Source organism: Vibrio sp. 10N.261.46.A3 (assembly GCF_041472995.1).
Taxonomy (GTDB): Bacteria; Pseudomonadota; Gammaproteobacteria; order Enterobacterales; family Vibrionaceae; genus Vibrio; species Vibrio coralliirubri.
The window spans coordinates 34,581-92,251 of the sequence record NZ_JBFRRH010000035.1; the positions used below are offsets into that span (position 1 = coordinate 34,581).

The following is a 57,671-nucleotide window of genomic DNA, read 5'->3' on the forward strand; positions in this document are numbered from 1 at the left end:
AATCTCGAATCTCGAATCTACTTATAAATGCACAGCATGTTCAAGTAGCTATCCGTTAAGCTTGAAAGCTCTTCTGGTGTTTCTACACGTTTCGCTTGGATGAATAGCGAGTAGCAAATGCCGTGGAATAGGTTCGCTAGGTGTTTAGGGTCGTGATCGTCACAAACTTCGCCACGTTCAATCGCTTTGCTAAACATGTTTTGTACTAACATTTGGTTAGTGCGGTTAGTTGTTACGAATAGCGGCCATACTTCATCACGAGTCGAAGCGCTCCATTCGAACCATACATTTAACCAATGGCTATCTTGAGCCACTAACGTCACCATTTCAGTCGCAATATTATGTAGGTTTTGTTTTGCGTGAATATCCAGGTCGATATTGTCTGAAAGGAAGTTAGAGAATTGGCGTACAACGTGATTTAGTACTTCATCAACCAGATCTTCACGGGTAGGGAAGTAATTAAATACAGTTGCGACAGACACCTGAGCGATGTCTGCAATATCAGCGTGTCCACCACGACCGATACCGCGGCGAGAGAATACCTCAAGAGCGATTTCCATCAATTGAAGTTTTCTTTTTAAAGGTGAAAGCCTAGTTCTAGGTCTCTTAGATATTGAGTCCATTTTATTTTCCTTGCCAACGAAATTTTTATATTAATGATTTTATTATTATTTAAGCCAAGATGAGTGTAATGGTGCATATGCGAATGGTCAATCCTTTCAGCTTGTTTTATAGACAGTTACATCAAACTTGATACATAAAGCGTGATCAGCATTGATGTGAAAGGAGACGAGTATTGGATAAGGCACCAGCGCACATTTCGTGGAGAATCTGACAGTAAATTCGAATCATAAGGTGGTGTGGGTATTTGAGCAGTGCTAGACTTACGCACAAAATTGAGCGACACAACTGACGAAACTGTCAACATTCGTCGCAATCACCAAATAGAATGAGAGCAGTATGAAGCATACAGTTGAAGTCATGATCTCTGAGCAAGAAGTTCAGGATCGAGTGAACGAACTAGGCAAACAGATCACGGAACACTACAACGGTAGTGAAGATCTAGTTTTAGTTGGCTTATTGCGTGGATCTTTTGTCTTTATGGCAGATCTTGCTCGTGCTATCGATTTAACTCACCAAGTTGATTTCATGACCGCGTCTAGCTACGGCAACGGCATGGAAAGCTCACGTGATGTTCGTATTTTGAAAGACCTTGATGATGATATCCAAGGTAAAGACGTTCTACTTGTAGAAGATATTATCGATACAGGTAACACGCTGACTAAAGTAAAAGAGATTCTGAGCCTACGTGGTCCTAAGTCTATCGAAATTTGTACGCTACTAGACAAGCCTTCTCGCCGTGAAGTGACTGTAGATACAAAATGGATTGGTTTTGAAATCCCAGACGAGTTTGTTGTTGGTGTTGGTATCGACTACGCACAAAAATATCGTCACCTACCGTACATCGGTAAGGTAGTACCTCAAGAGTAATCATTACGCTTGTGGTGTAGAAGTCATTAAAAAGCCCGCTTGATGCGGGCTTTTTGTATTTATTCCGGAAGGAGTTAGCTTTGTTGACTAAGAAGAGGTGTCGTTAAGATCTTGTTTAATGCATCTAAATGACTGTTCTCTAGGGTATCGTTACTTGAGCAACGTACGCCAAGGTCCTGCAGCTTGCCATCGCCAATACCATAAACCACACCGTGGATTTCAACGTCTTGGCCACGCTCCCACGCATTCTGCATAATGGTTGAGTTGCCTAGGTTATAAACCTGTTCTGCGACGTTAATTTCGCACAACTTGTCACCCCATTGCTCACGAGGAAGCCCCTCGATTTGCTTACGGTATTTTAGGTAATTGTCACGGATGTGAAGTAACCAGTTGTTGATAAGACCAAGTTTAGGGTTATCAATCGCCGCATTAACACCGCCACAGCCGTAGTGGCCACAGACAATGATGTGTTTAACTTTGAGTACATCGACGGCGTACTGTACCACTGAGAGGCAGTTTAGGTCGGTATGAACCACTTGGTTCGCCACATTTCGGTGAACAAACAGTTCGCCAGAATACAAACCAGTGAGACGCTCGGCCGGAACACGGCTATCTGAGCAGCCAATCCATAGAAAACCAGGGCTTTGACCCTCTTCAAGCGTTGTAAAATACTCAGGTCGTTGAGATCGAATTTCTTCTGACCATTTAGAGTTGTTTTCAAAAAGCTGTTTAATCTCTGGCATTTTGCGTCTTACATCCCTTAATTAAGAATCTCAACTATACACAATGTTACAAATTCAATCTCGTAAAAACTGTGTCAAATAGTACTCATCTGACGTGTACTCGTCGTTAAAATCATTAACTTAGCGTAGAAGCTATGATCTGGTTATAAGACATTAATAATGTGATTGAATTAACACTTTCTGAACACTTGATACATTTGTTAAAGTGATAAGGTTTGTCATTTCATCATCAGGAAGGTGTGTTTTGTTTGGAAGTCGTTTTACGGATATCAATCTCAAAGGGGACATGTTTGGTGGTGTTACTACAGCCATCATTTCATTACCTTTAGCATTGGCATTTGGTGTTGCTTCTGGTGCGGGCGCGGAAGCTGGCCTTTGGGGCGCCATCATGGTTGGCCTATTTGCTGCATTGTTTGGTGGCTCGAGCAGCCTGATCTCTGAACCGACCGGCCCGATGACGGTGATCATGACAGCCGTAATGACCAGTATGGTCGCGAAATACCCTGAAACTGGCATGGCAATGACCTTCACAGTCGTGATGATGGCAGGTGCATTTCAGATATTGCTTGGCACGTTAAAGCTCGGGAAATACGTGACTTTGATGCCATATAGCGTGATCTCCGGATTTATGTCGGGTATCGGCGTTATTCTAATTATTCTTCAGTTGTCTCCTTTATTAGGACATGCCGCACCTTCTGGTGGGGTGATGGGCACGCTCTCTGCACTTCCTGATACGCTAGCAAACTTAAAAGTGAGTGAACTGTTTTTGGGTGCTTTGACGCTCGGTATTCTTTTTGGCTTCCCCGCTAAGTATCGTAAGTATGTACCTGCTCAACTGGTCGCTTTGGTTGCTGTGACACTCTTGTCCGTCATTATTTTTGATACCGACTCTATTCGCCGTATTGGTGAAATCCCAGCGGGTTTACCCTCTCTCGTTATTCCTACGATCAGCGCTGAACAGTTCACTACTATGGTTATCGATGCCTTGGTGCTTGGTACATTAGGTTGTATTGATACGCTTTTGACCGCGGTTATCGGAGATTCATTGACTCGTAAAGAGCATGACTCAGACAAAGAGCTTCGTGGCCAAGGCATTGCCAATATGATCTCTGGCCTGTTTGGTGCGCTACCTGGCGCGGGTGCTACGATGGGTACCGTGACCAATATTCAAGTGGGAGCGCGTTCTCCGCTTTCCGGTGTTATTCGAGCTTTAGTACTTGCGCTCGTGGTATTGGTTGCAGGTGGCTTAACAGAACCGATTCCTATGGCAGTGCTGGCTGGTATCGCGATGTATGTTGGTTTCAATATCCTAGATTGGAGTTTTATCCAGCGCGCGCACAAGGTCAGTTATGCCGGCATGGGCGTGATGTACGGCGTGATGCTACTGACTGTGTTTGTCGACTTGATTATTGCCGTTGGACTGGGCGTGTTTATCTCGAACATTCTGATTATTGAAAGATTGAGTCGAGAGCAAGCCAGACAAGTTAAGGCGATCAGTGATGGTGATGATGAAGATGACATCCCATTGACCGATAGCGAACGTCAGTTACTCGATAGTGCCAATGGTAAGGTGCTCTTCTTCTATCTTTCAGGGCCGATGATATTCAGCGTTTCAAAGGCAATTTCACGCCAGCACTCAAGTATCTCTGACTATGAAGCGATGATTCTAGACCTGACCGATGTCCCTATGATTGATGTCACTGTTGGTCTTGCGCTAGAGAATGCGATTAAAGATGCATTGGATGCGCAGTGTGAGGTGTACCTGCTGTGTCCTAATGAGAATACTCGTCAGCAACTAGAGAAGTTCCACGTGATTGACCTAGTGCCGGAATCCAATACTTATCGATTCAGATATGAAGCCCTGACGGCAGCAACAAGCTATGTCGATAGAGATGAACATTAATTTGAGTCAGTTTAATTTTCAGTAATAATCGGATATGAATGAGCTGATATGAATAAGCTATAGACGCTCACTTCAAGACTGATCATTAATGCCGTTAAGTGAATCACTTAGCGGCATTTTTATATTTATTGCACGTTGATTTGGCCTCCACGTATCCAAGACGCTTATTTGTTTTCGAAAGAAACTCTCACACGATATTTGTATTAATCGTCAATCAACGATAAACTTATTTGCAAAATGGCCGAGTAAACAAGTTTGGGTTAGTTTTCTGCTAGCTCGTTTTAAGCATTACTCTCTTCCTCAAGCTCGGTCGTCTACATCTTATCTATAGCAAATGGCAGTCTATCTCTATGTATGCATTAGAAATTGAGCAATTAAGAAAAACTTATGCTGGGGGCTTCGAGGCTCTGAAGGGCGTTAGTTTACAAGTAGAAAAAGGCGACTTTTACGCACTACTTGGTCCCAATGGTGCGGGTAAATCAACCACCATTGGTGTTATCTCTTCATTGGTAAATAAAACGTCAGGCAAGGTTAAAGTGTTCGGCTACGACATTGATACCGATCTGGAATTGGCGAAGCAGAACTTAGGCCTTGTGCCTCAAGAGTTTAACTTTAACCCGTTTGAGACCGTTGAACAGATCGTGCTGCAACAAGCGGGTTATTACGGCGTGCCAAAAGCCTTAGCGAAAGAGCGAGCGAAAAAGTACCTATCTCAACTCGATCTGTGGGAAAAGCGTGGCGAACGTGCGCGTAACTTGTCTGGTGGTATGAAGCGTCGTTTGATGATCGCGCGTGCATTGATGCATGAACCTCATTTGTTGATCCTTGATGAACCGACAGCAGGCGTTGATATTGAACTACGTCGTTCAATGTGGGAATTCCTAAAAGAGATCAATGAGAAGCAGGGCATTACCATTATCTTGACCACGCACTACCTAGAAGAAGCAGAAATGCTGTGTCGCAACATTGGTATCATCAATCGCGGTGAGCTGATTGAGAACACAACAATGAAAGCGCTGTTGGGTAAATTGAGTGCTGAGACCTTTATTCTGGATCTGGAAGAGGGCACGACCGAACCTAAGCTTGAAGGCGTGAATAGCCAAGTGATGGTCAATGGTTCGCTAGAAATCGAAATCGACAAGAACCTAGGTTTGAATACCATCTTTGCTCAATTGAGCGAGCAACAGGTTAAAGTCCTCTCTATGCGTAACAAAGCAAACCGTCTAGAAGAGCTATTTGTGAGTATCGTCCGTGAGGGGAGTAAATAATATGTACAGCCTATATTGGACAGCTTTCTGCAGTTTGTTGACCAAAGAGATCAATCGCTTTACTCGTATCTGGGTGCAAACTCTGGTGCCGCCAGCGATTACCATGACGCTTTACTTCATCATCTTCGGTAACCTGATTGGTGCGCGTATTGGTGAAATGAACGGCTTTAGCTACATGGAATACATTGTTCCCGGCCTGATCATGATGTCGGTGATCACCAACTCATACTCCAACGTTGCTTCATCGTTCTTTAGTGCCAAGTTCCAGAAGAATATTGAAGAGCTGCTTGTAGCACCTGTTCCTAACTACGTGATTATCGCCGGCTTCGTAATGGGCGGCGTGGTTCGTGGCTTGTTAGTGGGCACCATAGTAACGTTCGTGTCGTTGTTCTTTGTCGACTTACAAGTTGACCATTGGGGCGTGATCATTGCGACGGTATTTTTAACATCAGTTGTGTTCGCTTTGGGTGGCTTGATTAACGCGGTATTCGCACGCACGTTTGATGATATCTCTATTATCCCAACCTTTATCTTAACACCGCTGACTTACCTGGGTGGTGTGTTCTACTCAATTAGCCTGTTGCCTGAGTTCTGGCAAGGTGTATCGAAGTTGAACCCTATCGTGTACATGGTTAACGCGTTCAGATATGGCTTCTTGGGAGTGTCTGATGTGGGTATCGTGACGTCATTTGGCGTACTAGGCGTGTTTATCGTGCTGTTGTATGGCATTGCACACTACTTAGTAACAAAGGGTATTGGCTTACGTAGCTAACTTTTAGTTATCCAGGGTCTATTAATTATCCTGAATGACAGGCAAAGAAAAAGGTCGATATTACATCGACCTTTTTTGTATCTTTCGTTTGTGCTTTGCGTTAGAAGCTGGTTTACGTAAAGAGAAGAAAGCGGATTACTCAGCCGTTTCTTCTTTCACTTCTTCTTTGGTTTCCGTTACCAAATCGAGAACTTGGTTATCGATAAGACGGGTCTTACCTAGGAAAGCCGACATTAGAATCACTGCTTGAGTTGATTCTGAAGTGATTGCTTGCAGTGTTTTCGCATCGCAGATGAAGATCTCATCAGGTTGAAGATCTGCAGCGCGTAGCTGGTCAGTAGCATCTTCAATCACTGATGCGTAATCATCGCGACCACCACGAATAGCGCTGCTGATCCAGCGCATAGTGCGCGCTAGAACGGGAGCTCGTTGGCGCTCGTCAATCGTTAGGTTGCTATTGCGAGAGCTCATTGCCAAACCATCCATTTCACGAACGGTAGCAACGCCGACAACTTCAATGTCTAACGCTAAGTCAGTGGTCATCTGGCGAATAACAGCAAGTTGCTGGAAGTCTTTCTCGCCGAAGCATGCAAAGTCTGGCTGAACGATATTAAACAGTTTAGTGACAATGGTTGAAACACCACGGAAGTGACCTGGGCGAGAGGCACCTTCAAGCATGTGAGATATGCCAGGGACCTCAACAAACGTCTGCTTGTCTAATCCATCTGGGTACATCACCTCTGGCGTTGGTGTAAATACTAGCTCAACACCTTCGCCTGTTAGTTTGCTTAAATCTGCTTCTAACGTGCGAGGGTAGTTGTTTAGGTCGTCGGCACGGTCAAACTGCATTGGGTTTACAAAGATGCTTACCACAACGATGTCGGCCAGTTCACGAGCTTTCTTTACCAGAGTCAGGTGGCCTTCATGCAGGTTTCCCATTGTCGGTACAAAAGCAACCGTACGTCCATCACGCTTAAACTGTTTAATCTGCTCACGAAGAGCCGCTATTTCAGCAAAAGTTTGCATACTTACTCCTAAGCGATTGTATGAGCTTCATCAGGGAAGCGCGCGCTCTCTACTTCTTCTTTGTATAGAGCTACTGCCTTACGCATATCACCTGTTTCTGCTAGGAAGTTCTTAGAGAACTTCGGCATGTAGTTCGCAGAAATACCGAACATGTCATGCATAACCAAGATCTGACCATCGGTAACATTACCTGCGCCGATACCGATAACCGGTACGTCACAAGCTTCTGTAATTCGTTTTGCCAATGAAGCTGGCACGCATTCAAGTAGAACGATTTGAGCGCCTGCGTTTTGCAGTGCTAATGCGTCAGCAACCATTTTGTCGGCTTGCTCGTCGTCACGACCTTGAATCTTGTAACCACCAAAAATGTTCACAGACTGAGGCGTTAAGCCTAAGTGTGCACATACTGGTACTGCACGTTCTGTTAGCATCTTCACAGTATCAACCAACCAGCTTCCGCCTTCGATTTTTACCATGTTCGCACCAGCACGCATCAAAGTCGCTGAGCTCTCACAAGCTTGCTCAGGCGTTGCGTAGCTCATGAAAGGCAAGTCAGCCATAAGAAGACAATTTGGGCTACCAGCACGCACTGAGCGAGTATGGTAAGCAATGTCTTCAACGGTTACTGGTAATGTATCGTTATGGCCTTGTAAAACCATACCCAGTGAATCACCGACAAGCAGAACTGGCATTTCTTGGCTTTCGAATAATTGAGCAAAGCTCGCATCATAAGCTGTCGAAGTCGCGAATTTACGGCCTTCACGTTTGCATTTGATCAGGTCGTTAATGGTTACTTTTTTCATTGGTTTTCCTTAATGCGCTTGGCTATTGTTGCCAAACATTGAGCCCGTTCTTATCTACTATTTTCAGCAGTTCTGTCAGCTCAGTCCCATCAGGGAGTTGTAAACTTGGTGCGATTTCAGCAAGCGGGTAGAGTACAAACTCTCGTTCTTTCATTCCATAATGAGGAACGATTAAGCGCTCTGAATCGATCACCTCATTGCCGTATAGCACAATGTCGAGATCCAAGGTTCTTGGTCCCCAACGTTCGTCTTTACGGACGCGCCCTTGCTCTAGTTCGATCTTTTGAGTGCAATCAAGCAGTTCAATTGGCGTTAATTCGGTTTGGATAGCGACTACCGCGTTGATGTAGTCTGGTTGATTTTGCGGTCCCATTGGAGTGCTACTATATAGCTGAGAGGTCGCAATAAACGTTGATCGCGGTAGGCTTTTTAGCGTTTCGATAGCCAAATTTGCTTGGCTAACTGGGTCGGCGAGGTTACTGCCGACCGCAATGTAAGCAGTTATCATTCGGATTGCTTACTCTTTTTGTTTCGGTAAGTCTTACGGCGACGATGGCCTGACTTTGATGGTGCTGCAACGTCGTTAGCCATTGCTTGACGCATGTTGCGACCTGCAGTCTGATAACGCTCCCACCATTTTGCTAACTCTTTGGTTTCGCCACCTTCAATCTCACCACGCATTTCTAGGAAATCGTAGCCTGCACGGAACTTGTTGAGCTCCATTAGACGAACAGCGCGTTTACCGTTACGGCGAGGCAGTCGAAGTTGCAGTTGCCAAACTTCGCGAATGGTTGCGGTGTGACGACGAGGAATAGCAATAGACTTTACTTGCTGATCAAGAATGATGTTACTCGCTTCCATGATCGCATCGTAGTGTGCCATACCCTGTTCAGCGACAAGTTTGTCTGCCAGCTTGTTCATCGGGTACCAAAGCATTGCTGCGAACATGAATGCTGGGTTTACTCGCTTACCATCTTCGATGCGAAGGTCGGTTGAATCGAGAACCAAATCAAGCATCTGCTCTGTGTGAGAGTCGTAATCTTCTGTGAAGTGCTCAGCTACCGCTGGGAACATCTGTTGGAACAGGTTGTACTCGCGCATCAGGTGGTAGGTTTCTAAACCGTGGCCTGATTGCAGTAATTTTAGAGACTCTTCGTAAAGGCGCGCTGCTGGGATGTCTCTTAGAAGGTGAGCTAACTCTTCAATCGGGTCAGCCGTGTCTTCTTCGATGTCGAAATCCAGTTTAGCGGCGAAGCGCATCGCACGTAGCATACGTACTGGGTCTTCGCGGTAACGCGTTTCTGGATCACCAATCAGGCGGATCAGCTTATCTTCTAAATCTTCTACACCACCCGCGTAATCGTGGATGCTGTAGTCTGCAATGTTGTAGTACATCGCGTTGATTGTGAAATCACGACGCTCTGCATCTTCATCAACACTGCCGTACACGTTATCGCGCAGTAGCATGCCTTCTTTCGATTGTGCAGAAACGTTTTTCGATGGTTCTTGGTGGTGACCACGGAAAGTTGCCACTTCAATGATGTCACGACCAAACATGATATGTGCCAAGCGGAAACGGCGACCGATAAGGCGACAGTTTCTGAAGAGGTGTTTGATCTGCTCTGGCGTTGCGTTGGTCGCAATATCAAAATCTTTTGGCTGAGAGCCTAATAAGATATCGCGCACACCACCACCGACTAGAAATGCGTCAAAACCCGCACCATTCAGGCGATATAGCACTTTTAGTGCGTTGTCGCTGATCTGCTTGCGTGAAATATTGTGCTCTTGACGAGTATAAATATTCAGAGCTAATTCGTGGAATCCGCGTTGTTCGCTTGGGGTATTGTCGTTTGTATTCATTAGTTTAGAACAAAGTAGGTATCGCCAACTTTGTTTTTCTCTTAGTCCAAAGTGGTAGTGCAGAGTTTAATTGCGGCTAATAATAGCTTAGCGCGAGCCATTTGAGAACATCGTCTGCTTAACCACAGTGGTTGGTTATGGCATTTTTATGTGTCGTTTTTGCTATTTGCCGTGAGTTTCGAGCTAATTACAATGCTCTTTTTGTAAACTATCAGGTAACTGACTGACGTTCCATTGTTGGCAGCCCCACAATAAAATCTCATCCATTGAAGCCTCACAAAGAGCCGTCGGGATATCAAAACCTAAGAATCGCATCGCGTTGAGTAACGTTGGTTTTGGGTTATCGAGATCTATCGCGGTGGCATGGTTCTGTTTTGACAGTTTATTCCCCAAGCCATCGGTTGCCAATGGTAAGTGCAAGTAGCTTACTGTTTTTTGTTTGAGCGTCTTATACAAACTGATTTGTCGACCGGTTGGTTCTATCAGGTCTGCGCCTCTTACTACTTCTGTTACTCCTTGTTCGATGTCATCAAGGACAACGGCCAAGTTATAGGCAAACAATCCATCTCTGCGTTTAATAATAAAATCTTCTGCAGCTAGTGCTTTAGGGATTTGAATGGTGCCGTGGCGAACATCATCAAAGGACTCTACTGGAAAGTCCATGCACAAGCGCACCGCCTGTTCACCTGAATCGATTAGGCCTACATCTCGACAGTGACCATTGTAAAAGCCGCCCAAAGCTTTTATCTGCTTGCGGGTGCATTGGCAGTAGTAGGCTTGATTGTCAGCAACCCATTGATCGATTTGAGCTTGATACAAGTCATGACGCTGGCTTTGATAGACGACTTCACCATCCCAAAATAGATGGTAAGCCTCAAGCGTCTTAAGAATGAGGTCTGCAGCGCCGGCCATTTCTCTTGGTGGATCTAGGTCTTCCATACGAACTAACCATTTTCCTTGGTTAGATTTCGCTTGAAAGTAGCTACCAAGAGCAGCAACAAGTGAGCCAAAATGAAGAGGACCTGACGGTGATGGTGCAAAGCGCCCGATATAATTCATGAGTGAACAACCTAATCTAAATGGTACCGCAGTAGCCGATTCTTAAGACGTTTAACAAGAGCTTTAATGCCTAGAACCAAGGTTTGATGTATGGAACTAAGGCTTAAAGCTGCTATTTACTATCAAGCGTGTGAAATACTTCGCTTGGATAACAAACAAAAAAGGGAGCCAAGGCTCCCTTTCTTTACATCTGCAAGAATTAACCTTGCATCTGTTTCTCTTTGATCTCTGCAAGTGTTTTACAGTCAATACAAAGATCAGCAGTTGGACGAGCTTCAAGGCGACGAATGCCAATCTCGATACCGCAAGAATCACAGAAGCCGAAATCGTCTTCTTCGATCTTGTCTAATGTCTTCTCAATTTTTTTGATAAGACGACGCTCACGGTCACGGTTACGTAACTCTAGGCTGAATTCTTCTTCTTGAGAAGCACGGTCAACTGGGTCTGGGAAATTCGCTGCTTCGTCCTGCATGTGGTGCACAGTACGATCAACTTCTTCCCTGAGCTGGTTGCGCCAAGCTGCTAAAATTTTTGTAAAATGTTCCGTTTGCTCAGGTGACATGTACTCTTCACCTGGCTTCTCTTGGTACGGTTCAACACCTGCGATGGCTAGGATGCCTAGCGCTTTTTTCTTAGATTCTGGCATACAGCATCTCCTATTTACACCTAGTCAACTGCAAAGCAGCTAATTTTAAGGCGGGTATCTATAGCAGAAAGAACGAATGGTGGCAAATACTCTTATTCAAACTTGCAATCAATGTGATTAGTTCAGCATCTTTGCTTAGCTATTGATAAATTCAACAGCTTGTTTTAGTTGTATTTGAGTACTGCTGAGCTCTGCTTTATAGCAAAGCACTTCAACTCCAGCGTCTTGTGCTTGTTTTAGTAATAACGAATATTTGGCGTCTATATGGTGTGCCGCAGACACTTTTTCAATACCTGAATGTAAAACAGTGAATAAAAGTACGGCTCTATTTCCAGATTCGACCATTTCTGTGAGTTCACGCAGATGTTTTTGGCCTCTGGTTGTGACCGCATCAGGGAAAAAACCTTGCCCTTTTGTTGACGTTTCTTGCTCGTCGAGCAAAGTGACGCTTTTCACTTCGATATAGCAAGGCGGCTTTTCGTTATCTTCAAGCAGAATATCAATGCGACTATTCTCACTGCCATATTTCACTTCGGTTCGTAACGCGTTATAACCTAAGAGTTCAACTATAGTCCCATTTTCAATTGCTTCCACTGCTAGCTGGTTTGCCCGCGCAGTATTTACACAAATACGATGACCTTTGTCTGTTTCTGAGATCTCCCAGCTGTTTGGGTACTTTCTTTTTGCATTATCGGAGGTTGAGTACCACACCGTATTGCCAGGAGTCGCACATCCTGTCATCGCTCCAGTGTTAGCGCAGTGAATAGTACGCTCGCTACCGTCTGGAAGTTGGATGTCAGTGAGGAAACGTTTATAGCGTTTAATAAGAGTCGCTGGCTCTAATGGCGGATTGAAGTGCATATTACTTATTTAGACAGGTAGGTTTTTATGTACAATGTTGCCAACATTACACCACAAGGTTCTCCCATTGCCACAACTGCCCATAGAAGCTGTGATGCCAGATCTGCTCGCTGGCGTAGAAACACACACTCAACTTATTCTAAAGGCCGCTCCCGGTGCGGGTAAGTCAACATTCTTCCCTTTACAGTTAGTTAAGACCAACGCCGTTCAAGGCAAAATCATTATGCTTGAACCGAGGCGTTTGGCGGCAAGGAATATTGCCACTTACTTAGCGAGCCAATTGGGAGAAAAGGTGGGGGAGAGCATTGGCTTTAGAGTCCGTGGTGAATCTAAAACTAGCAGTGCAACTCGCTTGGAAATCGTCACCGAAGGGATCATGACGAGAATGATCCAAACCGACCCTGAATTAACTGGGGTTGATATGGTGATCTTTGATGAATTTCATGAGCGCAGCATTCACGCCGATACCGCATTGGCGTTTAGCTTGGAGATCCAAGAGGCGTTGCGTGACGATCTAAAAGTGGTTGTGATGTCGGCAACCTTAGATCAACAAGCACTGCAAACTTTGCTACCGAATGCCAAATACGTTGAATCACAAGGTCGCACCTTTCCGGTCGATTTCCGTTATCAGCCTCTTAACGCAAATGAATATCTAGCCCCTAAAATGGCCAGCGTGATTCGTTCTCTGATGGAGAAAGAGTCAGGCTCACTTCTGGCCTTTTTGCCGGGCGTTTCTGCGATTAAGCAGGTGGAATCTCAACTAGAGCAACTTGCCAGTGATATCGATGTGTGTCCTCTGTATGGGCAACTCAGCTTTCCTCAACAGCAGAAAGCGATCGCGCCATCAGAGAAAGGGCGTCGAAAGGTGGTGTTAGCGACCAATATTGCTGAGACTTCTTTGACGATTGAAGGCATTCGATTGGTGGTTGATTCCGGGCTTGAACGTGTGGCGAAGTTCGATCTGAAAACCGGTATTACGAAGCTTGAGCAAGTGAAAACCTCGCAATCTTCTGCTGAACAACGAGCAGGCCGTGCGGGACGAATGGAAGAGGGCTTGTGCGTCCGTTTGTACAGCGAAACGCAACTTATTCAGCAACCGGCTGTACCAGAACCTGAAATTCTTCATTCTGATTTGTCTTCGTTGGTGTCTGAATTGACGCAATGGGGAGCTGCGAGTGCCGATGAACTGCAATGGTTAGACGTTCCGCCCAAAGCTTCTATTGGGCAAGCCAAGCAACTCTTACAGACTCTTGAATTATTAGACGAGAATGGTCAATTTACTGCACTAGGAAAACAGGCTCAACGTTTAGGTCTAGAGCCTCGTATTGGCAGCATGTTAGTTAAAGCGCAGCAAGGTAGTCCTGCTCTGTTGAATGTCGCGATTGTTGCTGCTGCTTTGTTGGAAGAGCCGGAACGCAATGTGACGGATATTCAACACTCTTTGCACCGATTTAAGCAAAGAAAACATTCCAAAAATAGCGTTGTGATGCAGCGAGCGAAAAGTCTCGCGAGCAAACTCAATCATCACTTAGATTTGTCACAAGCTGACGAATCATTGCTACCATTAGTGCTTTGTTTTGCCTTCCCAGACCGGATTGCACAAGTGAGAAGCGCGACCAGCAGTGCTTTCCTTCTAGCGAATGGCCATGGCGCTGAGGTTCGTGACGATGACCCATTGGCGAACAATGACTATATCGTAGTGATTGATTTGATGCGCAGCACAGGACGAGCCAGTCAAATTTTCTTAGCCGCCGCGGTTGATATCGCGCAGCTAGAAGCTGAATTTCCAAAGCTGTTTGTGCGTTCCGATTACGCCGATTGGGATGAGAAACGTGGCCGTTTAGTGGCTGAGCAGCGAGTGTCTCTGGGCAAGTTGATTATCAGCACCAAAGCTTTACCTGATCCCGATGCGAATCAGGCGAGCCAAGCGCTGCTCAATTATGTCGCTCGATGCGGGCTGGATCGCTTAAATTGGACAGCTTCGGCTAAGCAGTTGGTTGAGCGTGTACGCTGTGCAGCGCTTTGGATGCCTGAGCATGATTGGCCAGCAATGGACGATGCGAGTTTGATTGAACACCTTGATGAGTGGCTATCTCCGTATTTGAATGGCATTAAGTCGGCAAAAGGGCTGGCTAGTGTTTCGATTGAACAGGCATTGTCGGCTTATCTTGGCTGGCCTTTGAATCAAGAAATAGACCAATGGCTGCCAACGCAGTACCTGATGCCGACCGGCAGTAAGAAGGCCATTCGTTATCAATATCAATCTGAACCCGTGATCTCAGTGCGGATGCAGGAAGTCTTTGGTGAACAAGACTCGCCATTGATCGCACAAGGGCGTAAAAAAGTAGTGCTTGAGCTCCTTTCTCCAGCACAGCGACCACTACAAATTACTCAAGATTTAGCCGGCTTTTGGGCTGGCGCGTACAAAGAAGTACAAAAAGAGATGAAGGGCCGTTACCCAAAACATCCTTGGCCGGATGACCCAGCTAACCATGTAGCAACCACTAAAACCAAACGACAGTTGAATCGATGATGACCAAAATGTTAACGCCAAAAAAGGCACCACCTAAAAAAGCGCCAGCAAAGAAGTCACCAGCGACCAAAGCCAAGCCAAGAAAACCAAGAGCGGCTGCGAAAAAGACCAAACCTAAGGCTAAGAAATCTGGCAAAAGAGGTTGGTTGAAGATCCTATGGGGCATTTCTTGGAAAGCGGGCTTAGCGCTTGCGGCATTGCTGTTGTTCGTCGGTATTTATCTTGATTCTGTGGTCAAACAGCGCTTTGAAGGTCAGCTGTTTGATTTACCAACCGTGGTTTATGCGCGAGTGCTAAATCTGTCTCCGGGAACTCCGGTGAGTTTGGTGCAGGTTAAGAATGAGCTCGATGTACTTAATTATCGTAAGGTGAATGCGCCTCGTCACCCGGGCGAATACTCTTCTTCTTCAACCAAGATTGAAATGATTCGTCGTCCGTTCGAGTTTGTCGATGGACCGGAAGCGGATCGTCATGTGATGCTGCATTTCAATGGTAACGAGTTAACTCGTATTCAGTCGCTAGAGAAGAAAGGCGACATGGGTTATTTGCGTGTTGAACCGAAAATGCTTGGCATGCTTGAGAAAAGTAACGATGAGCAGCGCCTGTTCTTAAAACGTAATCAGTTCCCAGAAGTGATGGTTGATGCCTTATTAGCAACCGAAGACCGAAATTTCTATCAACACGATGGTGTGTCGCCACTGGCCATCGCTCGTGCAATGGTCGTTAACGTCAAAGCTGGGCGAACGGTACAAGGTGGTAGTACGCTGACACAACAGTTGGCAAAAAACCTGTTCTTGTCCAGTGAACGTACATTGTGGCGTAAGGTCCGTGAAGCCTACATTGCACTTATCTTGGACCATCGTTACAGCAAAGATCGAATCCTAGAGGCTTACTTAAACGAGGTTTACCTTGGGCAAAATGGTGGGCAAGCGATTCATGGCTTCGGTTTAGCGTCTCGCTTGTACTTCGGTCAGCCCATTCAAGAGCTGCGTATCGATCAGCTAGCACTGCTTGTTGGTATGGTGAAAGGACCGTCGTATTACAATCCGGTTCGTTATCCTGAGCGTGCCAAGACTCGACGCGATCTGGTTCTTCGCTTATTGATGCAGCAAGACATATTAACTCCACGACAATACGAAGAAGCGGCGAGTCGTGATTTGGATATTCAAGACAACCCACGCATTGCTAGCCGTCAGCCCGCTTACTTCCAACAAGTAAACATTGAGCTTAAGAAGTATGTCGGCGATCGATTTGAGGCGAAAAAAGGGATTCGAGTCTTCACCTCTCTGGATCCAGTCTCCCAAGACAAGTTAGAGAAGTCGATTGCACGTAAGGTGCCTGATTTATCGAAAACCGCAGGTAACAAACTGGAAGCTGCGGCTATTGCCGTGGATAGAAATACCGGTGAAATCCGAGCGATGGTCGGTGGTAAGCGTACTGGCTACGATGGCTTTAACCGTGCCTTGAACGCGAGTCGTCCTATTGGTTCTTTGGTTAAGCCTGCAATCTACTTAACCGCACTAGAGCAACCCCAGAAGTACACGTTGGCGACAACATTGAAGGACACGCCACTGAGCTTGAAAGGCAGTAAAGGCAGCGTGTGGAGCCCGAGAAACTTCGATCGCAAGTTCCGTGGCGATGTGCCCTTGTATGTGGCGCTTTCTAAGTCTTATAACGTACCTACTGTTCGTTTAGGCATGCAATTAGGCATTGATAGTGTCTCGGATACGATTGGAAAACTGGGGGTCGATAAAAATGAAATTCGCCCAGTACCGTCGATGTTTTTGGGTTCGTTCTCACTGACTCCGTTCCAAGTCGCGCAGATGTATCAAACCATTACCAATTCTGGGCGTATCGCACCTTTGTCTGCGCTTCGATCTGTGGTTGATAACGATGGTGAGGTTTTGTATCAGTCGATTCCTCGTGTATCACAAAGCGTCGACCAGCAAGCCGCTTGGTTAACAACCTATGCAATGAAACGTGGCGTATCGGAAGGTACGGGTCGTTTCCTACAAGGCCAGTTTGCATGGGCAGGATTAGCTGGCAAGACCGGTACCAGTAATGACAGCCGAGACAGTTGGTTCGTGGGCGTTGATGGCCGTGAAGTGACGACCATCTGGTTAGGGCGTGATGACAACAAGCCGACTAAGCTTACTGGTTCGAGTGGTGCGTTACGTGTTTATGCCGATTATCTGAAACAGAGAACTCCCGAGCAGTTATTGCTGCCTTGGCCGACAGGCATTATCACAGCCAGCTTTACTCGAACTTCTGAAGGGGCTTTAGAGTTTGATTGTGATGGCGCAGTCAAACTGCCAGTTTGGGATGAGGATGGAAACATTAAAAAGGGCTGTGAAAGTCAACCAAAACAGTGGCTAAAGAAGCTTTTTCAGTGGTAAAGTCGTAACAGGAAAGAATGACAAGGACAGTTAAAATAATGATTTCTCGTTGGTTAGTGAGTGGCTTAGGCATTGTCGGTACTGTGATCAGTTTTCAGCTGTTTGCATCCACTGCGACACAGGTTGATCAATCTCAGCAGGCTGAGCAAGCTCATAAAAGGCCAACCGTTGCTGTCGTTCTTGCTGGTGGTGGGGCAAAAGGTGCAGCTCACATTGGTGTGCTTAAAGCCCTAGAAGAGATGAAAATTCCGGTTGATTACATTACCGGTACCAGTATGGGCTCATACGTTGGTGGTCTTTATGCGACAGGGATGAGCGCAGACGAGATCGAGAGCTTTATTTATACGGTCGATTGGAATCGCGGTTATCGTGATCGCGTTAACCGTAGTGATCGCCGTGTACGTGACAAAGAATATGAAGACCGCTACCAACTGAACACCGACCTCGGTTTAGGTTGGGGTGAAATCAAAGCAAGGAAAGGGGTGGTGCAAGGCCAGAATATGTTGCGTATTCTGCGTGAGACCACAGGTAATCTATCCTCATTCGATTCTTTCGACCATCTTGCTATTCCATACCGTTCCGTCGCAACCGACATTATCGAACTTGAAGAGGTGGTCATCGACCATGGTCACCTTGTTGATGCCATGATGGCCAGTATGTCAGTTCCCGGCGCGCTTCCTCCTTATGAACTCGATGGTCGAATGCTGGTTGATGGTGGTGTCACCAATAACATGCCCGTCGACGTTGCCAGAGCGATGGGTGCAGACATCGTCATTGCGGTGGATATCAGTACCAACTACAAAGGCAAAGATGATTTCACGAATTTTCTAGCGGCAGCTGATCAACTCTCTAATTATCTTGTTCAACGCAGCACCCAAGAGCAAGCTGAAACACTCACAGACGACGATGTTTTCCTGCGCCCAGATGTTGGGGAAATGGAGACGACAGAATTTGATAAAATGCCATCGGCTTTCCTCGCGGGCTATGAAGCCGCTAAGCAGCATACTGATGAACTTTCTAAGCTATCGCTCTCAAATGCCGATTATCAGCATTATATCGAGGACAAACAAAAAGCACGCAGACAGCTGAAACACGGCGATCAGACCATCGTTGACCGAGTTGTGATCAATAACAACACCCACTATTCCGATAAGCTGATCGAAAACCGTTTAAACCTTGATTCAGGTGAGGTTCTGAAGACCAGTGAGATTGAATCTAAAGTACAAGACCTCTATGCGCTAGATAGATTCGAGTTGGTGACGTATGAATTTGACACAGTGGATGGCGAGGAGCAACTGCAGGTCAATGTGAACGAAAAATCTTGGGGGCCAAACTACCTCAATTTTCGATTCTTTCTTGAGGATGACTTCTCGACTACCAGTCAGTACTCGATTGGTGTTTCAGCCAACTTTACCGATATCAACTCGCACGGTGCAGAGCTAAGAACCAATATCGAGATGGGAACGGATAAACGAATTGAGGCTGAACTTTACTCGCCATTCTTTTCGAGTCAAAAATTGTTCACTTCTGCATCGATTACTTATAGCAAGGAAAACAGAAACCTACCAGCGGGTGAGGGCGAGATTGGAGAGCCGTCGCTAGATGTAACTAAAGACTATCTACCAATGGCGTATAGCGAGTATATCGGTGAATTGGCATTAGGCTATCAACCGACCTTATGGCAAGAGCTGAAGTTTGGTGTTCGTTATACTGATGGGGATGTTGAGGTATCTTCGTTACCTTCGTTAGGTAATGGTGGTTACACGCGTATTGGTGGATTTATCAATTATCGATTGGATACTTTGGATAACTTCAGCTTGCCTACCAAGGGCTACTTTGTCGATTTAGAATACCTTGTCTCTCATGATGATTTTGAAAATGGTAGTGAGATCGGAGATAGTGAATTAGCTTCTGGAAGCGATACGGTTTATGAGCTTTCGGCTAATTTCATGGCAGCAAAGAGTATCGAGAAGCATACTCTAGTCGCAAAACTTGATTATGGCATTGTAGAAAGTAAAAACTCTGTTTTCCCTATCGATCCCAAGGAGCTTGGTGGCTTCTTAAACCTGTCAGGTATTCCAAGGAACAGTATGATTGGTCAGAACTTGGCCTACACCAGCCTTATCTATCGTTATAAGTGGTTTGAAAATGACTTCGGCCTCTTTGAATCACCATTCTACGTGGGCGCATCCATTGAGCATGGTGGTGTTTGGTCGAACAATGATTTGAGTATTGATGAAGCGCCAATGTACACCGCGGGTTCTGTTTTCGCGGGTGTCGATTCACCAATCGGGCCGATCATTTTAGCTTATGGCCGAACCGAAGATAATTTCGATTCGGTGTATCTGATTGTAGGTACGTCCTACAAATAACCATGCGCAGAGTCGCCATTTAAGTGCGTAATTAGGCAAAAATAGTGGGACTTTCGTCTTAACTTGCTATGTTGGTCAAAATGATAAGATTTTAATTTAACGTTAAATTTGCTATTCTACCGCCCACAGTTTGGCCTCTATGACGCCGCTCATCAATACAAATTGAATGACAAAAATGGCAATGGAGAGCCAAGTTTCCAAGGATGTTCACTTCTTTATTTTACTAACAATTATGAAGGGAAGAAGTGAACCGCAATGAGAGGAAAAAAGTCGTGCTTGAAGCCTACCGTAAACACGTCGAAGAACGTGCTGCCGAAGGAGTTGTTCCAAAACCACTAGATGCTGAGCAGGTAGCTGGCCTAGTTGAACTTCTGAAGAATCCACCTCAAGGTGAAGAAGAAATCGTTCTTGACCTACTAGAAAATCGCATTCCACCGGGTGTAGATGAAGCTGCTTACGTAAAAGCTGGCTTCCTTACGGCTATCACTAAAGGTGAAGTAGCTTCTCCACTAGTAAGCAAAGCAAAAGCTGCAGAACTGCTTGGTACTATGCAAGGCGGTTACAACATCGAATCTCTAGTATCTCTACTAGACGATGCTGAGCTTGCTCCAATCGCTGTTAAAGCGCTATCTCATACTCTACTGATGTTCGATGCGTTCTATGACGTAGAAGAGAAAGCGAAAGCTGGCAATGCATCTGCACAACAAGTACTTCAATCTTGGGCTGATGCTGAATGGTTTACAGCGAAAAACAAAGTAGCGGAAAAGATCACCGTTAAAGTATTTAAAGTTACCGGTGAAACGAACACTGATGACTTATCTCCAGCGCCTGATGCATGGTCACGTCCTGATATCCCAGTACACGCGAAAGCGATGCTGAAGATGGAACGTGATGGTATTACTCCTGATGAACAGGGTAGCGTTGGTCCAATCAATCAAATTGAAGAAATGCAAAAAGATGGCATTACACTGGCTTACGTTGGTGATGTTGTTGGTACAGGTTCTTCACGTAAATCGGCAACAAACTCAGTACTTTGGTTCATGGGTGAAGATATCCCATTCGTACCAAACAAGCGTACTGGCGGTGTTTGTCTTGGTGGTAAAATTGCACCAATCTTCTACAACACAATGGAAGATTCAGGCGCACTACCCATTGAACTGAACGTACAAGATATGAACATGGGCGATATCATTGATATCTACCCGTACGAAGGTGTTGTTCACAAGAACGGTTCTGTGATTTCAAACTTTGAGCTAAGCAAAGTACTTCTTGATGAAGTGCGTGCTGGTGGCCGTATTCCACTGATCATCGGTCGTGGTCTAACGGGTCGTGCTCGTGACGCTCTAGGTCTAGCTGAAACGGATCTGTTTGCTAAACCAATCGATCCATCTGCATCTGATAAAGGCTACACGCTAGCTCAGAAGATGGTTGGTAAAGCATGTGGCGTTGAAGGTGTTCGTGCTGGTCAGTACTGTGAACCTAAAATGACGACAGTCGGTTCTCAAGATACGACCGGTCCTATGACTCGTGATGAGCTTAAAGATCTGGCGTGTCTTGGTTTCTCTGCAGACCTTGTAATGCAGTCTTTCTGTCACACATCGGCATACCCTAAACCGGTAGATGTAAACACTCACCATACGCTACCTGATTTCATCATGAACCGTGCGGGTGTTTCACTTCGTCCGGGTGATGGCGTTATCCACTCATGGCTAAACCGTATGCTTCTTCCTGATACTGTAGGTACAGGTGGTGACTCGCATACTCGTTTCCCTCTAGGTATTTCATTCCCTGCGGGTTCTGGCTTGGTAGCATTTGCTGCAGCAACAGGCGTTATGCCTCTTGATATGCCTGAATCTATCTTGGTTCGCTTTAAAGGTGAAATGCAACCGGGTATCACGCTACGTGACCTCGTACATGCCATTCCTCTTTACGGCATCAAGCAAGGTCTACTAACGGTAGAGAAAGCCGGTAAGATCAACGAATTCTCTGGTCGTGTACTAGAAATTGAAGGTGTTGAGCACTTATCTGTTGAGCAAGCATTTGAGCTTTCTGATGCATCTGCTGAGCGTTCTGCTGCAGGTTGTACGGTTAAGCTATCTCAAGAGTCTATCGATGAGTACCTGAACTCGAACATCGTGATGCTTAAGTGGATGATTGCTGAAGGTTACGGTGATGTTCGTACGATTGAGCGTCGTATTACGGCAATGGAAGAGTGGTTAGCGAACCCTGAGTTGCTATCTGCTGATTCAGATGCGGAATACGCGCATGTTATTGAGATTGATCTCGCTGATATCGATCAACCAATCCTATGTGCACCAAACGATCCAGATGATGCTCGTCTTCTTTCTGACGTTCAAGGTACTGAGATTCAAGAAGTGTTCATCGGCTCTTGTATGACCAACATCGGTCACTTCCGTGCTGCAGGTAAGATGCTAGAAGAGTTTAACGGCTCGCTAAATACTCGCCTATGGGTGGCTCCGCCAACGAAGATGGATAAAGACCAACTGACAGAAGAGGGCTATTACGGCATCTTCGGTCGTGCTGGGGTACGTATCGAAACTCCTGGCTGTTCACTATGTATGGGTAACCAAGCTCGTGTTGCTGATGCTTCGACGGTTATGTCGACGTCAACGCGTAACTTCCCGAACCGCTTAGGTAATGGCGCGAACGTTTATCTGGCTTCTGCTGAGCTTTCTGCTGTTGGCGCGATTCTAGGTCGCATCCCAACGAAAGAAGAGTACTTAGAGTACGCTGAGAAGATTAATGCAACCGCTGCTGATACATACCGTTACCTGAACTTCCATAAAATGGGTCAGTACACGGACAAAGCAGACACGGTTATCTTCCAAGAGCCTGCGTAATCGCTGACTGACTAAGTAACTGATTGAACGCCTTCTATTCGTAGAAGGCGTTTTTTTATGTCTGAATACTGGACGACGAGCGACTCGATCTCTTGATGACTTCGCTATATACTCTCGCCTCATTTTTGCCACAACCCTTTTATTGAGCCTCTTTTTATTAGAGCTTTGGAGCCTTATGGAATTCGAATTTACTAGAAACACTCTAATGGGTGAATACTATGTGAAATGCAGCATGGGCCATGAGATTGTTGGCCGTTGGCTTCAAGAAGAGATCGGTAAAGATAAGCAGAAATTAGATCATGTGATGGCGTTGATTGAGCAATCTCGACAGGACCTGAGCAATGAAGTGACGCTGCTTGGCAAAGAGATTAGCCTTGCGATCAATGAAGATGAAGTAACGATTCAAGAAAACGTGTTAGCGCATGAGCAAGAGATAGAAGAGGGCAGTGAATTCGACTTCTATAACTGTGAAAGCCAAGCAAGCTGCGGAATCGATGATTTCGAACTGCTCATCGAACGCTGGATGGATTTTTTAGGTTACTAGTCTCTAATACCTATTTGTTAGTCACTCAGAGCTTTGAAGGCTCCGTTGCCCAAAACTGGAGCAACAATAGTGCAACGCATTAAGATAGTGAAAAGGCCGCACCATATTGGTGCGGCCTTTTTCGTTATTACGAACTTATTATCTTCATGTTGTTTAAAATCAATAGTTTAACTTTTTGGCACGCTACTTGGATTGTAATAAGAGAATTAACGGATTAAGTAAGAATTTAAGGAACGAATATGAAATTAATAAATGCCATTGTTAAGCCATTCAAATTAGACGATGTACGCGAAGCGCTCTCTGATGTGGGTATTGAAGGTATGACTGTTTCTGAAGTGAAAGGCTTTGGTCGTCAGAAGGGACACACAGAATTGTATCGTGGTGCAGAATACCAAGTGGATTTCCTACCAAAGGTGAAGCTAGAGATTGCTACCCAAGCTGAGAATGTTGACCGAGTTGTTGAAGCGATTAGCCAAGCGGCACACACCGGAAAAATCGGCGACGGCAAAATTTTTGTGTATGACCTAAGCCAAGCCGTACGAATTCGTACTGGTGAAATGGATGCTGAAGCACTTTAAAGAATTACAAGGACTGGAGACTTTAATATGGAACTTACAACAACAGTAACGGAACTACGTTACGCACTAGACACTTTTTTCTTCCTCATTTCAGGTGCGTTGGTAATGTGGATGGCAGCAGGCTTCGCGATGTTAGAAGCTGGCCTAGTTCGTTCAAAGAACACCACAGAAATTTTAACTAAGAACATCTGTTTGTACGCAATTGCTTGTACAGCTTTCTTAGTGGTTGGTTACAACATCATGTATGTCGACAACGGTGAAGGCGGTTGGTTACCATCATTTGGTACTCTAATTGGTACACAAGGTGAAGGCGCAGACCACTCTCTAGAATCAGACTTCTTCTTCCAGGTAGTATTCGTTGCAACAGCAATGTCTGTAGTATCTGGTGCGGTTGCTGAGCGCATGAAGCTTTGGTCATTCCTAATCTTCTCTGTAGTACTAACAGCGTTCATTTACCCAGTTGAAGGTTACTGGACTTGGGGCGGCGGTTTCCTATCAGAAGCGGGTTTCAGTGACTTCGCAGGTTCAGGTATCGTACACATGGCTGGTGCAGCAGCAGCGTTGGCTGGTGTTTTACTACTCGGTGCTCGTAAAGGTAAATACGGTAAGAACGGTGAAATCTACCCGATTCCTGGTTCAAACATGCCACTTGCAACGCTAGGTACATTTATCCTTTGGTTTGGTTGGTTCGGTTTCAACGGCGGTTCTCAACTGATGGTTTCGGATTTTGAGAACGCAACAGCAGTAGGTCAAATCTTCCTTAACACCAACGCAGCAGCAGCAGCGGGCGCAATTGCAGCACTACTAGTATGTAAAACAACTTGGGGTAAAGCAGACCTAACAATGATTCTTAACGGCGCGTTAGCGGGCCTAGTAGCAATCACTGCAGACCCTCTATCACCATCACCTCTATTTGCTGTAGCGATTGGTTCGGTATCTGGTGCATTGGTTGTATTCAGCATCATCGCTCTAGACAAAGCTAAGATTGATGATCCAGTAGGTGCTATCTCTGTACACGGTGTATGTGGTTTCTTCGGTCTAATGGCTGTGCCACTGAGCAACGCTGATGCAACGTTTGGTGCTCAACTATTAGGTGCAGCAGTCATCTTTGCATGGGTATTCGGTGCTAGCTTAGCGGTATGGGCAGTGCTTAAAGCAACAATCGGTATCCGAGTAACGGAAGATGAAGAACTTGAAGGTATGGACATGCACGATTGTGGTGTCGGCGCTTACCCTGAGTTTGTATCAGTAAAATAATCAACAGTCGTCGCCTAATCTGAATGAGTTAGGTTGGACAAAGAAAGCCCCGTAACTCTTGTTGCGGGGCTTTGTTGTATTTACGGTTGAACAATATATAAACACGAGCGTTGAAGTTAGGCCATTGTTTAAGGGGGATGACAAGACACAAAGTTGAAATGGTTTGTTACAAAAGTGAGAGTTTAAATGGTCTGAGTAGACGGATTTTTTGTTGGTCGTCATTGTAATTATGTTAATGATGAATATAATAACGCAACTGATAGACATTATCATTTCGATATAAAGGATTTTACAATGAAGAAACTGCTAACACTTTCAGCTCTAGCGTGTGGTGTAATTGCCCCGACAGCAATGGCTGCGGAAGAAGTAAACGTATACTCTTACCGTCAACCTTTCCTTGTTGAGCCAATGTTCAAAGAGTTCACAAAAGAGACTGGCATTAAAGTAAACGTTAAGTTTGCTAAAAAAGGTTTAGCAGAGAAGTTAGCTCAAGAGGGTGAATACAGCCCAGCTGACGTTGTCTTAACTGTAGATATCAGCCGTCTATCTGAACTAACTAAACAAGGTCTAGTTCAATCTGTAGAGAGCGATGTACTTGAAAAGAACATCCCTGCTCAATACCAAGATACAGATAACGAATGGTTCGCTCTAACAACTCGTACACGTAGCGTTTATTCTTCACGTGACCGTGTTGGTCGTCTAGGTGAAGAGTTCACTTACGAAGATCTAACTAAGCCTGAATTTAAAGGCAAAATCTGTACTCGTAGCGGTAAGCACCCATACAATGTTTCTCTAGTATCTTCGATGATTGCTCACAAAGGTGAAGCTGAAACGAAAGAATGGCTAGAAGGCGTAAAAGCAAACCTAGCACGTAAGCCTCAAGGTAACGACCGCGCGCAAGTTAAAGCGATTAAAGAAGGTCTATGTGATGTTGCTCTTGGTAACAGCTACTACCTAGGTAAGATGGTTAATGATAAAGAGCAAAAAGCTTGGGCTGACTCTGTTTACATTAACTTCCCTAACCAAGAAACAACGGGTACTCACGTAAACATCTCTGGTATGGCAATGGCTAAATACTCTCCAAATGAAGAGAATGCCGTTAAGCTGATGGAATTCCTATCTGGTAACACAGCACAAAGCATGTACGCAGAAGTGAACTACGAATACCCAGTGAAAGCAGACGTTAAACCTTCTGAGCTTGTTGCTTCATGGGGCGAGTTCAAAGCGGATACTATTTCTCTAGATGAAATTGCAAACCACCACGCGGCTGCAATCAAGCTATTAGACGAAGTTAAGTTCGATCTATAATTTATTACGGTAGGCTTCGGCCTAAGTAAAATGACAACCTCAAGTCGCCATTTTGGCTACTTGGGGTTGTTTGTTATTGGAAAATCACTTTTTGATACAAAGCACCCCGTTGATCCCTTGAGTTATTAGCATCTCACCTTGAAGTCATTAGAGTATATGGGTATAAATAACCCCACCATTAAAAGGATATGAGATGTATTTGCAAATGCATTTGTGTTTCATTAAGCCTCGTTGTAGTTAGGCGATGAAAGAAAAGAATTATTTATGGAACACCAGTAGCAGCATTATTGCTGTATTACTGGTTTTACCGATCTTAGCGATTTTTACGACGGCTGTTGGAGAAACGGATGAGCTATTTTCTCATCTGATGTCCACAGTGATGCCTACCTATGCCTACAATACGGTGGTTTTAGTCATAGGAACCATGTTCCTGTCTTTAGTTTTTGGTATTCCGTCGGCTTGGGTTATGGCAATGTGCCGTGTTCCGGGAGAGCGTGTTTTGCAGTGGGCACTCGTCCTGCCATTAGCAATGCCAGGCTATATTGTTGGCTATATCTTTACCGATTGGTTCGACTTTGCTGGTCCTGTTCAGGTTCTACTGCGAGATTTTACTGGGTGGGGGCCCGGTGAGTATTGGTTCCCGGATATTAGAACCTTATCTGGCGCTATTATTGTTCTATCTCTCGTTCTCTATCCTTATGTTTATTTGCTGTGCCGCGCGGCATTTATGGAGCAAAACGTCTCCTTATTGCAATCCGCTCGTTTGCTAAAATGCTCACCTTGGGAAAGCTTCCGTCGTATCTCCTTACCACTTGTTCGTCCATCAATGGCGGTCGGTTTATCGCTTGTTGCTATGGAAACCATCGGTGACTTTGGTACCGTGAGTTACTTTGCGGTAAATACTTTAACGACTGCGGTTTATGATACTTGGCTAGGCTACTCAAGCTTAACGGCAGCTGCGAAAATATCGGCAATCATGCTGGTTATCGTGATCCTACTATTGAGCTCAGAGCGATACAGTCGCCGTAAGCAGAAGCTATTCCAGAATCAGTTCAGTAGCCGCGAAGATTTTCGTTACGACCTTTCTGGTTGGAAAAAATGGCTGGCACTATTCTGGTGCTGGGGATTAGTTTGCGTTGCATTCCTGTTCCCTCTTGGCCAGCTCATTATTTACGCCTACAAATATTTTGCTCAAAGCTGGACCCCTGAATTCAGAGAATATGCCATCAACAGTCTTTACGTTTCGGTAGCTGCTGCGATTATTGGCGTGATTATCGCGATGATTGTGAACTTTAACCAACGCGTTAGTCCGAGTAAGAAAAATCAGGCTTATATGCGTCTCGCTTCGATGGGCTATGCCGTTCCAGGCACCGTGTTAGCGATTGGTGTGATGGTACCTGTTTTGTTCATGGATCACTTAGTCAATGACATTGCGAAAGTGATGGAGTGGGGGCGACCTGGTTTGATCTTCTCTGGTTCTATGTTCGCGCTAATTTTTGCCATGGTCGTGCGTTTTTCGGCAGTGGCAATAGGCAGTATTGAAAGTAGCTTGAGTAAAGTATCCCCTTCATTGGATATGGCCTCTAAAACCATGGGTTGCAATACCAATCAGATGTTACGCCGTGTTCATTTACCTTTGATTAAACGTGGCGCATTGATCGCTGGTTTACTGGTGTTTATCGAATCAATGAAAGAGTTGAATGCGGCATTGCTGCTGCGTCCTTTCAACTTCGAAACTTTGGCGACTTATGTTTATAACTATGCCTCAGATGAGCACCTAGAATTGGCGGCGATGCCTGCTGTATTATTGGTGTTGGTGGGTTTAATTCCTCTGATCATCGTAAACCGTTCCTTGGAGCAGAAAAACTAATGAGTTGTGCATTATCAATTAAAGACCTGACTTGTAAGTATGAGTCGCAAACCATTTTGGAAGCGCTCTCGTTAGAAGTTGAGCATGGTGAAATTGTTTGTCTTCTTGGTGCGAGTGGCTGCGGTAAAACGACCTTACTGAAGGCGATCGCGGGCTTACTTCCATTAAGTAGCGGTGTGATGAGTTTGAACTGTCAAACCATTGATGATGGCGAGAATTGGCTGCCACCAGAGCAGCGTAACATTGGTATGATTTTCCAAGATTACGCCCTGTTTCCGCACCTGACGGTAAACCAGAATGTCGGCTTTGGCTTGAAAGACCTTTCTGAGCAGCAAAAGAAAGACAAGGTTCAAGAGATGCTGGAGCTGGTTCATTTAGATGAGTACGGTGACCGCTACCCACACCAACTTTCAGGTGGTCAACAGCAGCGTGTCGCGATTGCTCGTTCTTTGGCGTACAAGCCAGACTTACTACTGTTAGATGAACCATTCTCAAACATCGATACTCAGGTTCGTCATGAGCTGATTTCTCAGATTCGTAAGATCTTTAAGAAGCAGGGTGTTACAGCTATCTTCGTAACTCACAGCCGTGAAGAAGCGTTCGCATTTGCAGATAAAATGGCAGTAATGAACCATGGTGTGATTGAGCAGTATGGTTCGGCATCTGAGTTGTATTTCCATCCTTCGAGTAAGTTCGTTGCAGACTTTTTGGGTGGCGGTAGCTACCTTAATGCACAGCGTATTTCAGAGCATGAATTTGAAACCAGTTTGGGTATGGTTGAAGCTAAACCGCAAACGGAGATTGAGTTCGGCAATACATGTGAGCTTCTGCTAAGGCCTCAGCATATCCAAGCAAGTTACGAGCAAGATAGTGCTATTTCGGTGCTAGAACAGCAATTTATGGGCGATCACTGTCGTTATGTAATCGAAGCGCATGGTCAGAAGTTATTAGCAACCTCGTCAGAAGCACTTGAAGTGGGTATGCCGGTCAACGTAAAAGTCGATACCAAAGGCGTATTGGCTTTTTAAAGAGATATAACGCGATACTAATCGTTACAGGAATCGTGATAAAAAAGCCCAGCACTTTAATCAAAGTACTGGGCAAGAGTTCTTCATCTATAGGCTTTAACAAGGCAGTGATTTGTTAAGTCCCATACAAAACTGCTGCACTCTATAAGCCTATAGAGAGAGGAAGTCTTTCACTTTTTGAAGAACACGTTCTGCAGTGTCTTTATCTTCCATTTCTGCGAAGATTCGTAGTAACGGCTCTGTTCCTGAGAAGCGAGCAATAACCCAGCCGCCATTCTTGAAGTACACCTTGGCACCATCTTCATAGCTGACTTTTTCAATTTCGTATTCAAATTCAGGTAGTTGCTTCTCGACGTAGATCTTAGTGTAGAGCGCTTCTTTCTCTGAAGGTTTAAACTTACAATCGCCTTCCGCGGTATAGGCATAGCCATATTTAGAGTAAATCTCATCAAGTAATTCAGACAGCTTCTTGCCTGTCACACTGATCATCTCAACCAGTAAGCTTGAAGCAAATACGCCATCTTTACCTTTGATGTGACCACGAATGGTTAAACCACCTGAACTTTCGCCGCCAATCAGAGAGTCATCAGCCTCCATTTGCGAGCTGATGTGCTTAAAGCCTACAGGAACCTCAAAGCTCTTCTCACCATGATCTGCCGCCACTTTATCCAGTAGATGTGTGGTTGCGATGTTACGAACGACAGAGCCCTTCCAGCCTTTGTATTCCAGCAAGTAGTAGTAAAGCAGGAGTAGCACTTCGTTAGGGTGAATGAAGTGACCTTTCTCATCGATGATTCCCAAACGGTCGGCATCGCCATCAGTACCAATACCAATGTCATAGCCTTCTGCTGCAACTAAGTGCTTCAAGCGATACAGCGTTGCAGCATTTGGAGATGGCATCAAACCACCAAAATCTGGGTTCTTACCATCGTTGATGACGTCGACATCACAGCGACCGTTAATCAACACGGTTTGTAGAGCATTTTTCGCTACGCCAAACATTGGATCAATCAGTACACGTAGGTTAGCTTTCTTGATTGAATCGATATCGATGAAGTTGATGATTGAATCAACAAAGTCGTTCATCGGGTTGATGATCACGATTTCTTTGTCGTTTAATGCTTGTTCGAAATCGACTCGGATAACATCTTCGTTGGTCAGTGTTGCGATTTGCTGTTCGATCTTCTCTGTGATGATCTCATCGGCATCGCGACCGCCTTCAATGAACACCTTAATACCATTGTAATCAGCGGGGTTGTGAGAAGCGGTAATACACGCCGAGTAGGTGCATCCCATCTCTTTTGCTTGGAACATCACGATAGGTGTTGGAACGAACTTATCGATGAAGCTTACTTTGATGTTGTTCGCCGCAAGTACTTCTGCAAACCAACATGCGGCTTTATCTGAAAGGAAGCGGCGGTCATAGCCGATCACAAACCCATTCTTGGCTGCATCTTCGTTGTTAATGATGTTAGCGAGCGCTTGCGCTACTAAACGTACGTTTTCTCTAGTGAACTCTTCACCAATGAAAGCGCGCCAGCCACCTGTACCAAATTTAATCATTAGAAAATCCTTTTAGTCTCATTGTCTCAAGCCCGTAAAGACTTGAGACAAGAGCTGTTCGTTAAATTGCGTGACTAGCCTAGAACAACGACAACATCGTTCACGCTGCCTTCTGCTTGTACTGGGATTGCGCCTTCAACTGACTCACCATTGATAGTGATAGAGGCAACGCCTTTGCTTACTGCATTCGGGTTTTGCACTGTGATGTTGTAAGTCGCGCCACGCCATTGACGAGTAACCTCGAACTCTGGCCAATCAGTCGGGATACATGGATCAACCGTTAAGCCTTCAAAGCCTGTACGAACACCAAGAATGAAGTTGGTTACCGCGAAGTAAGCCCAACCCGACGTACCCGTTAACCAAGGGTGGTTTGCACGGCCGTGGTCTTGGTGATCTTTACCCATGATGAACTGCACGTACGAGTATGGTTCTGCGTAACGTGTTTCAATCATGTCGTTTTGGTTGTACGGGTTCAGTGCGTCGTAGAATTTCATCGCACGGTCACCACGACCTAGTTTCGCTTCTGCTACCCAAGCCCATGGGTTAGGGTGAGAGAAGATTGCGCCATTCTCTTTTACGCCTTGGTAAACGCGAGTTACGAAGCCGATATCATCGTTTGGTGTTGCGAATGATGGAGAGTTTAGGTGTAGGCCGTATTCAGAGAAAAGGTTCTCATCAACAGCGTCCATCGCTTTCTCACCACGTTCTTGAGAAACAGCACCAGATAGAACCGCGAGCGTGTTTGACTCAAGGTGCACACGACCTTCAGCTTGTTGAGCGGTACCGATCTTTTCGCCATTTTTAGTCAGACCACGGATGTACCAACCACCCTCGTCATCCCAAAGATGCGTTTCACATGCTTCGCGAACGTTAGCAGCCATTTTAGTGTATTTCGCAACGTCAGCATCGTTATTACGGAACTTAGCAAGATCTAGGAATTCTTGTAGCGCCCAGAAGTGTAGGAATGAAACCATTGAAGATTCACCGCCACCTAGGTTCAAACAGTCATTCCAGTCAGCTCGAAGACCTTTACAGATACCCGTTTGACCCACGTATTCAGCAGAGAAGTTCAGTGCCGCTTTCATGTGTTCGTAAACTGTCGCGTCGCCACCGTCTGCGTATGGAATCACTTCATCGAAGAAGTCGTGTTCACCGGTTTCCATCACGTACTTGATGATGGTCGGAACGATCCATAGGTGGTCATCAGAACATGTGTCTTCAATGCCGTGGATCTTGTCGTCATCTGACGGTGTTGGAACAACCGTTGGTGATTTTGATGGCTCAACGTCGGCTTTCTCTGGATCGAACCAGTCTGGATCGAACAAGTGTAGACCGTAGCCCGCTTTCACTTGGCCGCGAAGCAGGTCGATAATACGTTTCTTGGTCATTTGTGGGTTGGCATGAGGTACTGAAATCGCATCTTGCGCAGTATCACGGTAGCCAAGACCAGTACGACCCCCAACTTCAATGAATGATGCAAAGCGTGACCAAACTACACAGGTTTCTGCTTGGTACAGTGTCCAAGTGTTGATCATGGTGTCTAAGCCTTCGTTTGGCGACTTAACTTGGAATTTGTTGCAACGCTCGTCCCAGTGATCTTTGATGCCTTGGAAAGCGGCGTCTACGTTTGCTGTGTCTTGGTACTTCTCACGTAGGCGTTCACCGTTGCCTTTACCGATACCTAGTACATACGCAAAGCGAACTTCTTCACCGGGCTGAATCGTAAATTGCTTGTGCAGAGAACCACAATGGTTGTAACAAGTTTGAGCACTGTTAGAACACTTACCGTTTTCAACCGCAATTGGATTTGCTTCATCACGGTACATACCAAGGAAGTTGTCACGTTGGCCATCGTAGCTGTCTGGTGAGAAAGTTGAAGCTAGGTAGTAGAAGCCTTCAAAGTCGTTAGTGTTGTAGTACAGGTCGTATTCCAGAACACCTTCTTGGTAAGACGTGCCCGCAGAGTACAAAGACATCTGATGGTTTTGATTATCTGATTGAATATGGCTGAAAGAGAACTCAACAAACGAGAAAGTGCTGATAGTACGTGGCTTGTCAGTGTTGTTCTTTAATACAACATCCCAGACTTCTGCATCTTCACCCTTAGGTACGAATAGCGTCTTTGTTGCGGTAATACCGCTGTATTCACATTTGAATTTTGAGTATGACAGGCCGTGACGAACTTCGTAGTTCGCTTCATCTAGGCTCTTTGCCACTGGCTGCCAAGAGATAGACCAGTAATCACCCGTTTCATCATCACGTAGGTAAACATAGTGTCCTGGGCGGTCGAATGTGCCGTTTGGACGGAACTTAGTAACACGGTTGTATTCCGGAGAATTGTAGAACGAGTAACCGCCCGCATTGTGTGAAATCACGGTACAAAACTTTTCAGTACCTAGGTAGTTTGTCCAAGGTGCTGGTACATCAGGGCGAGTGATGACGTATTCGCGATTGTCGTTATCGAAATAGCCGTATTTCATTGTCATTTCCTTTTTAACAAACTGCATTTATGCAGCTAATTTTTAAATAGTGATGCTGAGTCGTATCTAACTGAGCACCTTAATTTGAGTCAGCAACCACTCGGTGTGAGTGTCGCTTTGGTTTGTTTTATTGAGCTTTCCAAGGGTTGCGATAATCAACATTGAGTCTGTCGAGTAATGGCAGATGCCCCTTTAGGCGAGACAGGTAATCTAGCCAGTTTCGGTTGTTTTTATGTGTCCAACATCCTTCAGCTAAAGCGCTAATTCTTGGGAATACCATGTAATCCATACGCTTTTGGTTGGTGACGATCTCACACCATAGAGCACACTGAATTCCGCGGATCCGCTTACGAATTGGGTCGGTGTCGGATATCTCAGCAAGTGCTTCGTAGGTATAAGCTTGTTCTAATGGGATAACGGCAGCCCAATCTACGCCCGGTTCTTCCGGTGCATAATCTTGGGTCATGTCGAGATAGGTAAACTGTGCAGGTTGCAACACCACATCAAAGCCTTGGCGAGCGCAATTGACAGCCGCTTCTTCACTGAGCCATGAGTAGATGATGGTCTCTTTACTCACCTTGTCGCCGTGCTGTGCTTCTTCCCAGCCGACCATGCGTTTGCCGAGTTGCTTAAGCTTGTTTTCGGCGTAGCGGAATAGGTGGCCTTGTAGGTCTTTGCTGTCTTGGTACTGGTGTTCTTTCATCAATGCTTGAGCAGCAGGGCTGTTGGTCCACACGCCCGGAGGCACTTCGTCTGCACCCATGTGAATCAATTCGCTAGGGAACAGCTCTGCGACTTCTTCAATAACCGCGTCTAAGAATTGGTAAGTGCCGGGCAAGCCTGGGTTTAGGACGTTGTCGTTGTAGTGCTGAATGCTCTTGTATTGAGTGGTATCCGCTTGCTCTACCAGCATGTCAGGCAGAGATTTGATTGCGGCGCGACAGTGTCCCGGAATATCGATCTCTGGGATCACCGTGATGCTGCGTTGCTCTGCGTATTCAATGACTTCGCGAATCTGTTGTTGTGTGTAGAAGCCGCCATAGTTGTCCGCAATGTGGGTATATTGCGGCTCTAGTGCATGAGCAGGGCCACGCCAAGCGCCAATTTCTGTTAGTTGTGGCAGGCTCTTTATCTCAATTCTCCAGCCTTCATCATCGGTTAGGTGCCAGTGAAAAACGTTGAATTTGTAGTGCGCCAATTGGTTGATTAAACGCTTCACTTGATCCACTGAGTGGAAGTGACGAGCGCAATCCAACATCATGCCGCGGTATTTGAAACGAGGTTGATCGGCGATTTTACAACATGGCACAGAGAAGCTTTCGGCATCTTGTTGTTGAACCAATTGAATCAAACTTGCCACGGCGTGTGTAAAGCCTGATTGGCTACCTGATTCAGCAATAATCTGTTGTGCAGTGATGGTCAGCTTGTATTCAGCTTCATCTAGCGTCGGGTTGCTGCGAAATAGAATGTCGCCGCTTTCGTTTTTTGAAAGTTCAGCTGAAAGCGCGTTCGAAAGAGACAACTCAAAGGTCAATAGCAATTCTTGCTGGAACCAAGAGACTGCCTTATCAGCAAGATGAGATTGAACCTCAATTTTGCAGTCGCTATTTAGCGCGAACCTACTTAGCGGGAAACTACCTTGCTTAAGTTCGATCTGGTTCGGCTGAGGAATCAATGCAATCTCAGCTGCATTCACTTCAGGTATCTGGTTGCGTTCACGGTATGGTGACGCTAGAACAATAGGTGATATCGCGACAGGCAGTACCGATGTTTCTCCATCATGATATGACTGGATAAAGGCATCGTTAAGGCCATCAGAATAGAAGCGGAATGGTGCGCTTTGAATACTGAATTCAAGGTAGTAATGGTTGTTGGCCTTTAACACTGACGAACTTGGTGTGAACGAGCAAAAGCTGCCAACTTGAGTCAGCTCTCCTTGCGATAAACTCTCTGGAAGGATGAAACGATCAAATGCAAAGTGCAGAGACCAATCTTTTACGTCGAGGTCACTTAAGTTATGTACCGTAAGGCCAAATCGGCAGTTATTTTTTTGTTCAGAAAGAACAGCTAAGTCGATGCGATAATTCATATAACTTCCCTGCTAAGCCTGTTGATACAAGTTGTGTTGTGGTTTTCCGGCAAACATCAATGCGCCTTCAATAGCGTCGAATTGAGGTTTTACGATCCATTGTTGTACTGGTGGTGATAGCCAGTTGAGAATACGCTCAGCGATACTTCCCATTAAGCACACCTTGTCAGCGCCTTTTCGATGCAGTGCTAAGACAAACATTTCGATATCAGCCGCGGTTTGCTTGAGCATCTCGATAGCCAGTTCATCGCCTTTGTTAGCGAGTTGAAAAATCACTGGCGAGAATTGACCGTAGTCTTTTGGTAGTGCGCCTTTTGACCATTCGACGATGGCATCCACATCATTATCAAAGTGATTCATAACGTGCTGAGTCAGGTGGGTTTTGCTGCGAATACCGTCTTCTGCAAGCAAGACTTGTTGAATCAAACGTAAGCCCATAACCGCGCCTCCGCCTTGATCTGAAATCGGGAATTCACGACCGCCAACCACATGTTGCTCGCCGTCTTTTAGGTAGATACCGCAAGAACCCGTACCACCAATCATGATTGCGCCGTTTTGGCCATTGTGAGCACCAATGCAAGCGCCATAAGCGTCGGTATTTAGTGTCATGCTTGCGAAAGGGTGTGGTTGAGCCATGAAGTCGAACCATGCTGATTTTTGCTCTGCACCAGCCAGCGCTAGGCCAACATGCATATTAGAAAAATCGTTAGAGTTGAGTTGTCCTTGCTGAGCCGCCTGGGTAATGGCATCAACAATAGAATTCATCGCAACATCCACGCCCAATAGGATGTTGGCACTGCCACTTCTCGCTTCACCAATCAGTTTGCCTTGGTCGTCACGAATACGAGCTCGACAAGAAGTGCCGCCACCATCAATACCTACGTAGTAAAGAGTCATGATTATTGCTCCTTACGCTGAGCTAAGAAGTTGAACTGTGCAGCGGTGGCTAATAGGAACCACGCACCATGAGGGATCCATTGTTCACCCCAGCGCCAGTTTTGAAGCATGTCATCTTTTTGTGCTGGTGGATTGAACGCAATGTCTTGTTCATCTTCAAAACCAGCTGTGATGCCATTACAGATACCGCCTTTCGCATTGAAGAAACCAAGCTGAGGTAGGTAGTCTGGGTTGTTGTGGCCATGACCATCGAGCATGCTCATGTGGTATGGGTTGAGGCCCAAGATCCAATCAAGGCTATTTTGTGAAAGCTGGATTAAGCGTTCTTGAAGTTCGCTATCTTTAATATGTGGTTGAACTAGGTAAGCCATGGTGGCGAGTGAACCAAGGCGTGCGTTCTCGCCTTGCCACCAGTAACCGGTTTCGTTCTGTTGAGCCACGAAGAAGGCATCACGTTTATCACCATCGACAGACTTAACGTACTGTCTTGGGTAGCCGAATGGGTTGGTGACTTTGTCGGTGATGTTGATTTCGAACTGACAAGCTTGTTCAACAACTGTGCGCGCCTGTTCTTTTAATTCAGCATCGGTTTCGTTGTTGATGTATTCGCATAGTGTAATCACCGGAAGGCCGGCTTCTGCTGCGTGAAAGTATGGACGAGAGCCATCAGAGTTTGCAGACCAGAAGTGCTCAAATGAATTATCTGACTGTTGGCGAGAGATTAAACGAGTCGCCCAAGTTCTTGCTTCTGATAGGTATTGCTGGTCTTGCGTTACGCGATACAGCTCATTGGCTGCGAGTAGGGCGCAATACTCATCGATGATGTTCTCTTCACCATCGTTTAGATACTGGAGGTTGTACTCTTTTAGGTGCCAGTAACCCTTAACCGCCGCTTCAAGGTAAGTGTGGCTCGAGTAGCTGCCAGAGATTTCAAGCTCAGAAGCTGCGGCTAATGCTGCGATAGCAACACCTGCACCTTGTCGGAAGCCCGCTTGTAAGTCCGTTGATTTATGACCTTCTTGAGTCGCATAAGCACAGATATCACGCTGGTTGATATCTTTGCTCCATTTATCGAATACCGTCATATAGAAGTATCCGTCAGCGTCTTGCATACGCACTAAGAAGTCGGCACCGAACAGAGCCTCTTCCGTTAGACGAGTCATGGAGAATTTCGGGAAGTCAGGATTATGGCTAGTCAAGCGTACGCTTTTTAGCATGTTCCAAACGACCATTGGAATTTGTTGTGGGTTTAGGTAGTTGCCATAAGACAGGTGGCTAAAATATTTACTGACATCACCTGATGCGTCATACCACCCACCGTGGACATCGACGTATCGGTCGGTACCTAGAATTTGTGCTTGTCGATCTTTTTTGTCGAAAATACCGCCACAGCGTTGTGACTTAAAGTAATGAAGCACATCAGAAAACGTGTGGTTCATTAATAGGTTGCTACCAATCTCAAATATTTCTGAACGCAGGTTGTCAAAACGTAGATAGTAGCGACCAGATTCAGTGACTGAACTGAAATCGATAGTGAAGAATTGTCCTTGATGCCAATTTGCTATGCGGCCTTGTTTAACTACATCAAAACTTCCGACAGTCATATGGTTGTCAGCACAGACGAGTAGAGCCGTTGTGCTAGATAGGCGAGCTTTCTTAGTTTGTAGGATAGCTTGCTTGGGGCCTGTGGACTCATAGCCAATATGGTTGGTCAATAACAGCATCAATATTCTCCGACAGTCCTAGTTTCTATTGGCTAGGTACTTGAATGTTTTGGATATAAATAGTTAGGGCCCGCAGACCCTAACTTGGGTTTTATTGCTTAGCTTTCGTGTAGGTAACAGCGGACAAAGTGGTTATCAGCTAGCTGTGTAACCCCTGGTAGCTGCTCTTTACACTTATCCATTGCATGAGTACAACGACCTGCAAATGGGCAGCCTGCTGATACTGGTGTCCACAGAGGAATCTCCCCTTTATTACCAGCAAGTTGCTCGTGGATCGATTTCTTAGGATCTGGTACTGCCGAAACCAATAGCTGAGTGTAAGGGTGTTGAGGGTTAGCAATAACGTCATCGGTATCGCCCCATTCCACCATGTGTCCCACGTACATCACCGAAAGGTCTTCAGCGATGTAACGAGCGGTTGCGATATCGTGAGTGATGTAAAGCAGAGACATTTGCTTCTCGAACTTCATCTCTTCCATCAGGTTCAAAACGCCCGCACGAATTGATACATCAAGCATTGATGTTGGTTCATCGGCTAATACAACTTCTGCACCTACCGCGATGTTGCGGGCTAGGTTGACACGTTGACGCTGACCACCAGACAGCTGGTGAGGGTACTTTTTCGCCGTCTCTTTTGGTGGAATGAGACCGACTTGCTCTAAAAGATCGTAAACGCGTTCTTCTAGCTCTTTCTTGTTGCCCGGAGATACTTTCTTGTGGATCAACAGTGGTCGAGCAATGTGGTGGAAGATATTGTGCGTTGGGTTCAAGGAACCAAACGGGTCTTGCCATACCATCTGCACGCCTTCACGGTAGTGCATAAGATCTTTTCTGCTTGAGATCTCTTGGATATCACGACCTTTGTATTCGATCGTGCCGCCCGAAGGTGCGTACATTTTTGCGATCATTTTTGCGGTTGTTGATTTGCCTGAACCAGACTCACCAACCACTGCTAGGCCGCGGCTTTTGTACATCTTGAATGACACGTCGTTAATCGCACGCATCATAGGGGTTTGAATGGTGGTACTGCTTATTGGGAAGTCTTTTACGACATTCTTGCCTTCTACCAATAATTGACCGAAATCTTTGCTCATAATTGTCTCCAGAATCCTTATTCGCTTTGCTTGTTTTTAGGCGGTCGAGCCGCCTTGTTCGTTATTCACGCTGAGTCAGCGTGCAAGCTATAGCTTCCTTTGTACTATTGGGTCACCGTACAGGTGACAGTTAGACAAATGTCCCGGGTCGATAGAACGCAGCTTGGTTGGCACCTTGGTACACGTTTCATGTACACGGTCACAACGAGCTTGGAAACGACACCCTTCAGGGATCTCTAACAGGTTCAGAGGGTTACCCGGAATACCTGCTAACTTTGTCTTTGGCCCTGTCAGTGGAGGGAAAGAACTTCCCAGCCCTTTGGTGTAAGGGTGGTAAGGGTTTTCTAGAATATCTTGAGAGTTAGCTACTTCGATTAGCTCACCTGAGTACATGATGCCGATGCGGTCAGAGAACTCGACCATCAATGACAAGTCATGGGTGATGAACAGAATCGAGAAGCCAAACTCTTCTTTCAGTGCATAGATCTTTTGTAGGATTTCACGTTGCACAACCACATCAAGTGCGGTTGTCGGCTCATCCATGATGATCAGCTTTGGATTCAGTGCTAGAGCGATAGCGATAACTAAACGCTGACGCATGCCACCAGAGAATTGGTGAGGGTAGTCACTCAATCGGCTCGGGTGAATATCGACGATTTCAAGTAGACCTTCAGCACGTTGTTTAGCTTGCTCACGAGTCATGTTGGTGTGACGCATGATTACGTCACAGAACTGCTCTTCCATCGGTAGAACTGGGTTGAGTGCATTCATCGCACTCTGGAATACCATCGACATCTCACTCCAACGGAACGATTGCATACGGTCATCACTGTATTCAAGGATGTTCTCACCGTTGAAGATAACCTCACCACCACTGATGTAAGCGGGCGGCTTATGAAGACGCATGAGGGAGAAAGCGACCGTTGATTTACCACAGCCAGATTCACCAGCTAGGCCGAATACTTCACCTGGAGCGATGTCGAAACTTACGTTGTTACACGCACGAACATCGCCAGACTCTGTGATGTAATCCACGCATAAGTTGCGGATAGAAATTAGTGGTTCAGACATGATTATTTATCTCCGCTCCAAAGTGCATTTTGTGGTGGTAGTTCTGGTTCACGTTCTTCTTTGTCTTGTGCTGCAAGTTTCTTCCAACGCTTCATGCCTTTGTGAGAACGCAGTTGTGGGTTAGCAATTTCATCGACAGCGAAGTTAAGTAGAGCAAGACCAGTTACAAGTAGTGTCAGTGCGATACAAGGAGCCAACAGTTCCCACCAAGCGCCAATCAGCATTGATGAAGAGGTTTGAACGTTGTAAAGCATGATGCCCCAGCTGATTGTGTTCGGGTCACCAAGACCTAGGAACGAGATGGTTGCTTCCATCATGATTGCGTACATCACCGAACCGATGAAGCTTGCGCCAACGATAGAGATAAGGTTTGGCAGAATCTCTACGAAGATGATACGGAATGAAGATTCACCCAAAACTTCAGCGGCTTTTACAAACTCTTTTTCACGCAGTGCTAAGGTTTGGGAGCGAACAACACGGGCACCCCAAGCCCAGGACATAAAGCCGATAACCAAGGTTATGGTGAGTGGCCCTGCCTCACCGATAAAGGCTGCTACTACGAACAGTAATGGGTATTGAGGGATTACCAGCATGATGTTCATTGCGGCTGTTAGAACGTCATCGACACGACCACCGAAGTAACCTGCAGAAACACCAATAACCGTTGCGAGTAAACATACGGTTAGACCCGCACCAAAACCGACAGCAAGAGATACGCGTGCGCCGTATACCACTTGAGACCAAACGTCACGACCCATACGAGTTGTACCTAGTACGTGGTCTGCCTTTTTAGACATGATCAGTGTACGACGGTCGTCTGCTAGGTTTTGAGCAACCCAGCCATCAGGGTTAGTTTGTGCAGACTTCACCACGAAACCAGGGTATTCGTGCGGGTTACCTGTACGTTTGTCTGGTACATGTTTAGTGATCAATGGAGCTGCAATCGCGCCAAGAATAAAGATACTTAGGATGATGACGCCTGTTAGAGCCATCGGGTTACGCCAAATGAGTTTTAGAAAGTCTTTCATGATTATTTACCACCCTTACGAAGACGAGGGTCAAGAACAACGTAAAGCATGTCTGCAACTAGGTTAAAGAACAGCATGAATAGCGTCATGATAAGCAGCTGACCTTGCAGTACTTGGTAGTCACGAGCGTTAATTGCGTTGAAAAGTACGCTGCCAAGACCTGGGTAGTTAAAGATGATTTCGATAATTAACTGCCCACCGATTGCCATACCTAGCGACATTGAAAGGGCTGTCACACTAGGTAGCATCGCGTTACGAGCTGCGTAGTTGAATACCACTCGGTTTTCGCTCAGGCCTTTGCCTTTCGCCATGGTGATGTAGTCTTCGGCTAGTAGGTTGATCATGTTGTTACGCATGTTTACTAGGAAGCCACCAATTTGAACAACAGAAGCACAGAACAGTGGTAAGAAGGCGTGGTAAGCGACATCTTTAATGAATGCCCAGCTTGTCCAGTCAGGCATAGTACCTGCGGTGTAGGCATAACCGGTTGGGAACCACTTCAAGCCAATTGCAAAGGTAAATAGTGCAATCATCGCGATAACAACTTGAGGAACGGCTTGTAGAATCAGCATCCCTGGAGTTACGAAGGCATCGTACTTACTGCCGCGTTTCCACGCTGCGAAAATACCTAGGATTGAACCAATCGAGAAAGAAAGAATAACTGCGGTGCCGGCTAAGAAAAGCGACCAACCGAATGCTCCACCCAACAGTGTGTTTACAGAAAGTGGGTAGAATTGAATTGATGTACCAAGTTCCCAGCTAAGAATGTTCTTCATGTACGCTACGTATTGAACCAGTAGACCGCCATCAACGAAGCCTAATAGTTCTTTCATTGCAGCAATACGCTCTGGAGTAACTTGTACAGAAGCGTTCGCAAACATCATGGTAACTGGGTCACCAGGCATTGCTCTTGGAATAATAAAGTTTAACGTCGCAGCAACTAATAGCGCGACAAAATAAAATGACAAACGTCTTAAAAAATAACCCATAACTCACACCTTACTCACCCAGATTGTTTCCCTGTTTCTGGATTCAGGTCGCTCCTAGCGAAATTTGGAACGAAAAATCCCCTGACGACTAGCGCCATACTTTCAATTGATAGTGTGGGGATTTTTATAAGCGGCGTAAGAGGTTACGCCGCAAGGATTGAACGATTACTTATTTAACTGGTTTTAGGTCCAGTACATGAAGTAGACGCTCTGGAATACCAGCCCAAATGTTTGGACGGCCTTTTGGATTTTCTTCGTTCCACCAACCAGTGAAGCGAGTTGTGTTGTATTGGTACATGTAAGCACCAGACATCACAGGGATTGTCACTTGGTCTGCAGCGATGATTTGCTGGATACCGTGTGCAATGTCTAGCTGCTCGTTCTTATCAGCTGTTTTGTAGAAGCTGTTTAGAAGACCATCTAGCTTGTCGTTTTTGTAGAAGTGCATTGCGAAACGAGGCATACCATCACCAGATTGTAGTGATGAGTTGTAAGCACTGTTCCAGTACGTGTATGGATCCGCACCGTGGAAGTAGTTTGTGTATGCTACGTCGTATGTACCTTCAAGCATTGCTTGGTTGTAAACAGAGAAGTCAGGTGTACGAGCTTTCGCTTTAATACCGATTTCGTTCAGCTGTTCTACCGCTAGTTGAACTGTGTTGTTGAAGTCAGTCCAGCCGTTTGGCGATTGAATCATTAGTTCGAAAGACTTACCTGATGGAGTGTCAACAAAACCATCTTTGTTTACATCTTTGAAGCCAGCGTCAGCAAGAAGCTTCTTCGCGCCTTCAGCGTTGTATGTGTTGAAGCCTTTGTACTTGTCGTGAGTTTTTTCATCAGACCAAGCTTCAAAAGCGTAGCCAAGACCCGATGCGAAATCGTTCACAGTACCGCCACCGTAGAATGCGATGTCGATGATAGTTTGACGGTCAAGAGCCATAGAGAAAGCACGACGGAAGTCAACGTTGCTCAATGCTTCATGCTTCGCAGCATCAGGGTGCTTGAAGTTAACGATGAATGCCTGTGTACCTGCTGGCGGGTACCAGTAGTGGTGTTTAGGGCTAGCTGCTGCGTATGTACGATCGATATCTGGAACAAAAGAAGACGTCCAGTCCATTTCACTGTTTACAACTTTACCTAGGAATTGGTCGTTGTTCGCAATTTGTGGAACACGTAGACAGTCAACATCTAGGTTGTCTGCATCCCAGTAGTTCGGGTTTGCACACTGGATGTATAGTTGCGCTGTAAACGTATCGATTTCTGTAAATGGACCAGAACCTACCGGGTTCTCATTGGTAAACGTTGATGGATCTTTAACGTCTTTCCAGATGTGCTTAGGTACTACAGGTACTTTAGCAATCTCGTAAGGTACGTTTGAGTTTGCTTCTGTTAGTGTGAACTTAACTTGGCTGTCGTTCAGTTTTTCTACAGAAGTTACCCAAGAGTTGATACCAGATTGGTCAAGCTCTGGTTTCTCTTTTACAAGGTTGAAAGAAAAAACAACATCATCAGCAGAGAAAGTTTCTCCGTCTGACCATTTAACACCCTTACGAATGTCGAAAACAACGCTCATCAGATCATCTGACATCTTGAAGTTTTCAGCTAGACGGAACACTGGAGTGTTACCGTGCATTTCGTTAAATACTACTAGCGGCTCATACATGAAGTCAGTTGTAGTATGTAGGTTAGTAGCACCAAGGTACGGGTTAAAGTTACGTACGAATGTAGTGTACTCTTTCGGGTGAACGGTCAGTTCACTGCGTTCTGCAGCGGTTGCTACTGATGCAAAACCTGTTGTAGCAGTTGCAATAATTGCTGTTGCTATTGCTGTTTTTTTTATATTGGCAAGCATAGCTGTTCCTTACTATTTGCTTTCATTTCACTAATGGATTGAATGTTATCTGTCGCTAAATTGTTTAGTAGATACACACTCTGGTTAAAGGCCTACCTCTTCTTCGTTGCTCCAGATTCATCGTTGATTCTGAGAAGTGGTAAGAGTGGCCTGTAGGCCTTTGGCAGGAGTAAGAAAACACCTTATCGATGAATTAATCAAACTCGTTTCCCGTCAAAAACGTTAAAAACACACAACCTCACGTCATTAACGTCAAAATAGGTTGCTTTGGTGGTTTTTTGTGCGCAATTGTTAAGGTGATGTGACTCGCATTTGGTTTTGTGGTTACTGCTAGTTGTAAGTGGTCACTAACTTTAAAGGCTTTTTATTATAATGCTTTACCCTACGTTGGTATAATTGTAGATCTCGGTCACTTGCCAGTTTTACGTTAAATTTCCCTAGAAAATTAAATCTGCCGTTCTGTTGTGACTCGCTTCTCAAACTGCAACAAAGAGTCAGATAACGGTCAGATATGATTGAGAATAGAACGAAAAGTACTGACACTTACAAGCACGCACTGTGCGTAATTGGCGTGAATTCTTCCTTGTTTAAAGACGTAAAAAAAGTGCGTTGCAATTCTACTTTTTGTGTTTATGAGTCGTACAAAAAAGCCCACGCTAGGTGGGCTAATTTGGTGATGTTGGTTCAGGGTTTAACTGGTCAGTAGTTTCTGCAGTTTATCCCTTAGCATCTCAATATGGGTTCTTTCTGGCGTCTGTTCTTTACAGTGTTCCAGTATGAATTCGATTGAGCTCAGTACCGTTCGCCAGCGAGGCGTTTTCGGTAGGGTTTCGACGCGTAGGTATTTGTCTAGCGTTCGAGTTTGCAGTGTACTGCGGTCTAAGTAGACGCGCCACAAGCCACTCTTTTCGGCGAAAGCAAACTTGGTTTCACCAGTCACTGATTCCCAGTAGATGATGGCATTAGTCATCGCATCGACCAGTACCTCACGCATTAACTCTTGTTTGTTTTTACCTTCACCGGTTGCCTTGTCAGCAAGACGAGTAAATTCTCCGCCAAGCTCTTTCAGCTGCTGTAACTTGTCTTTGTCGCCTTCAAAGGCATAGCTAGAAAGAGCCTCAACCGCCGTTTCAAGGTTATTGATTCGGTTGGAGTTAACACCACCACCTACATTAAAGATATACATGGTGTCGAGCCCTGAGCCTTCAGGCAGCTTAAGGATGTCACTTGGTATGCGCTGACGTGTGTCGTCTATATAGATATCAATGTCACCGCAGTAGTGGGCTTGTTCCACCTTAAGGTACTTAGGCGCAATGATCTCGTCGGCCATTGAGCGTTTAAGTTGTTCTTGTCCGCGCCTGAATAGCTTCGCCGCCGCTTCGTTAGCAAAGCGAATACGTTGGTCATCACGAATACAGATGATGGCTTCAGGTGCCGATTCTAGTTGCTCTAATAAGCGCCCTTGAGTTTCTAACAAGTTAGCCTCAACCATCGCTCTATGTTTGAGCTCGAGTTGCAGTTGGTCGTTTTCAAGGCGTCTTTGTTCAGCTTTACTTGCTGAAAGATGCGCTGTAATTCGAGCAGCAAGTTCTTGTTTGTTGAACGGTTTAGACAAGTAGTCATTGGCGCCAGCTTCGAAACCTCGAACACGGTCTTCTGCTTGGTTGAGTGCCGTTAGCATGATGATTGGCAATTGAGCATGATCGTATTGCTTTCTCAGTGCTTCACAAACCTGATAGCCGCTCATTCCTGGCATCATGATGTCGAGTAGAAGCAGCTCTGGCTTCTCTTTTTCAATCAGTTCAATGGTTTCAGGGCCATCACATGCAGTACGTACTCGATAACCTTCTAATTTCAAGAAGCTGTCTAATACTCGCAGGTTAACCGGCTCATCATCGGCGATAACCAATAATGGGCCATCTGGATTCTCACTGATAACACTATTTTCTTGTTGGCTGTTATCAATTAAATCCGGCGCTTGGAAGTGCGAGTAGTGACCAGATTCGTTGTAACTGTCCAGCTCATCTTGAGTGGCTAGGGGCAGGGTAAAGCTAAACGTAGTGCCAAGCATTGGTTGGCTACTTACGTACAGTGAACCACCCATTAGCTCGATCAACTGACGACTGATCGATAATCCAAGCCCTGCACCTTGACGGTAGTTACTCGCATCTTGGCCTGCTTGGATCAATGGCTCAAAGATGTGTTCAAGATACTCGGCCGGTATACCTTGGCCAGTATCGACCACTTGTACACGAATGTTGTCGTCGATAACGCTGGCAGAGATAACAATCTTACCTTCAGAGGTGTACTTGATGGCATTGCCAACCAAGTTATACATCACTTGCTCAAGTCGTTGAGGATCCGATGAAACCAGCCCTAAATCACTTGGGACTTGGTTAATAATACGGATTGGCTTATTGCCCAATAGGTGATGAGACAACTCTAGGACCAAGCTGGTGGCTGCAGACAAATCAACCGCGGATTTCTTAATATCTAAGCTGCCATAGCGCATCTTGTGATAATCAAGCAAATCATCAACCAAGGTCGCCAATCGTTGGCCACTATTGATGATGATATCCAACTGATACTTCTGATTAGCAGGAATAGGGCCGTTCGCTCCAGATATCAAGGCTTCAGCGATACCCACCATGCCATGCAATGGTGTTCTCAATTCGTGTGAAGTAGTAGCCAAGAACTCATCTTTGAGTTTGTTGGCCAGTTGCAACTCTTCGTTTTGCTTTTGAATGGTCTTAAGGTTGTCCTCAAGCTCATCGTTTTGGCTTTTGATGAGCTGCATTTTTTCACGAATCGAACGCTGCATTCTTTCGAAGCTCACCGCGAGACGGCCGATCTCATCTTTTCGCTCGGTATTGATCATGGTTTCATCGAGATCACCCGCCGATACTTTCTCGGCAGCCCAGGTCAGTTTAAGTAGTGGGGATGTGATGAAGTTAGACAGATAGTGCGATGCAACAACGACGAGAATGATCGCGGTTAGCATCACGATCACGAAGATCTTTTCTAACTGATGAATACGGGCAAACGCCTCTTTTTCTGGCAGCTCTACGACAAGAGCCCATGTTGCGTATTTCAGCTCAATTGGTGTATATGCTGCGATGATCGCTTGATCTAGGGTGTTGTCGAAGGTGCCAACCGCCGTTTCACCAGCCAATGCTTTATCGACAACGTCTAGGCTCAAATTGATTGATTCTTGTGAATGAGCAAGGCTACGCGGCAGGTGATCATCACCCACAAGCAGCGTTTGAATGTTCGAACTCTTGTTGAGATCCGCAATCAACTTAGTAATGCCGTTGATTGGTAGCCTAAACATCGCGTAACTGTGCAGGTAGCCTTGTTGAACGATAGGTGCGCCTAGCCATGCGGTCTGCTTGCCGTTTTCGTCTTTAAAATCAGACACGATAACCGGCGTGTAATCTTCGTTAGATTTACGTCGGTCGGTTACGTCTTTGGCTAGTCGTTGAAAGGTAATACCTAGGTTGGAATCCTTGTATTTCCCTGTCAGCAAGTTGGTGCCGTAATCGTCATTTTTAAAGACGGAATAAGCGACGTTACCGTTGATATCAACTAAGAGAATATCGTCAAAATCAGAGCGTTTAAGCAGTTCTAGGTAAGCATTATGGTAGCGCTTGTGCAGTAAGCGATAACGTTCGCTGCCAATAAAGCTGCTGGACTCTGGAAGAATCGACGTTTTGATTTGATCGCCAGACCCCTGAATGTAGCGCTGCTGCGCATTACCGCGAGCCTCGTCAATATCTAACCCCAATCGTTGGAATGCATTGATCAAACCATAAAATCGCCCGCCACTGGCATTGGCCAATTCTGAGCGAACAAAGCCCATCACTTGGGATTCTTGAGCTTGTAGGTAATCGACAATTTGCTGCTGCTTAGTATCACGAACCGAAACAAGGTGTGAGGTGCTTTGTTCCTGGAGATCCTGACTGTGCGATTGGAGGAAAAATATCGCGATGAGTGTCACTGGGGTAATACTGAGGACAAGAAATGCCAGCATTAGGGTATTTTGAAGGCGCTTAAACTTCTGCTTACGATAGAATCTAAACATAAATTTGGTACTACTTTCCTTTGATGTACTGCTAAAAGGGGCGAAAACAAGTACAGAGAATAGAATTAACGGGTTCCAATTTAACGAAATTAACGAGTTTTTTTACTTTGACAAGTAAGTGGTATTTAAAGCGTGTGCAAAAGCTCATTTTTATAGAGTTTTGACAAAAATATGAACAGACAGCGCAGATAATGACCCTGCGCTGTGCTAGAGAGGTTATTTGTTTGCGTGATAGATCGCGAATTTAGTGGTCTTATTTAGAGTCGCGCATTTTCCAAACGCTTGTTCAATAATTGGAATGTATTTTAAGAAACTGTTCGCAACAATAATCATCTCACCAGAACGCTTCAAATGCTTAGGAGCCTGAGCAAGTAAGGTCTCAGTCGCGCTGTAGCTAGTGTCTAAACCTGAATGGAATGGCGGGTTACTGATGATGAACTGATAGTCTTGTGCAGTATCAGAATAGACATCTGACGCGAAGACTTTACCCGTTAAACCATTCGCTTCTAGCGTTGCTTGGCTTGATGCCACGGCAAATGCACTGATGTCGCACATTTCTAGCTCGATATCTGGGTTACGAGATGCCATTACCGCGCCCAGTACGCCTGCACCACAGCCAAAATCCAGTACCTTGCCTTTTAGTTTTGGCAGAGTATCCAGCAGAAGTTGGCTACCGACATCGAATTGACCGTGACTGAAGACGCCAGGAAGGCTTTTTACCGTCAGAGGTTGTTCATCAATGTTAACCGTGTAGGTCTTAAACCAGTCTTGCAGGTTGAACGCTTGTGGTTGCTCGAAGCATTGACCCCAGTAGAAAGAGCAACGACGCGCTGAATCGTATTTAACAACTTTTCCGTAAGGAGCAAACATCTTCTCGATGCTTTTCACGCCTGAGCGGTTTTCACCAACCACGACGATCTCGGTATCTTTGCCTAGCTTGGCAAATAGCATCGCCAACAAAAATTCCGCTTCTGCTTTGGCTTTTGGCCAGTACAGCATCACTAAGTCGGCTTTGGTCTCTTCAGTAAACTCCGCACCATAAAAACGTTGGATGGTGTTGCAACCCTCCAGTTGACGGTAGTAGCTGTAATTAGAAGTAAACACAGAGACAGATTCACAGTGCTTCGCTAACTCAACAGGGAACAAGTCTTCTGCCTCACCGGCAACTAAAACATGTTTGCCTTCAAAGTAGGCGAGTTGGCGTTGAGCAATCTGGCTTGGGGCAATATAAGCTGACATAGGACACTCTGTTGAATCGTTAGCAAAAAATGAGGGCGGATTTTCGCATAATCCGCCCAAAGCTTGAAGTGTTTAATACTCGTTCGGCAACCAAGTTGTCGAACAGTTGATTAACTCTTGTCTTGCTGGTTTAAAAAGTCCTTAAACTCTTCATCGTAGATGTTGAATAGGACAATGGTAATCGCAAAAATCAATGGTCCGTAGATAAGACCAATTAGGCCAAACAGTTGAATACCACCCAATAGTGAGAAGAAGATCATTAGGGTATTCATGCCTGCACTGCCTTGCATTAGCAGCGGACGCAGAAGGTTATCAATTGAACCCACAATCGCTACACAGTAAACCGTTAGGAAAATCGCCCACGTGGTATCCCCAGTTAGGAATAAGTAGGTTGCAGCTGGGATCCAGATTAATGCGGTACCCACAACTGGGATGAAAGAGGCAAAGCCCATCATTGTACCCCAGAATAGACCAGGGAAACCGGCAATCCACATACCTAAACCGCCGGCAAAACCTTGCGCGATGGCGGTTAAGAATGAGCCCATTACTGCTGATTTAGATACTTGCTCTATCTCTGTTAGAAGTTTGTCTTCTTGGCTGCGAGACAGCGGCAGAATATGACGAACCACACTGATGATTTTGTCGTGATCTCTTAATAAGAAGAACAAAACGAACAGCATCAAGAAGAAATCCATCAAGAAATTGGTCGCGTCACCTAAGATTTTGGCACTGATACCAACTAGCTTAGAACCAAAGCTGGTCGCAAACTCACCGACTTTTTGTGCGATGGCTTGGGGCTCAATGTTGTCGAAAGGCAGGTAGTTATTCACAAATGACAGCGCTTTGACCACTAACGGGTGAGCAAACAGAGTCTGAATGCCACCGTGGGTCACCCATTGGTAAGTATTCTGAGAGAACAGGGAGCCTTGCTGAACAATTGCTGCGAATACTGCCAATAAAGGGATAACAATAATGAAGGTCAGTATGATACAAGACAGCAGAGAGACGATGTTTTCTTTATTCGGGAGCTTTTTTTCAAGCCACTCATGGATTGGGAACATCAATAGTGAAATGATAAAGGCCATCACGATAGAGTTAACGTATGGCTCGATAAGCAAGTAACAAGCATAAGCCGCCGCGAGTAGGGCAATGATGATCACCCAGTGGCTGGAATTGATTTTGAGTTTTTCTGACACGGTAATGGTCTCTATATTTGCGTTCTGAGTTTATAATGGCTGCAAAACAGAGAGTTAGCAATGAGGAGTTTTGATAATGGGATGCTGTAATAAAGATAAGAAATGCCAAGACGAAGAACAGCAAACAAAAAAAGAGATCCCTTGGTTCAGAATGTTCCTTGGTACCTTGATGTTGTTGGTTTTCCTTTTCTGGGAACGTTAATCGCTTTTGGTTCAGCTTTAGCCTTAGTCGACGGCTAAATAAGCTGTCATATTTGTGGCTGGTGAGCGCGATATATAAAAAAGGGCTGCATTTAATGCAGCCCTAAATTCAATCGGTTAGCGACTTATAAAGTGCTCTCGATTATTTGCTTTCAGCAGCAATGATCGCAAGAGAGCGGTCAGCAGCTTCTAGTGTTGCATCAAGTTCTTTTGAACCATGAGCAAGAGAAGTAAAGCTTGCTTCGAATGCTGAAGGTGCAAGGTAAACACCGTGATCTAACATTAGGTGGAAGAAGCGCTTGAAGCGTTCTACATCACACTTAGTTACATCTTCGTAGCACGTCACAGTTTCTTGGTCAGTGAAGAAGAAACCAAACATACCACCAACTTGGTGAACTAGCATTGGGATGCCGTGCTTGTCAGCAAGTTGCTTGAAGCCTTTTGCCAACTGCTTAGTTTTTGAAGCTAGACGCTTTTCGTTGCCTTCTTCTCGTAGAAGGTTCAAACATGCGTAGCCAGCAGCCATTGCAACAGGGTTACCTGAAAGCGTACCCGCTTGGTAAACAGGGCCAGTTGGTGCGATGTATTGCATCACGTCTTTACGACCACCGAAAGCGCCCACAGGCATGCCGCCGCCGATCACTTTACCAAGACACGTTAGGTCTGGCTTGATGTTGTAGTAAGCCTGAGCACAACCTTCAGCAACGCGGAAACCTGTCATTACTTCATCAAAGATTAGCAATGCACCTTCTTGGTCACAGATTTCACGTAGCCCTTCGTGGAAGCCTTCTACAGGAGGGATACAGTTCATGTTGCCCGCTACTGGCTCAACGATGATACAAGCGATCTCGCCTTTGTTTGCTGCGAAGATTTCACGTACTGAATCTAGATTGTTGAAGGTTGCTGTTAGCGTTAGTTTCGCAAAATCAGCCGGTACGCCTGGAGAGCTTGGTTGACCTAAAGTCAGCGCGCCAGAACCTGCTTTTACAAGTAGGCTGTCTGCGTGGCCGTGGTAGCAGCCTTCAAACTTAAGAATCTTGTCACGACCAGTGAAGCCACGAGCTAGACGAATCGCACTCATTGTTGCTTCTGTACCTGAGCTCACCATACGTAGCTGTTCCATTGATGGAACCATCTCAGATACAAGTTCAGCCATCTTGATTTCAGTTTCGGTTGGAGCACCGAAGCTAAGGCCGCGTTGAGCTGCTGCAATCACAGCATCACGAATAACAGCGTGGTTGTGACCAAGGATCATTGGACCCCAAGAGCCAACGTAATCGATATACGCTTTACCATCAGCATCAAAAATAAGTGGGCCATCAGCGCGTTCAACGAAGATTGGAGAACCACCTACGCCATTGAATGCACGAACTGGAGAGTTTACGCCACCAGGAATAGTTTGCTGTGCTTTTTCGTACAGCTCTGCTGATTTGGTCATTGATATATCCTCTTTTGACTGTCGGACCAATTGGCACGCATTGTACCTATCCCTAATCCAACTAGGAATGCTTTCGCCCAGATAATCACCCGAATCTGGTTGTTTTGTGTGGTTACACGTTTTAATTGTTAGATATTGGCGAGTTTACAGCAGTAAAAGGACCGATCCTGTGGTGAATACTTGAACGTTTCAGTCAGGTATTAGATAATCACCAGAATATAAGAAAATACTCAACAACTATGGTCTCGAATTAGATTTGTATCATGTTGTTTTTGACACAGGTAAGAGAGGTTGTCGTGAGCGAAGTAAATATCCCATTGTCTTTTTCTGATGCAGCAGCTACCCGCGTACAAACGCTAATTGCTGAAGAAGAAAACCCAGAACTAAAACTGCGTGTATACATTACAGGTGGTGGTTGTAGCGGTTTCCAATACGGCTTCACATTTGATGAAAAAGTAAATGATGGCGACACTACGATTGTAAACAGCGGTGTAACGCTGGTTGTTGACCCAATGAGCCTACAGTACTTAATGGGCGGCATGGTTGATTACACAGAAGGCCTAGAAGGCGCTCGTTTCTTTGTGAACAACCCGAACGCGACAACAACATGCGGTTGTGGTGCATCATTTAGCGTCTAGCGTGAGCTGAAAAATAGCTTGAGCTCAAAGCTGTATTAGAAACATTTCAAACGCCGAACTTATGTTCGGCGTTTTTGTTTTTACTTAGTAACTTATTACTTTTCAAAGCATTCCTCTCATTTTTAGTACACGGCATATTTTTTAAACTGTCGATAGCGTCCAACTTCGTTGAGGATTGGTCTGTTAAGGTTACCTTTGTGCATAAGGAAGTTGCACATCACGCTATTAAGCCAACTAGCGCGCCTGAATGACATCGGACAAAAGGATTTGTTATGCCCACTCTATTTTCTCACTCACCACTTTTTCAGAAATTGAAGCAGCCGTGGCTGGTTTCTCTGACTCTAGTCGTGTTGTTGTCGATCTGGCTTGGTTTAGGCGTAGGGCAAGCAGAAGAGTCACCTGAAAAAAAGGCGACAGAAATTCCGTTGGCTAAGGTTTCCTTTCAAACATTCACCTCATCACCGACCTTTAAAACGATTGATCTCTATGGAAGAACGGCGCCCGATCGGCATGCTCGTCTAGGTGCAGAAGTCGCGGGCAAGATTGTCAGATTGAACGTTGTTAAGGGGGATATGGTTAAAGCTGGACAAGCCATTGCCCAGATAGATAAGGGTGATTTAGAGATTCAACTAGAGCGAGCCTCGGCTTTATATCGCTTGAAGCAGAAAGAGTTTAAAGCGGCGCAGTCACTGAAGAAAAGAGGGCTGCAAGGCGAAATCGCCTACACCACAGCAGAGGCTTCATTAACAGAAGCAAAAGCCATGATGCGCAATGCGGAATTGGCTTTAAAGAATACTGTCATTACTTCGCCTTTTTCGGGTGTGGTTCAAGACTTAATGGTTGAACTTGGTGACTTTGTTGGGGTTGGCGATCCGGTCGCGGGCGTGATTGATCTCGATCCTCTGGTCATCGAAGCCGATGTCAGTGAACGTCATATCCAGCATTTGTTAGTTAATCAGTCCGCTTTGGTTCGCTTGTTGGGAAGAGAAGAAGCGGAAGGTCGCTTGCGTTATGTTTCTCGAATCTCTTCGGCCTCTACCAATACTTTCCCAATCGAGATTGAAATTGATAATTCCAAAGGCCTATTACCTGCAGGTGTCAGTGCCGAAGTAAAACTCAACCTAGAAACAAGAAACGCAATCAAGATAACACCGGCGATGCTGGCATTGGATGAGGCGGGTAACCTCGGGGTCAAAACGTTGGTTTCAGTCGATGACTCACCAACTGTGAAATTTGTAGGCATTCAGCTAGTGAAGGCAGAACAAGATGGAGTGTGGCTCACGGGTTTAGGTCAACGTGTTGACATCATCACTGTAGGCCAAGGCTTTGTGCGTGATGGTGATTCTGTGATTGCTGTTGAGCAAGGTGCTGAACCCTCAAATGTAACCGCAGAGTAGGAGATTGCCGATGTATTCAATTATTGATGCAGCCTTGTCTCGCGCTCGAACAATGCTTTCCCTTTTGGCGCTTATCTTGGTCGCTGGTGTCGTCACTTATATCACGATCCCCAAAGAATCGAGCCCAGACATTACTATCCCTATTATCTATGTCTCTGTTGGGCACCAAGGTATTTCGCCAACCGATGCCGAACGCTTATTGGTTAGGCCGATAGAGCAAGAGCTGAGGTCGATTGAAGGCGTAAAAGAGATGACAGCAACCGCAGCAGAAGGGCATGCCTCTGTTGTGTTGGAGTTTAATGTCGGCGTCGATCTCACTAAAGCAATGGCCGATGTGCGTGACGCGGTTGACCTGGCTAAACCAAAACTGCCAGAAGACAGTGACGAGCCGACCGTAAATGAGGTGACGCTGGCTTCTGAGCAACCAGTGCTGTCTGTTGTGCTATTCGGTACCGTTCCTGAGCGCACCATAGTGCAAATTGCCCGAGAGCTTGGAGACAAATTAGAAAGCTATCGCCAAATCCTTGAAGTCGATATTGCGGGCGATCGCGATGATATCGTCGAGATCATTGTCGATCCGTTATTGATGGAGAGTTACAGCTTAGATCAAGCGGATATCTATAATCTGATCGCTCTGAACAATCGAGTGGTTGCCGCTGGTTTTGTTGATACGGGTTATGGGCGTTTCTCTGTCAAAGTCCCTTCGGTATTTAATTCCTTAAAAGACGTGCTTGAGTTGCCTATCAAAGTGGATGGCAAGCAGGTGGTCACTTTTGGCGATGTCGCCACGGTTCGTCGAGCGTTTCGAGACCCAGAGAGCTTTGCTCGTTTAGATGGCAAATCTGCGGTGGTGTTGGATATCAAGAAGCGTGCAGGTGAGAACATCATCGAAACGGTTGAACTAGTCAAAGCGGTAATGGCTGGTGCTCAGCAGCAAGCGGAATGGCCCAATAACCTGTTGGTCAAATATACCTGGGATGAATCTAAAGATGTGAAGATCATGCTTAATGATCTGCAAAATAATATTCTATCCGCCATTATTTTGGTGGTGATCGTTATCATCGCGATTCTTGGTGTGCGTACCGCTTTGTTAGTGGGTATTTCCATTCCTGGCTCATTCCTAACCGGGTTATTGGTTCTTTCGGTGTTTGGCTTAACCGTCAACATCGTGGTGTTGTTCTCTTTGATCATGGCGGTGGGTATGTTGGTTGACGGCGCGATTGTGGTGACCGAATTTGCAGACAGGCGAATGCAAGAGGGTGAAGGGCGTAAAGCCGCTTACCGAGATGCGGCGAAACGGATGGCGTGGCCGATAACTGCATCGACTGCCACAACCTTAGCCGCATTTGCTCCGTTACTGTTTTGGCCGGATGTGACTGGCGAATTCATGAAGTTCCTGCCATTAACTCTGATCGCTACGTTAACTGCCTCATTGATTATGGCGCTGTTGTTTGTGCCAGTATTAGGCGGTTTGATTGGCAAACCGCAATACGTATCGTCTCAGAGCCAAGCTCGAATGGTTGCACTGCATAATGGCGACTTTTCACAAGCCACAGGCTTAACCAAGGCGTATTACCACACACTGTCGATTGCGATTAAGCACCCCTTTAAGATTCTTTGTAGTGCGATACTGCTCGCGGTTGCAGTTGGTTTTACTTATTCAAAAGCGGGTCTAGGTGCTGAGTTCTTCCCAGAAGTTGATCCGCCATTCTTTAACGTCAAAGTTCGTTCTCATGGTGATCTTTCTATCCAAGAGAAAGATGTCATCATGCGCGATATTGAACAGATGATGCTTAATCATGACGAGTTCGATACCGTTTACACTCGAACGGGTGGTGACGACCAAATTGGTTTGATCTCGATAACCCCCGTTGATTGGCAATACCGCCGCAGTGTTAAAGCAATTATTGATGAGCTAAAAGTACAGACCGACCAATACGCTGGTGTTGAGATTGAATATAAGTTTCCTGATGCTGGGCCTCCGGTTGAAAATGACTTAGTGATTGAGCTGTCGGCAAGAACGCCAGAGCAACTTAATCAGGCTGCAAAAATTGTGAGAGGTTGGGCTGATGGCAATCAAGCACTGACCAATATCAGTGATACCGCGAGTAAAGACGGCATCGATTGGAAGGTGGATATTCGCCGCGACGATGCTGCGCGTTTTGCAGCTGATGCGACCTTGGTGGGTAATACCGTTCAATTCGTGACTAATGGTCTCAAGATTGGTGATTATCTGCCCGATGACTCTTCAGAAGAGGTCGATATCTTGGTGCGTTACCCGAATGATAAAAGGGATATCGGACGCTTCGACCAGCTGAGAGTCAAAACACCTGCGGGCTTGGTGCCGATCACCAATTTTGCTCAGATTGTTCCCGACCATAAGCAAGATACGATTAAACGCCTCGATGGTAAGCGTGTGGTGAACATCATGGCGGATATGGAAGAGGGTTATAACCTTGCACTCGATCTGCCAAAGATCGAGCAAGCGTTGAGTGAATTAGGGTTACCGAGTAGCGTAGAATTTCGTATCCGTGGGCAAAACGAAGAACAAGAAAACTCTTCAGCCTTTTTACAAAGTGCTTTCTTGGTTGCTTTGGCGGTAATGGCTTTGATTCTGATTACTCAGTTTAATAGTTTCTATCAAGCATTCCTGATTCTGAGTGCGGTGTTGTTCTCAACGGTTGGTGTGTTTGTTGGTCTGCTAATCTTCCAGCGCCCGTTTGGCATCGTGATGTCTGGTATTGGAGTGATTGCACTGGCAGGTATCGTGGTGAACAACAATATCGTGCTGATCGACACCTATAACCAGCTAATCAAAAGAGGCTTGGATAAGCGAGATGCGATTCTAAGAACCGGTGTTCAACGTTTAAGACCTGTAATGCTGACTACGGTCACCACCATTTTAGGCTTAATGCCGATGGTGTTAGAGATGAACATCGACCTGATTAATCAAAAGATAGAATTCGGCGCTCCGAGTACGCAGTGGTGGTCACAACTCGCTACGGCAATTGCCGGGGGCTTAGCTTTTGCGACAGTACTAACCTTGGTACTGACACCATGTCTGTTAATGCTAGGCCGAGACAAGAAGACTGAAAAATAGTAGATGTAGTGGTTCGATGAACATAAAAAAGAGCACCTTGACGGGCGCTCTTTTCGTTGGTTTATATGGCTATTAACCTAATTGGTCGCTAGTAGCTTAATTAGTCGCTAGCAACTGGCCGTATCGCTCAAGGTTATTCAGTCGAATCTCTGAGTTGGCAATAAAGGTTGCTTTTGCTTTGCCCGTTAACGATTTAGATTGAGGCAATTTCACGGTACGCGCATTTTTATGTACGCCATTAACCAAGAATTCATAATGTAAGTGCGGGCCTGTCACACGGCCTGTACCGCCCAAAGTACCAATGGTTTGGCCTTGTTTTACGCGCTGACCAGTTTTCACCATACGTCGCTTCATGTGCAGGTACTTGGTTATGTAGGTGTTGCTATGGCGGATGAACACGTAGTTACCATTGAAT

The 57,671-nt window shown here is 45.6% G+C and carries 42 protein-coding genes (1 of these 42 only partly in view); 18 read left to right on the top strand and 24 right to left on the bottom strand.

From position 1 onward, the window contains the following. Positions 1 to 17: 17 nt before the first annotated feature. The gene (locus AB4484_RS09780; RefSeq protein WP_019824386.1) at positions 18 to 623 is read right to left on the bottom strand and encodes a LuxR/HapR/OpaR family quorum-sensing transcriptional regulator; all 606 of its coding nucleotides are present in this window, start codon (positions 621 to 623) and stop codon (positions 18 to 20) included. Positions 624 to 960: 337 nt separating this feature from the next. Between AB4484_RS09780 and hpt the strand changes: the two genes are divergently transcribed. Next, positions 961 to 1,491 (top strand): hypoxanthine phosphoribosyltransferase, encoded by a 531-nt coding sequence (gene hpt, locus AB4484_RS09785; RefSeq protein ID WP_017059438.1) that lies wholly within the window; start codon positions 961 to 963, stop codon positions 1,489 to 1,491. 74 nt (positions 1,492 to 1,565) lie between these two features. Here the strand turns inward: hpt and can are convergent, their stop codons facing one another. Continuing rightward, positions 1,566 to 2,234, bottom strand: coding sequence for a carbonate dehydratase (can, locus tag AB4484_RS09790; RefSeq protein ID WP_017059437.1), 669 nt, complete (start codon positions 2,232 to 2,234; stop codon positions 1,566 to 1,568). A gap of 286 nt (positions 2,235 to 2,520) precedes the next feature. Here can and AB4484_RS09795 point away from each other — a divergent pair, with 286 nt between their 5' ends. From AB4484_RS09795 to AB4484_RS09805, 3 genes are all read left to right on the top strand, one after another. After that, positions 2,521 to 4,137: a SulP family inorganic anion transporter gene (locus tag AB4484_RS09795; RefSeq protein WP_372077891.1), complete on the top strand. Its 1,617-nt coding sequence runs from the start codon at positions 2,521 to 2,523 to the stop codon at positions 4,135 to 4,137. Between the two features lie 350 nt (positions 4,138 to 4,487). Further along, positions 4,488 to 5,405 carry an ABC transporter ATP-binding protein gene (locus tag AB4484_RS09800; RefSeq protein WP_017059435.1) on the top strand — a complete coding sequence of 306 codons (918 nt, stop codon included), beginning with the start codon at positions 4,488 to 4,490 and terminating at the stop codon, positions 5,403 to 5,405. Between the two features lies 1 nt (position 5,406). After that, a complete protein-coding gene (locus AB4484_RS09805; RefSeq protein ID WP_010435987.1) occupies positions 5,407 to 6,177 on the top strand; it encodes an ABC transporter permease in 771 nt (256 codons plus the stop codon). Positions 6,178 to 6,312: 135 nt separating this feature from the next. Here the strand turns inward: AB4484_RS09805 and panC are convergent, their stop codons facing one another. The 7 genes from panC to sfsA form a co-directional block, all read right to left on the bottom strand. After that, positions 6,313 to 7,203, bottom strand: a complete 891-nt coding sequence (gene panC / locus AB4484_RS09810; RefSeq protein WP_048615611.1) for a pantoate--beta-alanine ligase — start codon at positions 7,201 to 7,203, stop codon at positions 6,313 to 6,315. A gap of 8 nt (positions 7,204 to 7,211) precedes the next feature. Continuing rightward, positions 7,212 to 8,006 (bottom strand): 3-methyl-2-oxobutanoate hydroxymethyltransferase, encoded by a 795-nt coding sequence (gene panB / locus AB4484_RS09815; RefSeq protein WP_048605732.1) that lies wholly within the window; start codon positions 8,004 to 8,006, stop codon positions 7,212 to 7,214. A 22-nt stretch (positions 8,007 to 8,028) separates the two neighbouring features. Continuing rightward, positions 8,029 to 8,514, bottom strand: a complete 486-nt coding sequence (gene folK / locus AB4484_RS09820; protein WP_004735459.1) for a 2-amino-4-hydroxy-6-hydroxymethyldihydropteridine diphosphokinase — start codon at positions 8,512 to 8,514, stop codon at positions 8,029 to 8,031. After that, positions 8,511 to 9,866: a polynucleotide adenylyltransferase PcnB gene (gene pcnB, locus AB4484_RS09825; protein WP_017059432.1), complete on the bottom strand. Its 1,356-nt coding sequence runs from the start codon at positions 9,864 to 9,866 to the stop codon at positions 8,511 to 8,513. Before pcnB ends, folK begins: the two co-directional genes overlap by 4 nt. Positions 9,867 to 10,049: 183 nt before the next feature. Beyond that, entirely contained in the window at positions 10,050 to 10,925 is an 876-nt protein-coding gene (gluQRS, locus tag AB4484_RS09830; protein ID WP_059020146.1) for a tRNA glutamyl-Q(34) synthetase GluQRS, read from the bottom strand. Between the two features lie 199 nt (positions 10,926 to 11,124). Further along, positions 11,125 to 11,571, bottom strand: coding sequence for an RNA polymerase-binding protein DksA (gene dksA / locus AB4484_RS09835; RefSeq protein WP_004738189.1), 447 nt, complete (start codon positions 11,569 to 11,571; stop codon positions 11,125 to 11,127). 135 nt (positions 11,572 to 11,706) lie between these two features. Next, positions 11,707 to 12,432: a DNA/RNA nuclease SfsA gene (sfsA, locus tag AB4484_RS09840; RefSeq protein ID WP_017066814.1), complete on the bottom strand. Its 726-nt coding sequence runs from the start codon at positions 12,430 to 12,432 to the stop codon at positions 11,707 to 11,709. Between the two features lie 34 nt (positions 12,433 to 12,466). Here sfsA and hrpB point away from each other — a divergent pair, with 34 nt between their 5' ends. The 10 genes from hrpB to AB4484_RS09890 all read left to right on the top strand — a co-directional run bounded on the left by hrpB (position 12,467) and on the right by AB4484_RS09890 (position 29,179). Continuing rightward, complete coding sequence (gene hrpB, locus AB4484_RS09845; protein ID WP_372077826.1) at positions 12,467 to 14,965, top strand: ATP-dependent helicase HrpB; 2,499 nt, start codon at positions 12,467 to 12,469, stop codon at positions 14,963 to 14,965. Beyond that, positions 14,962 to 17,361, top strand: coding sequence for a penicillin-binding protein 1B (gene mrcB / locus AB4484_RS09850; RefSeq protein ID WP_372077827.1), 2,400 nt, complete (start codon positions 14,962 to 14,964; stop codon positions 17,359 to 17,361). Before hrpB ends, mrcB begins: the two co-directional genes overlap by 4 nt. A 38-nt stretch (positions 17,362 to 17,399) precedes the next feature. Further along, positions 17,400 to 19,733 carry a patatin-like phospholipase family protein gene (locus AB4484_RS09855; RefSeq protein ID WP_372077829.1) on the top strand — a complete coding sequence of 778 codons (2,334 nt, stop codon included), beginning with the start codon at positions 17,400 to 17,402 and terminating at the stop codon, positions 19,731 to 19,733. A gap of 272 nt (positions 19,734 to 20,005) precedes the next feature. After that, positions 20,006 to 22,594: a bifunctional aconitate hydratase 2/2-methylisocitrate dehydratase gene (gene acnB, locus AB4484_RS09860; RefSeq protein WP_372077831.1), complete on the top strand. Its 2,589-nt coding sequence runs from the start codon at positions 20,006 to 20,008 to the stop codon at positions 22,592 to 22,594. A 175-nt stretch (positions 22,595 to 22,769) separates the two neighbouring features. Continuing rightward, positions 22,770 to 23,138, top strand: a complete 369-nt coding sequence (locus AB4484_RS09865) for a YacL family protein (protein ID WP_372077833.1) — start codon at positions 22,770 to 22,772, stop codon at positions 23,136 to 23,138. Between the two features lie 239 nt (positions 23,139 to 23,377). Beyond that, complete coding sequence (gene glnK / locus AB4484_RS09870) at positions 23,378 to 23,716, top strand: P-II family nitrogen regulator (protein WP_004738200.1); 339 nt, start codon at positions 23,378 to 23,380, stop codon at positions 23,714 to 23,716. A gap of 27 nt (positions 23,717 to 23,743) precedes the next feature. Further along, positions 23,744 to 24,973, top strand: a complete 1,230-nt coding sequence (locus AB4484_RS09875; RefSeq protein ID WP_048605711.1) for an ammonium transporter — start codon at positions 23,744 to 23,746, stop codon at positions 24,971 to 24,973. A 294-nt stretch (positions 24,974 to 25,267) separates the two neighbouring features. Continuing rightward, the gene (locus tag AB4484_RS09880; protein WP_016790767.1) at positions 25,268 to 26,281 is read left to right on the top strand and encodes a Fe(3+) ABC transporter substrate-binding protein; all 1,014 of its coding nucleotides are present in this window, start codon (positions 25,268 to 25,270) and stop codon (positions 26,279 to 26,281) included. A gap of 244 nt (positions 26,282 to 26,525) precedes the next feature. After that, positions 26,526 to 28,151 carry an iron ABC transporter permease gene (locus AB4484_RS09885; protein ID WP_248384505.1) on the top strand — a complete coding sequence of 542 codons (1,626 nt, stop codon included), beginning with the start codon at positions 26,526 to 26,528 and terminating at the stop codon, positions 28,149 to 28,151. Further along, entirely contained in the window at positions 28,151 to 29,179 is a 1,029-nt protein-coding gene (locus tag AB4484_RS09890; protein WP_017059417.1) for an ABC transporter ATP-binding protein, read from the top strand. The genes AB4484_RS09885 and AB4484_RS09890 overlap by 1 nt, the downstream gene beginning before the upstream one ends. 150 nt (positions 29,180 to 29,329) lie before the next feature. On the opposite strand, the gene AB4484_RS09895 is transcribed toward AB4484_RS09890, so the two are convergent. From AB4484_RS09895 to AB4484_RS09955, 13 genes are all read right to left on the bottom strand, one after another. Continuing rightward, the gene (locus AB4484_RS09895; RefSeq protein ID WP_050647987.1) at positions 29,330 to 30,742 is read right to left on the bottom strand and encodes a phosphoglucomutase/phosphomannomutase family protein; all 1,413 of its coding nucleotides are present in this window, start codon (positions 30,740 to 30,742) and stop codon (positions 29,330 to 29,332) included. 74 nt (positions 30,743 to 30,816) lie between these two features. Beyond that, positions 30,817 to 33,222 (bottom strand): GH36-type glycosyl hydrolase domain-containing protein, encoded by a 2,406-nt coding sequence (locus AB4484_RS09900; protein WP_372077836.1) that lies wholly within the window; start codon positions 33,220 to 33,222, stop codon positions 30,817 to 30,819. 127 nt (positions 33,223 to 33,349) lie between these two features. Beyond that, positions 33,350 to 35,311, bottom strand: coding sequence for a beta-N-acetylhexosaminidase (locus tag AB4484_RS09905; protein ID WP_372077838.1), 1,962 nt, complete (start codon positions 35,309 to 35,311; stop codon positions 33,350 to 33,352). A gap of 12 nt (positions 35,312 to 35,323) precedes the next feature. Next, the gene (locus tag AB4484_RS09910) at positions 35,324 to 36,208 is read right to left on the bottom strand and encodes a BadF/BadG/BcrA/BcrD ATPase family protein (protein ID WP_372077840.1); all 885 of its coding nucleotides are present in this window, start codon (positions 36,206 to 36,208) and stop codon (positions 35,324 to 35,326) included. A 2-nt stretch (positions 36,209 to 36,210) separates the two neighbouring features. Beyond that, positions 36,211 to 37,932, bottom strand: a complete 1,722-nt coding sequence (locus AB4484_RS09915) for a glycoside hydrolase family 9 protein (protein WP_372077842.1) — start codon at positions 37,930 to 37,932, stop codon at positions 36,211 to 36,213. A gap of 98 nt (positions 37,933 to 38,030) precedes the next feature. After that, complete coding sequence (locus AB4484_RS09920; protein ID WP_017059411.1) at positions 38,031 to 39,026, bottom strand: ABC transporter ATP-binding protein; 996 nt, start codon at positions 39,024 to 39,026, stop codon at positions 38,031 to 38,033. An 87-nt stretch (positions 39,027 to 39,113) separates the two neighbouring features. Continuing rightward, positions 39,114 to 40,097, bottom strand: a complete 984-nt coding sequence (locus AB4484_RS09925; protein WP_048605693.1) for an ABC transporter ATP-binding protein — start codon at positions 40,095 to 40,097, stop codon at positions 39,114 to 39,116. A 2-nt stretch (positions 40,098 to 40,099) separates the two neighbouring features. Beyond that, a complete protein-coding gene (locus AB4484_RS09930; RefSeq protein WP_017056648.1) occupies positions 40,100 to 41,125 on the bottom strand; it encodes an ABC transporter permease in 1,026 nt (341 codons plus the stop codon). 2 nt (positions 41,126 to 41,127) lie between these two features. After that, positions 41,128 to 42,114, bottom strand: a complete 987-nt coding sequence (locus AB4484_RS09935; protein WP_017633262.1) for an ABC transporter permease — start codon at positions 42,112 to 42,114, stop codon at positions 41,128 to 41,130. 169 nt (positions 42,115 to 42,283) lie between these two features. Continuing rightward, positions 42,284 to 43,966, bottom strand: a complete 1,683-nt coding sequence (locus AB4484_RS09940; RefSeq protein WP_248639227.1) for an ABC transporter substrate-binding protein — start codon at positions 43,964 to 43,966, stop codon at positions 42,284 to 42,286. A gap of 691 nt (positions 43,967 to 44,657) precedes the next feature. Next, positions 44,658 to 48,047 carry a response regulator gene (locus tag AB4484_RS09945; protein WP_065676704.1) on the bottom strand — a complete coding sequence of 1,130 codons (3,390 nt, stop codon included), beginning with the start codon at positions 48,045 to 48,047 and terminating at the stop codon, positions 44,658 to 44,660. Positions 48,048 to 48,263: 216 nt separating this feature from the next. After that, positions 48,264 to 49,286: a 16S rRNA (guanine(1207)-N(2))-methyltransferase RsmC gene (gene rsmC / locus AB4484_RS09950; protein ID WP_048612316.1), complete on the bottom strand. Its 1,023-nt coding sequence runs from the start codon at positions 49,284 to 49,286 to the stop codon at positions 48,264 to 48,266. Positions 49,287 to 49,396: 110 nt separating this feature from the next. Continuing rightward, positions 49,397 to 50,482: an AI-2E family transporter gene (locus AB4484_RS09955; protein ID WP_017059406.1), complete on the bottom strand. Its 1,086-nt coding sequence runs from the start codon at positions 50,480 to 50,482 to the stop codon at positions 49,397 to 49,399. Between the two features lie 76 nt (positions 50,483 to 50,558). Here AB4484_RS09955 and AB4484_RS09960 point away from each other — a divergent pair, with 76 nt between their 5' ends. Continuing rightward, on the top strand, positions 50,559 to 50,684 hold the full coding sequence (locus tag AB4484_RS09960; RefSeq protein WP_004734537.1) for a hypothetical protein: 126 nt from the start codon (positions 50,559 to 50,561) through the stop codon (positions 50,682 to 50,684). A gap of 141 nt (positions 50,685 to 50,825) precedes the next feature. Here the strand turns inward: AB4484_RS09960 and hemL are convergent, their stop codons facing one another. Continuing rightward, positions 50,826 to 52,121, bottom strand: coding sequence for a glutamate-1-semialdehyde 2,1-aminomutase (gene hemL, locus AB4484_RS09965; protein ID WP_010436060.1), 1,296 nt, complete (start codon positions 52,119 to 52,121; stop codon positions 50,826 to 50,828). A gap of 296 nt (positions 52,122 to 52,417) precedes the next feature. Between hemL and erpA the strand changes: the two genes are divergently transcribed. The 3 genes from erpA (at position 52,418) to AB4484_RS09980 (ending at position 57,256) form a co-directional block, all read left to right on the top strand. Next, a complete protein-coding gene (gene erpA, locus AB4484_RS09970; protein ID WP_004734539.1) occupies positions 52,418 to 52,759 on the top strand; it encodes an iron-sulfur cluster insertion protein ErpA in 342 nt (113 codons plus the stop codon). A gap of 272 nt (positions 52,760 to 53,031) precedes the next feature. After that, positions 53,032 to 54,156, top strand: coding sequence for an efflux RND transporter periplasmic adaptor subunit (locus tag AB4484_RS09975; protein WP_372077846.1), 1,125 nt, complete (start codon positions 53,032 to 53,034; stop codon positions 54,154 to 54,156). A gap of 10 nt (positions 54,157 to 54,166) precedes the next feature. Further along, a complete protein-coding gene (locus AB4484_RS09980; RefSeq protein ID WP_372077849.1) occupies positions 54,167 to 57,256 on the top strand; it encodes an efflux RND transporter permease subunit in 3,090 nt (1,029 codons plus the stop codon). 96 nt (positions 57,257 to 57,352) lie between these two features. Here the strand turns inward: AB4484_RS09980 and AB4484_RS09985 are convergent, their stop codons facing one another. After that, on the bottom strand, positions 57,353 to 57,671 hold the end of the coding sequence (locus AB4484_RS09985) for a peptidoglycan DD-metalloendopeptidase family protein (RefSeq protein ID WP_372077852.1). 971 nt of this gene lie beyond the right edge of the window; the window shows 319 of its 1,290 coding nt (coding positions 972-1,290); the start codon falls outside the window, past its right edge; its stop codon occupies positions 57,353 to 57,355.

Excerpts from the sequence above, each read along its gene's own strand:
- AB4484_RS09805 (WP_010435987.1), top strand. The coding sequence starts at position 5,407 with ATGTACAGCCTATATTGGACAGCTTTCTGCAGTTTGTTGACCAAAGAG.
- AB4484_RS09780 (WP_019824386.1), bottom strand. The coding sequence starts at position 623 with ATGGACTCAATATCTAAGAGACCTAGAACTAGGCTTTCACCTTTAAAA.
- folK (WP_004735459.1), bottom strand. The coding sequence starts at position 8,514 with ATGATAACTGCTTACATTGCGGTCGGCAGTAACCTCGCCGACCCAGTT.
- AB4484_RS09795 (WP_372077891.1), top strand. The coding sequence starts at position 2,521 with ATGTTTGGTGGTGTTACTACAGCCATCATTTCATTACCTTTAGCATTG.
- AB4484_RS09865 (WP_372077833.1), top strand. The coding sequence starts at position 22,770 with ATGGAATTCGAATTTACTAGAAACACTCTAATGGGTGAATACTATGTG.
- AB4484_RS09880 (WP_016790767.1), top strand. The coding sequence starts at position 25,268 with ATGAAGAAACTGCTAACACTTTCAGCTCTAGCGTGTGGTGTAATTGCC.
- AB4484_RS09940 (WP_248639227.1), bottom strand. The coding sequence starts at position 43,966 with ATGCTTGCCAATATAAAAAAAACAGCAATAGCAACAGCAATTATTGCA.
- AB4484_RS09905 (WP_372077838.1), bottom strand. The coding sequence starts at position 35,311 with ATGAATTATCGCATCGACTTAGCTGTTCTTTCTGAACAAAAAAATAAC.
- AB4484_RS09900 (WP_372077836.1), bottom strand. The coding sequence starts at position 33,222 with ATGAAATACGGCTATTTCGATAACGACAATCGCGAATACGTCATCACT.
- AB4484_RS09980 (WP_372077849.1), top strand. The coding sequence starts at position 54,167 with ATGTATTCAATTATTGATGCAGCCTTGTCTCGCGCTCGAACAATGCTT.
- panC (WP_048615611.1), bottom strand. The coding sequence starts at position 7,203 with ATGCAAACTTTTGCTGAAATAGCGGCTCTTCGTGAGCAGATTAAACAG.
- AB4484_RS09885 (WP_248384505.1), top strand. The coding sequence starts at position 26,526 with ATGAAAGAAAAGAATTATTTATGGAACACCAGTAGCAGCATTATTGCT.
- AB4484_RS09910 (WP_372077840.1), bottom strand. The coding sequence starts at position 36,208 with ATGACTCTTTACTACGTAGGTATTGATGGTGGCGGCACTTCTTGTCGA.
- AB4484_RS09890 (WP_017059417.1), top strand. The coding sequence starts at position 28,151 with ATGAGTTGTGCATTATCAATTAAAGACCTGACTTGTAAGTATGAGTCG.
- hemL (WP_010436060.1), bottom strand. The coding sequence starts at position 52,121 with ATGACCAAATCAGCAGAGCTGTACGAAAAAGCACAGCAAACTATTCCT.
- hrpB (WP_372077826.1), top strand. The coding sequence starts at position 12,467 with ATGTTGCCAACATTACACCACAAGGTTCTCCCATTGCCACAACTGCCC.
- AB4484_RS09960 (WP_004734537.1), top strand. The coding sequence starts at position 50,559 with ATGGGATGCTGTAATAAAGATAAGAAATGCCAAGACGAAGAACAGCAA.
- AB4484_RS09895 (WP_050647987.1), bottom strand. The coding sequence starts at position 30,742 with ATGATTAAATTTGGTACAGGTGGCTGGCGCGCTTTCATTGGTGAAGAG.
- AB4484_RS09975 (WP_372077846.1), top strand. The coding sequence starts at position 53,032 with ATGCCCACTCTATTTTCTCACTCACCACTTTTTCAGAAATTGAAGCAG.
- AB4484_RS09875 (WP_048605711.1), top strand. The coding sequence starts at position 23,744 with ATGGAACTTACAACAACAGTAACGGAACTACGTTACGCACTAGACACT.
- rsmC (WP_048612316.1), bottom strand. The coding sequence starts at position 49,286 with ATGTCAGCTTATATTGCCCCAAGCCAGATTGCTCAACGCCAACTCGCC.
- dksA (WP_004738189.1), bottom strand. The coding sequence starts at position 11,571 with ATGCCAGAATCTAAGAAAAAAGCGCTAGGCATCCTAGCCATCGCAGGT.
- AB4484_RS09935 (WP_017633262.1), bottom strand. The coding sequence starts at position 42,114 with ATGGGTTATTTTTTAAGACGTTTGTCATTTTATTTTGTCGCGCTATTA.
- AB4484_RS09920 (WP_017059411.1), bottom strand. The coding sequence starts at position 39,026 with ATGAGCAAAGATTTCGGTCAATTATTGGTAGAAGGCAAGAATGTCGTA.
- sfsA (WP_017066814.1), bottom strand. The coding sequence starts at position 12,432 with ATGCACTTCAATCCGCCATTAGAGCCAGCGACTCTTATTAAACGCTAT.
- AB4484_RS09925 (WP_048605693.1), bottom strand. The coding sequence starts at position 40,097 with ATGTCTGAACCACTAATTTCTATCCGCAACTTATGCGTGGATTACATC.
- AB4484_RS09915 (WP_372077842.1), bottom strand. The coding sequence starts at position 37,932 with ATGCTGTTATTGACCAACCATATTGGCTATGAGTCCACAGGCCCCAAG.
- panB (WP_048605732.1), bottom strand. The coding sequence starts at position 8,006 with ATGAAAAAAGTAACCATTAACGACCTGATCAAATGCAAACGTGAAGGC.
- AB4484_RS09855 (WP_372077829.1), top strand. The coding sequence starts at position 17,400 with ATGATTTCTCGTTGGTTAGTGAGTGGCTTAGGCATTGTCGGTACTGTG.
- AB4484_RS09945 (WP_065676704.1), bottom strand. The coding sequence starts at position 48,047 with ATGTTTAGATTCTATCGTAAGCAGAAGTTTAAGCGCCTTCAAAATACC.
- AB4484_RS09930 (WP_017056648.1), bottom strand. The coding sequence starts at position 41,125 with ATGAAAGACTTTCTAAAACTCATTTGGCGTAACCCGATGGCTCTAACA.
- gluQRS (WP_059020146.1), bottom strand. The coding sequence starts at position 10,925 with ATGAATTATATCGGGCGCTTTGCACCATCACCGTCAGGTCCTCTTCAT.
- mrcB (WP_372077827.1), top strand. The coding sequence starts at position 14,962 with ATGATGACCAAAATGTTAACGCCAAAAAAGGCACCACCTAAAAAAGCG.
- hpt (WP_017059438.1), top strand. The coding sequence starts at position 961 with ATGAAGCATACAGTTGAAGTCATGATCTCTGAGCAAGAAGTTCAGGAT.
- pcnB (WP_017059432.1), bottom strand. The coding sequence starts at position 9,866 with ATGAATACAAACGACAATACCCCAAGCGAACAACGCGGATTCCACGAA.
- can (WP_017059437.1), bottom strand. The coding sequence starts at position 2,234 with ATGCCAGAGATTAAACAGCTTTTTGAAAACAACTCTAAATGGTCAGAA.
- AB4484_RS09800 (WP_017059435.1), top strand. The coding sequence starts at position 4,488 with ATGTATGCATTAGAAATTGAGCAATTAAGAAAAACTTATGCTGGGGGC.
- glnK (WP_004738200.1), top strand. The coding sequence starts at position 23,378 with ATGAAATTAATAAATGCCATTGTTAAGCCATTCAAATTAGACGATGTA.